A 57105-nucleotide genomic window follows, 5' to 3' on the forward strand; every position below is an offset into this window, starting at 1 on the left:
TCCCTCGGAGCAGACGGCTTCGGCTTCTCCGACACCCGCCAAGCCGCACGCCGCTACTTCAAAAACGACACCCACTCCATCGTCGCCAAAACCCTCCAACTCCTCGCCGCCAAGGGCGAAGTCGAGGAAGGCGCACTGGAGAAGGCAATCGAGAAGTACCGGCTCCTGGATGTCAACGCCGGCACCACCGGCGGAGCGGGCGGCGACGCCTAACCAGTTGCTGGGCACGTCCCACAACAAAAGCAGTACCGCGACGGCGGCTTCAACCGAAAAGGTTGGGGCCGCCGTCGGGCTTTAACCGGGCTCCCAGGGTGTTGGGCAGAACGTGACGGGCAGCAACGCCAGTTGTAGCCTTCTCACAAATGGAGCTTGCCCGGGATGGGCCGTATGCTCATTCCATGGCAGAGCCCGTCAAAACAACTTCCAAGCGCAAGGCAGCAACCCCGGCATTGTCGCCGGAAAAGGCCGAAACCCTGCGACAGCTCCGCGCCAACGTTGGGCAACTGTCCACCAGCACCATGCGAAAACTTGAGAAGTCACTGCCGTGGTACAGCCGCCTCAGCTCAGACGAGCGTTCGGCGCTCGGATTGGTGGCCCAGAACGGCATCGCCGCATTCGTGACCTGGTACGAGCGTCCCAGCTCACCGTCATGGATCCTCACCGATGTCTTTGGCAACGCTCCCACGGAACTGACGCGCTCCATCAGCCTGCAAAAGGCGCTGCAACTGATCCGCATCGTCGTGGAAGTTGTCGAAGACCAAGTGCCCGTCATTGCGCCGGAGTCGGACCAGCCATCGCTGCGGGAAGCGGTCCTGCGATACTCGCGGGAGGTCGCGTTTGCCGCCGCAGACGTCTACGCGCGCGCAGCAGAGTCGCGTGGTTCCTGGGACACCCGGCTTGAGGCACTCATTGTGGATGCCATCCTTCGAGGCGAAAACACTGACGCCTTGCGGTCCCGGATCGCTGCCCTCGGCTGGAAAGCCCAGGAGAGGTTCACCGTAATGGTGGGCAATTCGCCGTCGGAACCCAGCGCAAGCTATGTCAGTGAACTGCGCCGGACCGCCGGGCGTTTCGCTGAGGATGCCCTCGTGGGAATCCAGGGCGATCGGTTGATCCTCATTCTCGGTGGAGTCCAGGACCGGGACACGGCCTACGTCAAACTGAGCGAAATGTTCGCCCCTGGCGCCGTCGTTTACGGCCCGGAGGCCGGTTCGCTGGTGGAAGCGAGCAGTTCCGCGCAAGCGGCCTTTGCCGGGCTCACCGCCGCACGGGCCTGGCCCTCGGCTCCCCGCCCGGTGGCGGCCGACGACCTGCTCCCCGAACGTGTGGTCTCCGGCGACGATGCGGCCCGCAGGTCGCTCATCAAGAACATCTACCGGCCCCTTCTGGCGGCCTCCAATGGCTTGGTGGAGACTCTGGGAACCTACCTTGAGCTGGGGCATTCGCTTGAAGCCACTGCCCGGGAACTGTTCGTGCATGCCAACACGGTGCGCTACCGTTTGAAGCGTGTCTGCGACGTCACAGGTTGGGATCCGCTCCTGCCGAGGGAAGCGTTTGTGCTGCAAACAGCCTTGGTAGTGGGCCGGCTTTCAGCCCAACCCAAAGCCACCCCCGAACGTCACGCGTCGCGTTCACAGAACTGAACCGTTGTAGACTTCCTACAAACTGACCCAGTGAGCTTGGTGTACCAAAACACCAGTGGATCACGTGGCAATTTGGAAAGCTGGATACGTGCTTGCAATCGTCTGCCCTGGACAGGGCTCCCAGACCCCCGGATTTTTGGCCCCTTGGCTGGAACTCCCCTCCGTCGAAGGCCAGTTGGCCTCCCTGAGCGAGATCGCAGGCATTGACCTCAAGGCCCACGGCACCACTTCTGACGAAGAAACCATCAAGGACACCGCTGTAGCCCAGCCGCTGATTGTCGCGGCCGGCCTGGTGGCCGCCACGTCGCTCTTCGATGTCGAGCTCAGCAGCCTTCCCGTCATCCTGGCCGGCCACTCCGTCGGCGAAATCACGGCGTCCGCCCTCGCCGGCGTCCTGTCGGACGCCGAAGCCATGGCCTTCGTCCGCGAACGCGCCAACAGCATGGCCGCGGCAGCAGCCGTAACTCCTACAGGCATGAGCGCCGTTGTGGGTGGCGATCCTGCCGAGGTCCTGGCAGCCATTGAAGCTTCCGGCGCCACTCCAGCCAACGTCAACGGTGCGGGCCAGACGGTCGCGGCAGGCACCTTTGATCAGCTGAAGGCCCTTGCGGACAACCCGCCGGCCAAGGCGCGGGTCATCCCCCTGAAGGTCGCAGGCGCTTTCCACACCTCGCACATGGCGCCTGCAGTCAGCGCCTTGGAAGCCCTCAAACCGTCATTGTCACCGCAGAACCCCTCGGTTCCGCTGCTGTCGAACTACGATGGCCAGGAAGTAACGGACGGCACGGCTGCCATCGAGAGCCTCATTGCGCAGGTCTCACGGCCTGTTCGCTGGGACAAGTGCATGGAAACCATGGTTCAGCGCGGAGTCACGGGCGTGATCGAACTTGCACCGGCAGGAACCCTTGCCGGCCTGGCCAAGCGCGGCATGCCCGGCGTGAAGACCGTTGCAGTCAAGACCCCGGATGACCTTTCCGCGGCGCTTGCACTTTTCGCTGAATTGGAAGGACAGGCATGAGCACCCCGGTACTGAACAAGACTGCGGTTAACGAAAACGCCCGGATCCTCGGCATCGGCGCCTACCGCCCCGACGTCATTGTCACCAACGAGGACGTTTGCCAGTGGATCGACTCCTCCGACGAGTGGATCCGCCAGCGCACCGGCATCATCACCCGCCACCGCGCAGCCGCGGACGTCAGCGTGATCGACATGGCCGAAGGAGCTGCGCGCGAAGCAATCCAGCAGGCCGGAATCGAACCGTCCCAGTTGGGCGCAGTTATTGTCTCGACCGTGACGCACCCTTACGCCACACCGTCCGCTGCCGCCGCACTCACCGAGCGTTTGGGCGCGACGCCGGCACCCGCCTTCGACATCTCGGCCGCCTGTGCCGGGTACTGCTACGGCGTGGCCCAGGCAGATGCCTTGGTGCGCTCCGGCGCGGCACAGTACGTCCTGGTGGTCGGTGCCGAGAAACTCTCGGATGTCATCGACAACCACGAACGCACTATTTCGTTCCTGCTCGGCGACGGCGCGGGAGCGGTAGTCGTGGGCCCCTCCGACACCCCCGGCATCGGCCCGTCGGTCTGGGGTTCAGATGGAAGCAAATGGGACGCCATTGGCATGACGCACTCGCTGGAGGACGTCAGGAAACTAGGCGAATCCGCCCGGCACTCGGACGAAATCGATGACCCCGCCATCCTGTCAGCCACCCAGGATGTCTGGCCCACACTGCGCCAGGACGGCCAGACAGTATTCCGTTGGGCTGTGTGGGAAATGGCGAAGGTGGCCCAGCAGGCACTGGACGCTGCCGGCATCGAAGCCACCGACCTCGCTGCGTTTGTTCCCCACCAGGCGAACATGCGCATCATTGACGAGATGGTCAAGAAGCTCAAGCTCCCTGAGTCCGTCGTCATCGGCCGCGACATTGCCCAAGCGGGCAATACATCAGCCGCTTCCATCCCACTGGCCACACACCGTTTGCTCCAGGAAAACCCGGGGTTGAGCGGCGGCCTTGCCCTGCAGATCGGGTTCGGCGCGGGCCTGGTCTTCGGGGCTCAGGTAGTAGTCCTGCCGTAGAACCTGGAGTCCCAGTGGCCTCCAGCCAACTGAATACGACTTACAAACCCAAACCGTAACCGCGGTTTGCCCCCCTTTCCGGCAGTAGCCGGTACAAACAAGAAAAGGAGCCAACAATGGCTAGCAACGAAGAGATCCTGGCCGGCCTGGCTGAAATCGTCAACGAAGAAACCGGCCTTGCCCCCGAAGCCGTAGAGCTGGACAAGTCCTTCACCGAGGACCTCGACATCGACTCCATCTCCATGATGACCATCGTTGTCAACGCTGAAGAGAAGTTCGGCGTTCGCATTCCCGATGAAGAGGTCAAGAACCTCAAGACCGTCGGCGACGCCGTCAGCTTCATCGCAAACGCACAGGCTTAGTCCTGACTCAGCTGTGCCGGGCCGGGATTAGATCCTTGCGCCCGGCACAGCCGCAATAACGCCCAGAGTTTTTCTTGCCTCCCCCCGTGCATCCATCGGGAGGGCTGGCTGATCCGACAGAGAGTGATCGCATGGCACGCAAAGTAGTCATAACCGGTCTGGGGGCCACCACTCCCATCGGCGGCGACGTACCCACAATGTGGCAGAACGCGCTGAAAGGGGTCTCCGGCGCCCGTACGCTCGAAGATGAGTGGGTGGCCAAGTACGACCTCCCCGTCCACTTTGCTGCCCGGTGCTCGACGCCGGCCCTGGACGTCCTGAGCCGGGTCGAAGCCAAGCGCATGGACCCTTCCACGCAGTTTGGCGTCATTGCCGCCCGTGAGGCCTGGGCCGATTCCGGAATTGGCGAGATCGACCACGACCGTCTGGCGGTGGCCTTCGCTACCGGTATTGGCGGTGTCTGGACGCTCCTGGATGCCTGGGATACCCTCCGTGACCGGGGTCCCCGCCGGGTATTGCCCATGACCGTCCCCATGCTGATGCCCAACGGTGTAGCCGCTGCCGTCAGCCTGGACCTTGGTGCACGCGCCGGAGCGCACACTCCCGTGTCAGCCTGCGCGTCCGGTACGGAAGCCCTCCACCTGGGGCTGGACCTGATCCGGTCCGGCAAGGCTGACGTGGTGGTCTGCGGTGGCGCGGAAGCGGCCATCCACCCGATGCCCTTGGCAGCGTTCTCCTCCATGCAGGCGCTCTCCCGTCGGAACGACGAGCCGGAACGCGCTTCACGTCCCTACGACATCGACCGTGACGGCTTTGTCATGGGTGAGGGTGCCGGCGCTTTGGTCCTCGAAGCCGAGGAACACGCCATCGCCCGCGGTGCACGGATCTACGCTGAGCTTGCCGGAACGTCGGTGACCGCGGATGCGTACCACATCACGGCACCGGACCCCGAAGGCCTCGGCGCCACACGGGCCCTCAAGGCCGCAATGTTCGATGGCCGTATCCAGGCTGAAGACGTTGTCCACGTCAACGCCCATGCCACGTCGACACCTGTGGGTGACAAGCCCGAATACACAGCTCTCCGGGCTGCCCTTGGCACCCACGTGGACAACGTGGCGGTCTCTGCCACCAAGTCCCAGATGGGCCACCTCCTGGGAGCTTCCGGAGCGGTTGAGGCCGTCCTGACGGTTCTGGCTGTTTACGAGCGCAAGACGCCGGTGACCATCAACCTCGAGAACCAGGACCCGGAGATCCCCCTCGATGTCGTGACGTCGGTACGTGATCTGCCCGCCGGCGATATCGTCGCCCTGAGCAATTCCTTCGGCTTCGGCGGACACAACGCCGTCATCGCCGTCCGAAATGTCTAGCAGCACTGTCCCGGCTCCGGCCCGATGACATGAGGAGGGCCCCACCATCCGGTGGGGCCCTCCTCATTGCTATGGGGTGTTCTTATCCCGGGTCAGCCGACCTGGTGCAACCAGCGCACGGGAGCGCCTTCGGCTGCGTGCCGGAACGGCTCAAGCTCTTCGTCCCAAGCTTCGCCGAGCGCCAAGGACAATTCGTGGTAAACGGCCGAGGGATCCCCGGCACCGGACTCGTAGGCGTAGCGAATGCGGTCTTCGGTCACCATGATGTTGCCGTGCACGTCCGTGACGGCATGGAAAATTCCGAGCTCGGGGGTGTGGGACCAGCGGGCCCCGTCCACGCCTTGGCTCGGCTCCTCGGTAACCTCATAGCGCAGGTGGGCCCAACCGCGCAGGGCAGACGCCAACTGGGCCCCCGTGCCCGGCGCACCGGTCCACGACAGCTCAGCCCGGAACATCCCGGGCGCAGCAGGCTGAGGGGTCCACTCAAGATCGGTCCGCTTATCTACGACCGATCCAATGGCCCACTCAACGTGCGGGCAAAGTGCCGTTGGGGCCGAGTGCACAAACAGGACACCGCGGGTTGTTGCAACAGACATTCCATCCTCCATAGCTGTAGGTACGTCTTCCCCAACGACCTCTGCCTGGATGTTTGCTGTTGCTGCCGGAGCCATGAAATTCATGCAGGCCTTGACAGGCTATTTACTTGTGCGAAGTACTACTGACGATATTGGCACAGATATAACCCTCAACCGTGCATTGAAGGTTTCCCCGTGGTGCTTTCATTTTGCCGTACGCTGCCCGTTTCCGCCAGTGCAGCGCGACCGTGCGCGGTGTCACGCCCGTGGGTGGGCCTGCTGGTAGCTCTTACGCAGCCGATCCACGGAAACGTGCGTGTAGATCTGCGTCGTAGCCAGGCTGCTGTGGCCCAGGATCTCCTGGACAGCCCTCAGGTCCGCACCACCATCGAGCAGATGCGTGGCGGCACTGTGCCTGAGTGCGTGCGGGCCCTTGGCCGATGTATCACCCAGCGCTTGCAGCACTGTGTTCACTACGGCCCGGATTTGTCGTTGATCCACCCTGTTTCCCCGTGCCCCAAGGAAAAGGGCTGGGCCGCTGGAGGCGGTCACGACTGCGGGCCGGCCTCGCCTCAACCAGTCGTCGACGGCAATGGCCGCCGGGACACCGAACGGGACCGTACGTTCCTTGTTACCTTTGCCCAGCACCCGGAGTGTCCGCCGGTCAGGATCGAGGTCGTCAATATCCAGGCCGGCGAGTTCTCCTACACGGACTCCCGTGGCGTAGAGCAGTTCCACCATGGCCCGGTTCCGCACGGCCATGGGACCACCGTCCTCGGCTGCCGTGGTCAGGTCATCCACCATCCTGGTCACCTGTTGTTGCTGTAGGACACCCGGCAGGGACTTGTCACGCTTTGGCGCCTGCAGCCTGACGGCAGGATCGACGGCGATGAGTTCTTCCCGTAACGCCCAGGAGGTGAATGAGCGTGCGGTGGCTGCTCGCCGGGCCAGCGTGGCCCGGGCCATACCTGCTTCGCTTTGCGCACCGAGCCAGCGCCGAAGTGAGCCGAGCTCCAATTGGCCGAGTTCCCCGACACCTTCCTGGACGGCGAAACCGAGGAGGCTCTCCACATCGGCAATGTAGGCACGGACGGTGTGCTCAGACCTGGCGCGTTCCCCTGCCAGGTAGCGTCGAAATCCCTCAACTGCACTTTGCAGCGATTCTGGTAATAATTGCCCGTCCACCCTTCCCACTGTGCCAGCCGCCGGCATTAACAGCGGGCATCAACATGCTTCTGCCCGGACTGGCTAGGCATTATTGGCTCTTTTCCACGTTCCGCGTTCCGAAACGGCGAGCCCCAGCACATTCAACCGCGACAGCCCTGCACGGACTGCTTCGGGGCTGAGTCCGGCCACAACCGTCAATTTCTCTATAGAACTGGTGGATCTTAGTGGCAAGGCGTCCAACAGAATGAGGTCCTCCAGGCACAAACCATCATGCGCTGCAGCTAGCGACTCCTTCCCGTCACTGGTGGTTTCTCCCATTGCGCCTGCCAACTCGGCGACCTCGCCGGCATCGGTGACGCATATTGCTCCGCCGTCCCTGAGGAGGCGGTGGCAGCCCGCAGAATTGGCACTGTGTATGGACCCGGGGACAGCAGCCACTGCCCTCCCCAGGGTCTCGGCATGGTGGGCTGTATTGAGGGCCCCTGAACGCCAGCGAGCCTCCACCACCACGGTCACCGAAGCGATGGCTGCAATGAGCCGGTTCCGTTGAAGGAACCTGTACCGTGTGGGAGCCGATCCGGGCGGCACTTCCGCGATCACGGCTCCCTGGTTGGACACCGCTCTGAGGAGCTCTTCATTGCCGGACGGGTAGAAACGGTCCACCCCGCCCGCCATGACCGCAATGGTGGGTACGTTGGCGGTCCCGCCGCTGAGGGCTCCACGGTGGGCATGGGCATCGATCCCGTAGGCGCCGCCGGAGACCACCGTGAATCCGCGTTGCGCCAGGCTGTAGGCGAGGTCTCCGGTCACTGATGCTCCATAGCTGGTGCTGTCCCTCGAACCAACAAGCGCCACTGCCTGCCGGGCAGTGGGGAGCGGTTGCTCATTGCCCCTCCACCACAGGCAAAGTGGCTCCTGCAGGCCGAGGTCGGCCAGCTGGGCCGGCCACAGCTCGTCCCCTGGAACAATCACCCTCCCACCCAACCGGCGCATTGTCGCCATGTCGCGTTCTGGGGCGAGGTCGGCGATGCGCGGCGCCCAACGCCGGAGACTGGCCGGGAGGCCGGGCCACCCGGCTGGTCCGCCCTCGTCCATGAGGAGGGCGGAGATTTCCTGTTCCAGCTTGGGTCCGGTCGCCAGTTCCCCTGTTGCGACGCCCAGGGCATCGACAGCTCCGACGGCCCGCACCAGGGCAAGACCCACAGAGTCCTGAGGCTCCATGAGCCGTGCCAGCGCCGCCCGTGCTATGCGTTCCTTTTCCTGACTGGTTGTTGCCACGTGGGTTAGTCCTTTCGTGAGGGTGTGTCTCATGCCGCGGATGCAGCCTGGCGGAGCCCCAGACCCTGCCCGATGTGGTTGATATCCGGCCTGTCGGTTTGGTCCAGGTCTGCCAGGGTCCATGCCAGCCGGAGGACGCGATCGTAACCGCGCGCGGTCAGGGTGCCTCGTTCCAGGGCGATGTCCAGCACCCGGGTGGCTCCGGGAGGCAGCCTCAGCTCTCCGCGCAGTACGCGCCCTGGCACTTGGGAGTTGGCTTCGAGCCCGAAGGGTCCAAGGCGCTCCAGCTGCCGGGACCGCGCCGCCATTACCCGGGCCGCGACCGTGGCAGTGTCTTCTTCCTTTGCTGCGCTGCCAAAGTCCGCCAGGGACACCCGCTCCACTTGGAGTTGGATGTCCACCCGGTCCAGCAACGGACCCGATATGCGCCCAAAGTACCGGCGCCGCATCATTGCCGTACAAGTGCATTCCGTCCCCTTGCCCGTTGCCTTGCCGCAAGGGCACGGATTCGCGGCCAGAACCAACTGGAAACGGGCCGGATAGGCCGCTGTGCCCGCTGACCTGTGGATGACCAGTTCGCCGCTTTCCAGCGGCTGGCGGAGGGCATCAAGTACCCGGCGCTCATACTCCGGTGCCTCGTCCAGAAACAGGACGCCCCGGTGCGCCCGCGACGCTGCACCGGGACGGGGAAGTCCCGAACCGCCACCGATGATGGCCGCCGCAGTGGCACTGTGGTGGGGATTTTCAAATGGAGGCCTGCGGATCAAGCGCGCCGCTGACGACTGGATCGCGGCCAAGGAGTGGATGGCAGTGACTTCCATGGCCGCCGTATCCGCCAAATCGGGCAACAACCCGGGCAACCGTTCCGCCAGCATGGTCTTGCCGGCCCCGGGCGGTCCGGTCAGGAGCATATGGTGGCCGCCCGCAGCAGCGACCTCCAAGGCCCTGCGCGCCTCCCCTTGACCGGAAACGTCGCAAAGATCCGGCTCCGGGAAACCAATGCCGTCATCGTCATCTGCCGTGCCCGGATCTGATGGCTCGTAGTCCAGTACGAGGTCCTTGGGGTCTGCCCCGAAGTCGAAGGCGAGCCGCGCGAGGGTTTTGTAGCCGCGGACCTTTGCCCCAGGCACCAACGATGCCTCGGCGGCATTTGCATCCGCCACGACGATGTCCGGGAAGCCTGCATGCACGGCGGCCATAACCGCCGGGAGGATTCCACGAACAGGACGCAACCGTCCGTCCAAGCCAAGCTCGGCTATGAACACCGTTCCGCCAATGGAGCGGACATCGTTCGCTGCGCAAAGGACAGCCATGGTGATGGCGAGGTCGAAGCCCGATCCCCGCTTGGGAAGTGAGGCCGGAATCAGGTTGGCTGTGATCTTTCGCCGGCTCAGTGGAATGCCGGAGTTCTGGGCGGCGGAACGAATGCGTTCCTTGGCCTCATTCAATGCCGCGTCGGGGAGACCCAGGATCACGAAACTCGGCAGCGTTTGTCCGATGTCAGCTTCGACCTCGACGATGTAGCCATTCAGGCCGACAAGTGCCACGCAGTAGCTGCGTCCCACGCTCATCTAGCCCACACCCCGCAGGTGTTCCAGTTGTGGTTGGCCGATGCCGTCGTCGATAACGCCGACGACGTCCACGCGTCGACGGATGGCCTTGACCTCGTGGGCACGGCACCATGACGCCGCGAGCCGGTGCAGGCGGGCCAGTTTGGCTGTGCCTACAGCCTCGAATGGATGTCCGTAGTCCAAGCTTCGACGGGTCTTGACCTCGGCCACTACGAGGATGTTGCCCTCGAGGGCCACGATGTCTATTTCGCCGTCCGTGCAGCGCCAGTTGCGATCTATGATCCGCATTCCCTGGCTCTCCAGGAATTCAGCGGCCAGCGCTTCGCCATGTTGGCCAAGCAGGTCTTTTGCTCTCATGACCATCACCTCCGCTACCAGCTTTCAGGCTGGCAACGGCGGGTGGCAGGCGATCACTGCGCTATGTGGGTAACTCCGCAGAAGTCATGCTTGTGGAGGAACACTCGGAACTAGTTGCCGAGGTCTCCCAAGTCACCCAGTCCGCCGTCCTTGGGCAACGCCAGGTCTTCGCTCCGCGGAAGCTCCTCCACGTTGACGTCCTTGAAGGTGATGACCCTGACGTTCTTCACAAAGCGGGCCGAACGGTAGACGTCCCAGACCCAGGCATCCTGCAACGTCAGGTCGAAGTAGACTTCCCCGTCCGCACTGCGGGCCTGGAGATCAACATGGTTGGCAAGGTAGAACCGCCGCTCGGTCTCGACAACGTAACTGAACAGACCGACTACGTCCCTGTATTCGCGGTAGAGCTGCAGCTCCATGTCGGTTTCATAGTTCTCAAGGTCCTCGGCGCTCATGCTTCCATCTTGCACCATCTTCAGGACGGGACGCGCCACCCAGGGACCAGCCCGGAGCTTTGGAGCGTCGGTGGAGCAGTTCAGTCGGCTCCGGAACTGGTCAGGTTCCAGCTTGTCCGGTGGTAGGCGCTGGGACCTTGCTGCCGGATCACGTCCCGGTGGGCGGAGGTGGCATAGCCTTTGTTAACGTCCCACCCGTAGGCGGGCAGCTCGGTGTGCAGGTCAACCATGATGCGGTCCCTGGCTACTTTTGCCAGGACGCTGGCTGCCGCGACGCTAAGGCAACTCATGTCGGCTTTGACCTTGGTGTGGACGGGAGCTTCACAGGCGGGCCCCGCCGGGGTGTCGAAAAGGGAAGCCTGGACCTCGGGGGAAAGCCAGTTGTGGCTGCCGTCCAGGAGCACCACATCCGGGGTGATCCCGCCGGCCAGGATCTCGAACCACGCCCGCGTCCCTGCCAGGCGCAGGGCGGCGATAATGCCGATCTCATCGATTTCCCGGGAGGATGCGTGGCCCACGGCGCTTGCCACGGCCCATTCCCTGACCAGGGGTTCAAGCCGTTCGCGGTCCTCGGGCTTGAGTAGTTTGCTGTCGCGGACGCCAGCCAGCAAGCCGTGGTCAGCGAGCCTCACCACGGCGATTCCCACGCTCACAGGACCAGCCAGTGCTCCGCGGCCTACCTCGTCCACGCCCGCCAGTAAGCTCACCCCAGGGGCAAGGAACGTGCGCTCATGGTCAAGGGTGGGGAAACCCACGGCGTTCTTTGCCTTGGGGGCGGTTTGCTTCCTACCCTTGGCCTTCGCTGGGGACTTTCCCGTGGTGCCGGCTGCCGTGGTTGTCATTACTTGGCCGCAGTTGCCTTGGGGACGTCACGGAAGACGTCTGAGTGGTTGTCGAGTATCGTCCATCGGCTGACAGGCCACGCAATGACGGTCGCCTTGCCTTCGATATCGTCGATATTGATGAAGCCGCCGTTGACTTCCTGGTGGGCCCGGGAATCTGCCGAGTGGTTGCGGTTGTCGCCCATGACCCAGACTTTGCCTTCCGGAACCACGATGTCGAATGCGCTCGGCTGGGGAATTTCTGCCGGGTTGATGTACGTCTCGTTCAGCGGCACCCCGTTGACGCTGACGCGTCCCTGGGCGTCGCAACAGGAAACATGGTCACCGGGAAGACCGATGACACGCTTGACGAGGTGCTGATCGGTGTTGTCGGCCATCAGCCCCACGAATTCGAGGCTGTCACTGAACCAGTCCATGGGCCCGGCGGCCTTTTGCGGCACGGGTTCGAGCCAGGCCTGGGTGTCCTTGAACACCACCACGTCACCACGGGACAGGTCGAAGGGGCCCGGAACCAGGAGATTAATAAAGATACGGTCGTTGACGTCCAAGGTGCTTTCCATGGACTCCGAGGGGATATAGAAGGCCCTGAACAGGAAAGTCTTGAGCAGGAAGGACAGCACCAATGCGATCGCCACAACCGTAGCGATCTCTTTCACCCAAACGAGGACGGGATTCCGGTGAGTCTTCCCGGCCGAGTGCGCGGGGCCATCCGTGTCATTGGACGACCGGTCAGGGGCACCATTGTGCTCGTCGGACGCTTCAGCGTCGTCCGGGCGCGACGCCGCCACTCCGGCGGTACTTGCCGTTCCGTCCGAGAGCCGCGCGTCGTCGTCGTACCGCTCGGGATTCTCAGGAGCTTTGTCCGGCATCTACTGTCCGTTCTTCAAGGGTGTTTCGGCCTGCGTGGAGCGAGGCATCTCTGCAAATCTATCAAGTGGCCAGACGATCTGGACCGGTCGGCCGATAACCCGGTCCACGGGCACCATGCCGCCCCCCGGCGCCCCCAGCAGTCCGCGGGAGTCCGCTGAACGGGAACGGTGGTCACCCATCAACCACAGACGCCCCTCCGCCACCACGACGTCGAACTTCTGCTTGCTGGGTTCATCCCCGGGGTACACATAGGGTTCATCAATAGGCTGACCGTTGACTGTGAGTCGTCCATCGGCCGAGCAACACCGGACGTGATCGCCAGCGACCCCGATGACCCGCTTGACGTACGTGGTGTCGCTTCCCGTGAGTCCGAACCACTGGCTTGCGGCGGAGACTGCATCGACCAGCGGTCCCTTGCCGCTGCTGAGCGGGGCGAAAGAACCGCGTCCGTCGAAGACAACCACATCGCCGCGGCGGATTGGTTCCGCTGCGTAGGCCGTGCGGGAGACCAGGATGCGGTCTCCGGTGCCCAGGAGGGGTTCCATGGACTCGGAGGGAATGTAGTAGACGTCCAGCCACAATGAGCGCACCAGGCCACTGATTGCCACGGCAAGCACCAGTGCGAGCAAAACAAAACGCCAGCCCTGTTTCCGGGGCTGGCGTTCTGATGTTTCCATGATTCGTATCCCTGTTGCGTTGCGGATTGCTCCGGAACTACCGGGCACGAATCCTGGACCCGTTACGTAAGTCGGAGGACTTACTTGGCGAAGTCGCGCTTTTCCTTGATCTTCGCAGCCTTACCGCGCAGTGCGCGCATGTAGTAAAGCTTGGCGCGGCGGACGTCACCCTTGGTGACGACCTCGATCTTGTCGATGATCGGGGAGTGTACCGGGAAGGTACGCTCTACGCCGACACCGAAGGAAACCTTGCGCACGGTGAAGGTTTCGCGAACGCCGTCACCCTGGCGGCCCAGGACGAAGCCCTGGAATACCTGGACACGGGAGTTCTTGCCTTCGATGATGTTGACGTGAACCTTGAGGGTGTCGCCCGCGCGGAACTCAGGAACATCGTTACGCAGCGAGGCTGCATCTACGCTATCGAGGATATGCATTAATCCACTCCTGGTGAACGCCACAGGTCATTCACTTTGGGTTACGGCGGACAAGCCCGGGGCACATCAGGCCGCCGGAAATTTCCGCCGAAGTTTTCTTAGTGTCCGGTTCCGCCACTGATTGGCGTCACCGGGTTGTCCGACTGTTGGCTGAACTCCCCCTGTGGCAGGTGTCAGCCCAGCAGACACAAGGGTTAATTCTGCCATACGGCAGAGCCTGGGGCCAACTGCCGGGACTCGTGAAGGTCCGACGGCGGCCCCGCAACCTTAGTTTCCCGCGTCACCGCCGGTCTGGGCGCGAAGGCGGCCGTCAACCACTGCGTACCCGAGGTCCGCCAGGGCGTTGCGATCCGCGCGGCTCAAGCCACCGGCGTCGAACCCTTCCAGAAGGTCAGGCCGGCGCTCGGCCGTCCGGCGGAACTGTTCGTGGCGCCGCCACTGGGCGATTTTGCCATGGTTACCGCTGAGCAGGATGGCGGGAACGTCGTGGTCGCGCCACGCGGAAGGCTTCGTATACACCGGGTACTCCAGCAAACCGTCGGAATGGGACTCCTCAACCAAGGACTCAGGATTGCCGACGACCCCGGGAAGGAGGCGTCCAATGGCCTCCACCATGGCCAGCACGGCCACTTCGCCGCCGTTGAGGACGTAGTCGCCAAGGCTGACCGGACGAACCGTGAAGTGGTCCTGCGCCCAGTCGATGACCCGCTCATCGATACCCTCGTAGCGTCCGCAGGCAAAGACAAGGTGCTCTTCCTCGGCAAGTTCGTAGGCCAGGGCCTGGTTGAACCTCTCCCCCGCCGGCGAAGGAACAATCAGTACGGGCTTGGAGCCTTCACGGGTCCTGGAAACAGATTCGAGGGCCTGCGCCCACGGCTCGGGCTTCATGACCATTCCGGCCCCGCCGCCATACGGGGTGTCATCCACGGTGCGGTGCTTGTCCGTGGTGAAGGAACGGAGATCGTGGACGTTGAGTTCGAGCAAACCGTCCTGGCGGGCCTTGCCTATGAGGGAGAGCTCAAGCGGGGCAAGGTACTCGGGAAAAATGCTGACGACATCAATCCTCATTCAGGCATCATCTCCGGCGCCTTCTTTGGGCTCCTCCGCGGTGGACTCGTTGATCTCAAAAAGGCCGGCAGGAGGGGTGACCAGGATGTACCCGTCTTCGACGTTGACTTCAGGCACGATCTCATCGACGAACGGGATGAGGATTTCCTTGCCGTCCGGCGTCTTAACCGTCAGGAGGTCCTGGACCGGGAGCGTGGTGAGCGCGGCGACTGTGCCCACTACCTGCGAACCAACCCGGGCCTCAAGTCCCACGAGCTCGTGCTCATACCAGCCTTCGTCGTCGTCTTCGTCGTCGAGTTCCTCGGTTTCGATGAAGAGCTTCGCGCCGCGGATGACTTCGGCGGCGTTGCGATCGGCTATTTCCTCAAAGCCCAGCAGGAGGATGTCCTTGTTCCACCGTGCGCTGCGGATGGTCAGCGGGCCGGCGGAGGCCGGCTCCACGACAAACTCGGTTCCGGCGACGAAGCGCTCCGACGGGGCGTCGGTGAGTACCTGCACCGTGACCTCGCCGCGGATGCCGTGGGGTTTGCCGATCCGGGCCACCTGGAGCTGCATGGGTTCCTCTGAATTCTTGTTATGCCCGCGCCGCAAGGCGGCCGCGGTGATGATTGTGGGATAAAGCAATCCGGCCCCTCCACCATATTCGGTGAAGGGGCCGGACCTAAGACAAGTTTTGCTGAGCGCGTTACCGGCGACGGTCGGTGTCGACGACGTCGACCCTGACCTGCTCGCCGCCTGCCAGAGCAGCAACCACAGTGCGCAGTGCGCGTGCGGTGCGTCCTTGGCGGCCGATCACCCGTCCGAGGTCCTCCTGGTGAACACGCACCTCAAGGGATTCCCCGCGGCGGTTGTTCTTGGCACTGACCTTGACATCCTCAGGGCTGTCAACGATCCCACGGACCAAGTGCTCGAGCGCTTCTGCCAGCAACTTACTCAGCCTCGGTGGTCTCTGCTTCAGCGTCAGCGGGAGCCTCGGCGGCGTCCGACTGCTTGGCCTTCTTGGTGATGGCTTCCGGAATGATAACGGAACCCTTCTCCGGCGCTACGAAGGCTTCCTTCGGAGCTTTGGTCTTCAGGGTGCCTTCCTGGCCCGGGAGGCCCTTGAACTTCTGCCAGTCACCGGTGATCTTGAGGATCGCAGCAACCTGCTCGGTCGGCTGGGCGCCAACGGAGAGCCAGTACTGGGCGCGCTCGGAAGCGACCTCGATGTACGACGGCTCTTCTGTGGGGTGGTACTTGCCGATTTCTTCAATGGCACGGCCATCGCGCTTGGCGCGGGCATCCATGACGACGATGCGGTAGTACGGTGCGCGCATCTTACCGAAGCGCTTAAGGCGAATCTTTACGGCCACTTTTGTGGTCACTCCTGTTTCTGAAACGGGGTTGAACCCGACGTTCTGCACCCGTGGGGCGGGCCATACTAGACGGTTCGAAGGACAAGATACGAGCACGGAGAGAGGGGCCGCACCGATCGAGTACCTGTCTATTGTGCCAGATGCCCGATGCAATTACGACTTACGCCACGAGGGGTGGCGTGTTCTTGGTCACTCCGGACCGATCGACGCCCCGAAAACCGGGGTCACCCGTCAGGCAGACCAGACGTAAAGTCCGGAGCGTTCGGCTTTTTCCACATCCGTCGCGAGGGCGGCGAGTTGCTGGACGTACTGGCGCGATTGGGTGGCATCGAACGGCATGTCGTCCTGGGCGGCCCAGGCGGCAGCGACGTCATCAAGTACGTTGCCATCGCCTTCGCTCTCGTAGGTGAGCAGTTCGGCAAGCGCGCGCACCATGGCCTCGGGAACTCCGAGGAGGGCATCGCTGGTGACATCCACAAGGGCGAGTTCGTAGTCCGCTCCTGCAGCGTGGACTGCCTGGCCGGCGAGGTCGCCCAGCTGTTCGACCTCAAAGTCTGTGATGCCCTCTATCCTGACGGCGGGACCCGTGGCTCCGGCACCGCGGTCCAGGGCGGCGGCCCGTTTGAGTGCTTCGTCGTGGGTGGCTACAAAAATTTCGGCAAAGCCCATGGAAAGTACTCTCAATCCTTCGTGCTGACGGGGCGGCGGCACAGGAACCGAAGGTTCCGTGCCGTCATTGCCCAGCCTAGTGCAGCCGGGGGCCGCGGGGACGACTCAGCGAACGGCGACGCGCAGCTTGTTCCGCCACGGGTCGTCGAACTGAAGCTCCGCCCCGGTGTGGTGGTTTTGGACGCCCGCGACCTTCAGCCGATCTGCCAGCATCGCTACGTCATCAGCCGTGGGAACTTCGATCAGGACTTCCCCCAGCCCGAGCGTGTCCTTCCGGGGTCCGGCGCCGCGGCTGTTCCAAACGTTCATGGCCATGTGGTGGTGGTAGCCACCGGCGGACACGAACAGGGCCTGGCCATGCCATCCCGCGGTCCGTTCGAACCCCAGGGTTTCCACGTAGAATTTTTGCGCTGTTTCGACATCGCCCACCTGAAGGTGCACGTGACCGATCCCGGCAGCTGCCTCGCGCTGGCCGGTCACGGCAGCTTCACTCAGGTGTTGCTGCAGGAACCGCTGCGGTGGAAGTGCGACGTTGTCCATGACGACATTCTTGCCGTCCCACTGCCACAGTTCGCGGGGCTTGTCGTAATAGAGCTCAATGCCGTTGCCCTCGGGGTCTGTGAAATAGAACGCCTCGCTGACGAGGTGGTCGGCGCTTCCAGCAAAGGCGCGGGGCTCATATTCTGCCGCCGTGGCAATGGTGGCCGCCAGGGATGGCTGGTCCTCGAAGAGAATGGCGGTGTGGAAGAGGCCCGCTTCCCCGCGCCCGGGAATTTGCAGGCCGGAGGCGGGCGCCAGGTGGACAACAGGCTTTCCCGTGCGGCCGAGGTACAGCCCGCCATCCTGCTCGGCCACAATATTCAGGCCCAAGGCGCGCTGGTAGTAGTCGCTCATGACCTTCATGTCGCCAACCTTGAGCATGACGGTGCCCATGGTGAGTTCGGCAGGAAGAAGATCCTGGCTGCTTGCTGTAGTCATGTGAAGCTCCTGGGTTTGAGGCTGCCGCCCTTTCGGCACCTTCTACTACTACTAAATTACTTGAAGCTTCAATTTATTCCTAGCGGACGACCTCGCCACGCAAAACAATGTGCTGAAGTTCAGCGACCGTGTTGAGTTCGATGCGGGGATCCGCACGGCAAAGAACGACGTCGGCACTCGCCCCTTCGCTGATGGCGTCGACACCCAGCCACGCCCTGGCGCCCCACGTGGCTGCATCCAGGACAGCGGATGGCGGCAGGCCGGCGTCGTGCAGTTCCTTCATCTCATCCGCAATCCGGCCGTGCTTGATCACGCTGCCGGCATCCGTGCCCGTGTAGATGGTGACACCGGCTTCGTAGGCTTCCAGCACGCGGTCGTGGCGGCGTTCCCACAGCCTGGCCATATGATCCGCATAGATCGGAAACTTGGGAGCAGCCTGGGCGGAGATGTCCGGAAAGGTCGCGATGTTGACCAGCGTCGGGACAATGGGTACATCCTGCTCCACCAGCCGGGGAAGGTGCCGCGGCAAAAGACCCGTCGCGTGTTCGATGCAGTCGATGTTGGCGTCCAGCATGTCGTCGATGGTGTCTTCGGCGAAGCAATGCGCCGTGACCCTGGCACCCTCATCATGCGCGGCCGAAATGGCGTCCTTGACCAGCTTGGCCGGGAAGGATGCGGCCAGGTCCCCGACGCCGCGATCGATCCAGTCGCCCACCAGCTTCACCCAGCCATCGCCGTCACGGGCTTCCTTGCGAACGGTTTCGACGAGTTGTTCGGGTTCGATTTCATGCCCCAGCCCGCGGAGGTACCGCCGGTCCCTGGCAATATGCCGGCCAGCCCTGATCAGTCGCGGCAAATCCGCACGGCCTTGGACCCAGCGCGTGTCGCTGGGCGATCCGGCATCGCGGATCAACAGCGTGCCGGCTGCAAGGTCTGCCAGCGCCTGGGCGAGGGTAGTCTGGCCATCGACCGCACCGCCTGGTCCGAGGCCTATGTGGCAGTGCGCGTCGACAAAGCCCGGCAGGACCCAGCCGTCGAGCACTGCATTCGGCGCCCCCACGGGTTTGATGAATGTCAGGCGGCCGTCAACGGACCACATGCCCCGGCGTTCCTCGCCTGCCGCCACGAGCACCGTACCGCTGAATTCGATGATGTTGGCCATGGCAAAAGCCTAGCCGGGCCTGCCGACCGCAGGCCCGCAACGCACATATGACTGTGCGCCCGCTGGCAGCTGTGGTAGCTTCAACTACGACCACACGGGGGCCCCTGCAGGGGCTGAGATCGGACTGACGCAGTCTGCGACCGTTGAACCTGTCCGGGTAATGCCGGCGAAGGAAGTGAGCAGTCCCTTGAGCACTACAAAAGCACAGCACAGCCCTGCCCAAAACGAATCCGTCATGGACACCGGGGCATCAGAAACCGTGACCCAGTCGCTGAAATCCCACTCGCTGGGATGGCTTGAAGATCCCGAAAAGGGGATCCGCGTCCCCGTCACTGAGATCGCGCTTGAGCCCTCCCCCAACGGCCAGGCGAACCCACCCCTGAAGGTTTATCGAACTGCCGGACCGGGCAGCGATCCGAGAGTCGGGCTGGAACCGTTCCGCGCACCATGGATCGAAGGCCGGGGCGACACGGAGCCGTATTCGGGGCGGGAAAGGAACCTGCTCGACGACGGCAGGTCCGCAGTACGGCGGGGGGCGGCATCGGCGGAGTGGAAGGGCGCACAACCGGTGCCCCGCCGCGCCGTCGAGCAGAGAACCGTCACCCAGATGCACTATGCAAAGAAGGGCATAGTGACGCAGGAGATGCAGTTCGTGGCATTGCGCGAGAACTGCGACGTTGAATTGGTCCGCAGCGAAGTGGCCGCCGGACGGGCAATCATCCCCAGCAACATCAACCACCCGGAATCCGAACCGATGATCATCGGCAAGGCGTTCCTGGTCAAGATCAACGCCAATATCGGCAACTCAGCGGTCACCAGCTCCATCACCGAGGAAGTGGACAAACTGCAGTGGGCGGCGCAATGGGGTGCTGATACCGTCATGGACCTCTCGACAGGCGATGACATCCACACCACGCGAGAATGGATCATCCGCAACTCTCCTGTTCCGATCGGCACGGTCCCCATCTACCAGGCACTCGAAAAGGTCAACGGCGAGGCCAACGAGCTCACGTGGGAGATCTTCCGTGACACTGTGATCGAGCAGTGCGAACAGGGTGTGGACTACATGACCGTCCATGCCGGTGTCCTGCTGCGCTACGTCCCGCTGACTGCCAACCGCGTCACGGGAATCGTTTCCCGGGGCGGCTCGATCATGGCTGGCTGGTGCCTGGCCCACCACCAGGAGAACTTCCTTTACACGCACTTCGACGAACTGTGCGAAATCTTCGCCAAGTACGACGTCGCCTTTTCGCTCGGCGACGGGCTGCGTCCTGGCTCCATCGCCGACGCAAATGATGCCGCACAGTTCGCCGAACTGGACACCCTTGCCGAGCTGACCCAGCGGGCGTGGGAGTTCGACGTCCAGGTCATGGTGGAAGGCCCGGGGCACATCCCCTTCCACCTGGTCCGCGAAAACGTGGAACGCCAGCAGGAGCTGTGCAAAGGTGCCCCCTTCTACACCTTGGGCCCCCTGGTCACGGATGTCGCACCCGGGTACGACCACATCACCTCAGCCATTGGCGCGACCGAAATTGCGCGCTACGGCACGGCAATGCTCTGCTATGTGACACCGAAGGAGCACCTGGGCCTGCCGAACAAGGACGACGTCAAAACCGGTGTCATCACCTACAAGATCGCCGCCCACGCCGCAGATCTCGCCAAGGGGCACCCGGGAGCGAACGAGCGGGACGACGCCCTGTCCAAAGCCCGATTCGAGTTCCGTTGGCGCGACCAGTTCGCACTGTCCCTGGACCCTGTGACGGCCGAGGCCTTCCACGACGAAACCCTTCCCGCCGAACCGGCCAAGACCGCGCACTTCTGCTCGATGTGCGGTCCCAAATTCTGCTCGATGCGGATCAGCCAGGACATCCGCGATGAATACGGTTCAGCTGAAGCGCAGGCCGCAATCGCCGGCATGTACAGCGGAATGCAGGAAAAAAGCCAGGAGTTCCTGGCCTCTGGAGGGAAGGTCTACCTGCCCGAACTCCAGGTTCCCGGCAATGCGGGCAAAAGCAGCTCAGGAAGCCTGAACTGACATGGCCCGGCCAACGTCCGCAACAAATGAGCGAATGACATGATCGCCATCGACTGAATCCTGGGGCCGGTGCCCGCCCGCTGCGACGCGGCGGAGGGCGCCGGTTTCCTGGAGGTACCCCGCGATTTCCTCGTAGAGCGGTTCCCATCCACCGGTGAGGACCAAGGTGGGGACGCCGGGCACGATGTGAAGCGGCGCTTCCCATGGCGGTGCCTGGAGCCTTAGCCTGCGTGCGGACCTCTGGGCCTCCGGCGTGTCCAGTCCCCCGGTTTCGGCCGAAAACGCCCTGCGGAAGTATTCCCGCTGGTAATCGGCGTCATTTAGTTGTGCCCGGACGTCGAACAACGGTTCCATGAGCGCACGATGGGAAGCCGTGGCAGGGAGCTCGGCTGTCAGCGACAAGCAGGCCGGCTCCACCAGGGAGAGCGAGTGCACAAGGTCGGGGCGCTCGATCGCTGCAAGCATGGCGGAAATGGCGCCTTGCTCATGCGCCACGACGTGGCCTCCACCGGAGTCGACCAATGCATTGATCACGATGGCGACGTCTGCCCACACATTGGATTGCACCGGTTCGTCGACGGTCGAAAAACCGTGCCTCCGCAGGAACAAGGCGTCATAGGCCAGCGCCATGCCGTGTTGCTTCGGCCAGGCTGCGGCGCCGAAACTCCCCAGGCCGTGAACGAAGACTACGCGCTGCTTGTGCATTGGTTCAGCCTATTCCACGGCTCTGACATCCCAACTGACTGACAGTTGGGACGCACTATCTACTTACCGAGGAACTTGTCGAAGCCCTTGGGAAGGTTCAGCGACGACGGGTCGAAGTCCGCGGCGCCTTGTCCGAAAGCCGCGCCCGTAGGTGCCGCAGAGGCAGCATTGGCCCGCTTGGCCTCCGCGTCGCGAAGTTCCTGGGCAGCCTTGGCCGGGTTGCCGGATCGTGCCTTCTTCTTGGGAGTGTTCTTCCCGTTCTTGCGTCCGCCACCAGGGCCACCGAGGCCGGGCATTCCAGGCATACCCGGCATGCCACCGCCCTGGGCCAGCTTCTTCATCATCTTCTGCGCCTGCGCGAAGCGTTCCAGCAGGCCGTTGACCTCCGAGACGTGCACGCCGGAACCCCTGGCGATACGGGCGCGGCGGGAGCCGTTGATGATCTTCGGCGCAACACGCTCGTGCGGAGTCATGGAACGGACGATCGCCTCGACGCGGTCGATCTCTTTTTCGTCGAAGTTCTCCAGCTGCTGACGGATGTTCTGCGCACCCGGCATCATCATGAGCATCTTCTTCATGGAGCCCATGTTGCGGATCTGCTGCATCTGGGCGAGGAAGTCGTCCAGGGTGAAGTCTTCCTGGTCGGCGAACTTCTTCGCCATCCGGGCAGCTTCGTCCTTGTCCCATGCCTTCTCCGCCTGCTCGATCAGGGTGAGGACGTCACCCATGTCCAGGATGCGGGAAGCCATGCGGTCCGGGTGGAAGAGCTCAAAGTCGTCCAGGCCCTCGCCGGTGGACGCGAACATGACGGGCTTGCCGGTAACGGACGCCACTGAAAGTGCGGCACCACCGCGGGCGTCGCCGTCGAGCTTTGACAGGACGATGCCCGTGAAGTTGACGCCTTCATCGAAGGCCATCGCCGTGTTCACGGCGTCCTGGCCGATCATGGAGTCGATCACGAAGAGGACTTCATTGGGGATGATCGCCTGACGGATCCGGCGTGCCTGGTCCATCATTTCGGCGTCGACGCCGAGGCGTCCGGCGGTGTCGACGATCACGACGTCGTGCAGCTTCTGGCGCGCTTCCTCGACGCCGGCCTTTGCGACGGCAACCGGGTCACCGGCAGGGTGTTCAAGTTCGGAGGTGGCGCCGGGGTGCGGAGCGAAAACCGGGACACCGGCCCGCTGGCCAACAACCTGGAGCTGCGTCACTGCATTGGGACGCTGAAGGTCGCAGGCAACCAGCATGGGGCTGTGGCCCTGGGCCTTGAGCCACTTGGACAGCTTGCCGGCAAGGGTGGTCTTACCGGCACCCTGGAGGCCGGCGAGCATGATGATGGTGGGCCCGTTCTTGGCCAAGCGGATACGGCGGGTCTCGCCACCGAGGATTTCCTTCAGTTCCTCGTTGACGATCTTCACGATCTGCTGGCTCGGATTCAGCGCACCTGAAACTTCGGCGCCCAGCGCACGTTCACGGATGCGCCCAGTGAATTCGCGGACCACCGATACGGCGACGTCCGCATCCAACAGGGCACGGCGGATCTCCCGGACTGTGGCGTCGACGTCAGCCTCAGTGAGGCGGCCCTTGCCACGGAGGTTCTTGAAGGTTGCTGTCAACCGGTCAGAGAGTGAATTGAACACGCGCCGTGCACTTCTTTCGATGGTCTACGAATGGCGGCCAATGCGGCACGCCAGAGTCTTGACGATTCTTGCCCCGGCAATATAACTCCACTATGGGATGACTCAACTACGGGACTCGACTATCTAGGGTACCAAGTCGCACCTCCAAGATGGCATGCTGGCACGGTGACCAGTAAAACAACTGTAAAAACATTGCTCATCCTCGGCGCATCCGGAGACCTGACGGGCAGGTTGCTGCTGCCCGGCCTGGCAGGGCTGTTGGCCTCAGGCGGGGCTCCGGGGCTGCGGTTGGTGGGCGCCGGGTCTGACCCCTGGTCTCCGGAACAATGGAGCGAACGGGTGGACGGCGCTTTTGCGGCCGCGTCCAAGGACGCCGATTCCCAGGGGCAGGCGGCGTTGGCGGCCGTTGCCGAAAGCACCAGGTATCACCAATTGGATGTCACGGCCGACGGGCCGCTGGCGGAGTTGCTGTCGCAGCTGGAAGGTCCGGTCGCGATCTACTTTGCGTTGCCGCCCCATATCAGCCAGAAGGCCTGCGAGGTCCTGCACCCCGAGCAGTTGCCGGCCGGAACCCGCCTGGTCATGGAGAAGCCGTTTGGTTCGGGCACCGAATCGGCGCACGAGCTGAACAAGACGCTGGCTGCGCTGGTGCCCGAAGACCATATCCACCGTGTGGACCACTTCCTGGGTAAGGCCACGGTGTTGAACATCCTTGGCTTTCGCTTCGCCAACAGGTTCCTGGAGCCCGTATGGAACCGGGAACATATCGAAAAGGTGGAGGTCATTTTCGACGAAGACCTCGCTCTTGAGGGCCGTGCCCGCTACTACGACACCGCTGGCGCGCTCAGGGACATGATCCAAAGCCATCTCCTGCACATCATGGCGTTCCTGGCCATCGACCCGCCGGCGACCATCGACGAACGAGACCTCCGGGACGCCGTCGCCACGGTCTTGCGTGCCAGCAGCATCAAGGCCCCCTTCAGCGCGTCGACGCGTCGTGCCCGGTACACGGCCGGAACCTTGGGAGAACGTACGGTACCCGACTACGCCGCGGAAGAAGGCGTAGATCCCTCAAGGAACACTGAAACACTCGCAGAGGTCTGCGTGAACATTGACAACTGGCGCTGGAAGGGCGTCCCGTTCATCCTCCGCTCCGGCAAGGCCATGGGTCAGCGGCGCAAGGAGGCCGTCATCACGTTCCGCCCGGTCCCCCACCTGCCCAAGGGATTCTCAGGCTTGGATTCGCCCAATCAGTTGCGGATCGGTTTCGGACCCGACGTTTTGGAGCTCGACATCGATGTCAACGGCCCCGGCGACATCTTCACCTTGGACCGCGCCAGCCTGGTGACGGAGCTCAACGCCCCAGGCATGCTGCCCTACGGCGAAGTGCTGGAAGGGATCCTCAACGGCGATCCCCTTCTCTCCGTCCGGGGCGATACGGCCGAGGACTGCTGGCGGATCATCGAACCCGTCCTCGCCGCATGGGCGAACGGCGACGTACCCCTGGAAGAATACGACGCCGGCAGCGACGGGCCAGCGAACTGGCCCACCAGCGACGTGGGCTAGAGACTGTGGCAAAGACAAAGCGGGCCGGGTACCTTGACTGGTACCCGGCCCGCTTCGTAGTGCCTCAATAGCTGGTGGAAGCCGATGGCCTAAATGGCCGCCGCGCCCCGTTCACCCGTCCGGACCCGGACTGCCTCGTAGACATCCACGGTCCATACTTTGCCGTCGCCGGCCCTGCCGGTGTTCGAGCTGGCGATGAGGACATCAAGGATGTCGTCCGCCTGTTCGTCCGTGGCAAGGACCTCGATCCGGATCTTTGGCAGCAGGTCCACGTTGTACTCAGCTCCGCGGTACACCTCGGTGTAGCCGCGCTGCCGGCCGTAGCCGCTTGCTGCGCTGACCGTCAGGCCCTGGACCCCGTAAGCTTCGAGGCCTTCCCGGACTGCTTCGAGCTTTTCGGGACGGACGATCGCTGTGATGAGCTTCATGCCTGGACACTCTCCTTGCCTTCTGCGGGAGCCTTCTCTTCTGACTTTCCGGTCATCGCCTCATGGAGCGGCTGGAAGCTGCCACCGTGGCCGTTGACGCCGAACTCGTAGGCAGTCTCAGCGTGCAGGCTGAGGTCCACGCCAACGTTTTCCTGTTCGGTGGAGACCCGGAAGCCCATGGTCTTGTGGATAGCCAAGGCGATGATGGCCGTCATGATGGCGGAGAAGGCAATTGCGATGCCGGCCGCTGCGAGCTGTGCCCACAGTTGGGTAAAGCCGCCGCCATAGAAGAGGCCGCCGCCAACACCGTCCACCGGAAGGGCGATGAAGCCCAGCGCCACGGTGCCGATGATGCCCGAAACGAGGTGGACACCCACAACGTCCAGGGAGTCGTCAAAGCCCCAACGGAACTTCAGGCCGACCGCCAGGGCGGAGGCGACACCGGCAACTACGCCGAGTCCCAGTGCACCGACCGGGCTGACGTTGGCACAAGCGGGGGTGATAGCCACGAGGCCGGCAACCACACCGGATGCTGCGCCGAGCGATGTCGGGTGTCCGTCGCGGATGCGTTCGGTGATGAGCCAGCCGATCATTGCCGCTGCGGGAGCTGCGAGGGTGTTGACCCAAATCAAGCCACCCTGCTCAGCAGTGGTTGCTGCGCCGCCGTTGAAGCCGAACCAGCCAAACCACAGGATGGCCGCGCCGAGCATGACGAACGGGATGTTGTGGGGGCGGTGGTTCGGGTCTTTGCCGAAGCCGCGACGGTTACCAATGATCAGGACCAGGACCAGTGCTGCCACACCGGCGTTGATGTGCACCACGGTGCCGCCGGCGAAGTCGATGGCCGGGCCGAGAGCCTTTCCGATTGCGCCCTCCGGACCGAACAGGCCGCCACCCCACACCATGTAGGCAAGGGGGCAGTAAACCAGCGTGACCCAGACCGGGACGAAAATGGTCCATGCGCCGAATTTGGCGCGGTCTGCGATTGCGCCACTGATGAGCGCAACAGTGATGATGGCGAAGGTGGCTGCGTAGCCGACCTTGATCAGGCCATCAGGGGTGGAAATGCCCTCGAGGCCGAAAGTGGCGAACGGGTTGCCCACGATTTCAAGGAAGCCTTCGCCTGAGCTCATCGATGCGCCCCACAGCACCCAGACAACTCCGACGATGCCGATGGAGATGAAGCTCATCATCATCATGTTCAAGGCAGCCTTGGCGCGTGTCATGCCGCCGTAGAAAAATGCCAGACCAGGTGTCATGAACAGCACGAGTGCCGCCGCCACCATGACCCATACGTGACCTGCGGTAAGTTCCATGGTGCACGTTCCTCTCTTGCTTTGGTTCTGCGGTTCAACCGCTGTCCTGACGCCCTTTGCGTCCTGCTTAAGAGTTTTGTGCCACCGTGTTTCACCTGCGCGGGTTTTATATTGCGGGCTGGTTACAACAACCTCCCCAACGTAAATGGTGCATATCCCCGCTGTTACGGATATGTTTCAGGCGTCAGACTTCACCCGAAAACCAACCCGAAGGACCCCCGCCGCATGACCCAGTCGCCCAGATCCGTCAAAGCTCCAAGGATCCGGCCTGAGAAGACTCCCCTGCCGCGCGACATCAAGGTGATGCTGGCTGCAGCGTTCCTGATCGCGTTGGGATTCGGTTTGGTGGCCCCCGTGCTGCCCCAATTCGCCACCACTTTTGACGTTGGTGCTACTGCCGCCGCCGTGATCGTCAGTATTTTCGCTTTCATGCGCCTGGTCTTTGCTCCGGCCGGCGGTGCCTTGATCGGCCGGTTCGGCGAGCGGAACGTCTACGTTTCCGGCCTTTTGATAGTCGCCGTGTCCACAGCGGCATGCGCCTTCGCCCAAAACTATTGGCAACTGCTGGTCTTCCGCGGCCTGGGCGGGGCGGGCTCGGTGATGTTCACCGTCGCGGCCATGGGCCTGCTGATCCGGCTCGCTCCACCCGAGCGTCGTGGGCGTGTGTCGGGGGCATATGCCTCGGCATTCCTGATCGGCAGCGTGCTGGGTCCGGTGGTGGGCGGCCTGCTTGCGGGCTTCGGACTCCGCGTTCCGTTCCTTGCCTACGCGGCAGCCCTGCTTGTGGCCGCTGCGGTGGTCCGCACCATGCTGAGCGGCGAGGGACATGCCGCGACGGACGCGAGCCCGGCTCCGGCAATGACACTCAAGGAAGCACTTGCAGACTCGGCCTACCGCGCCGCGGTGTTCTCCAGTTTCGGCAACGGCTGGGTGACGTTCGGCGTCCGCATGGCCACTATCCCACTGTTTGCCGTGGCGGTACTGCAGTCGAAGCCCGAGACGGCTGCATGGGCGTTGGCAATCTTCGCAGTGGGCAACGCCACGGCGCTGACATTTTCCGGAAGGTTGGCGGATGCATGGGGACGGAAACCCCTGGTCATTCCCGGACTCGTCATCACAGGACTCGCTACCGCCGTCATTGGCCTAACCACGGGACTGCCGGCATTTCTTGCCGCTTCCGCCGTGGCAGGCTTCGGCTCAGGTTTGCTGGGGCCAGCCCAACAGGCCGCCGTCGCCGACGTCATTGGCCGGGGACGTTCCGGCGGCAAGGTCCTCGCCGTTTTCCAGATGGCCGCGGACACCGGCGCCATTATCGGCCCCATCGTGGCGGGGCTTTTGGCCGATGTGCTCGGCTACGGCTGGGCATTCGGCATTACGGGTGCGGTTCTGCTTGTCACCGCAATCGCGTGGCTGCCGGCGCGCGAACCCCTTGGAAACAAAAACTGACCGACAGCAAGGGGTGCGGAACATCCCCTGCCGCCGGCCAGTTAGCCGTGTTGTGCTCTTGAGCTGCTAGTTGAGCAGCGCGTCCACGAAGCTTTCCGCATCGAACGGTGCGAGGTCATCCGGGCCTTCGCCCAAGCCAATCAGTTTCACTGGAACGCCCAGCGACTTCTGGATGGCCACCACGATCCCGCCCTTTGCCGTACCGTCCAGCTTGGTCAGCACGATGCCTGAGATGTTGACAACCTCAGCGAAGACACGAGCCTGGTTGAGGCCGTTCTGGCCGGTGGTGGCGTCCAGGACCAGCAGGACCTCGTCCACCTCGGCGAGCTTCTCGATGACCCTCTTGACCTTGCCCAGTTCGTCCATCAGGCCGGTCTTGTTCTGCAGGCGTCCCGCGGTGTCCACCATGACCACGTCGACTTCCTGGTCGATGCCCGCCTTAACGGCCTCGTAGGCAACCGACGCCGGGTCCGCCCCTTCAATGTCCGACTTCACGGTGGGCACGCCCACGCGCTGCCCCCACGTAGCGAGCTGCTCGGCTGCGGCAGCACGGAATGTATCAGCAGCGCCGAGCAAAACGTCCTTGTCTTCAGCCACGAGGACACGGGCCAGCTTTCCCACCGTGGTGGTCTTACCCACGCCGTTGACGCCGACGACAAGGACGACGGCGGGCCGGTCGCCCTTGCGTTCGACGTTCAGGGAACGGTCCATGCCCGGGTCCACCAGCTTGATGAGCTCTTCGCGCAGCATGGCCTTGACGTCCTCCGGACTGCGGGTGCCCAAAACCTTGACCCGTTCACGAAGGGCATCGACCAATTGCATGGTGGGTTCGGTGCCGAGGTCTGCAAGCAGGAGGGTCTCTTCTACCTCGTCCCACACGTTTTCATCGATTTTGTCGCCTGAAAGAAGCGCCAGGAGGCCTTTGCCCAGGATGTTGTTGGATTTGACCAGGCGGGCACGGAGCCGGTTCAGGCGGCCCTCGACGGGGTCCGGGGTATCAATGGCGATGGTTTCGAGCCCGGCGGCGTCGTCGGGAACATCGGTGTCGGCAACCGTTCCGTCAAAGGTGGGCGCCGGTGCATTTACGGCATCCGGGCGGTCCTCCACCAGGGTTCCGCCGCCTGCTGCCGAGGACTGGACGGGGTCGTTCGCGTCCCGTGGTCCAGGGTATTTGGCCCCGGATTTCCGGGCCTTAAGCAGTACCGGCACGAGTCCGCCGACCACCACGAGCGCAGCGACAATGGACAGAATTATGGGAAGGAAATCGTTCACTCCCCTACCTTCTCATAAAGCTAAGCCCCGGCACCGAGCCTCTGGCTGATGACCGTAGACACCCCGTCACCGCGCATGGTCACTCCATAAAGGGCGTCCGCCACTTCCATGGTGCGCTTCTGGTGGGTGATCACGATCAGCTGGCTGGATTCGCGAAGTTCCTCGAAAATGGTGATGAGCCGGCCCAGGTTGGTGTCGTCCAACGCGGCTTCAACCTCGTCCATGACATAGAACGGCGATGGCCGGGCTTTGAAGATCGCCACCAGCAGGGCAACTGCCGTCAGGGAACGCTCGCCGCCAGAAAGAAGCGACAACCTTTTGATCTTCTTGCCGGCCGGCCGTGCTTCCACTTCGATTCCCGTGGTGAGCATGTCCTCAGGATCGGTAAGGACCAATTTGCCTTCGCCCCCGGGGAAAAGGCGTGCGAAGACGTGGTCGAACTGGGCGGACGTGTCGGCAAAAGCCTCTGTGAAGACCTGCTGGACGCGGTTGTCCACTTCCTTGATGATGTCCAGGAGATCCTTACGGCTGGATTTAAGGTCTTCCAACTGGGAGCTGAGGAACTGGTGGCGTTCTTCCAGCGCCGCAAATTCCTCAAGCGCCAGGGGGTTTACCTTTCCCAACGCTGCGAGATCGCGCTCAGCTTTCCTGAGCCGTTTCTCCTGCTCCGCGCGTACGAACGGGACTCCTTCAACCACTGGTTCGCCGTTCTCATCCACCGGCGCCCGGAGCTCGGCCCACTTGTCGGTGGTGGTACCGGCGGGCAGGGGCACCGGCCGATCAGGACCGTAGTCGGCAATCAACTGCTCGACAGATAGCCCCAGTTCTTCGATGGAGCGCGTTTCCAGGGCTTCGATGCGCAACCGCTGCTGGGTGCGCGCCATCTCGTCCCGGTGCACGGAGTCGGTCAGCTCAGCGAGTTCCCTTGCCAAGGCATCGTTTGCCGAGCGGACCTCGCCCAGTTCGCGCTCCAACTGCTCACGCGTTTGCTCCGCGAGATCGCGTTCGCGGCCGGCAAGGTCCACCGATATGTCCACGAAACGAAGGGTCTGCTCCACCGCCGACGCGACAGCGGCCGCTCGTTGAGCCTGGGCACGACGACGCTGGGCGCGACGTGCGGCCTCTTCGCGGGCACGGCGCTCGGTTGCGGCCGCCCGCTCAAGGGATGCCGCCCTGTTGCTGATGGCGCCGAGTTGTTCTTCCGCGGTCCGAAGAGCAAGCCGGGCTTCGGTTTCCAGTGAGCGGGCAGTCCTGGCCTGGGCTGCGAGCTCGTCACGCTGGTCCGTGGACGGCTCCTCGTCGGGAGCTTCCTGGGCCGCAGCGAGCCGTTCCGCGGCGACTTCAAGGTCCAGTTGCGCCTCGGCGATATTGGCCTCGGCCTTGGCCATGGAGGCGGCAAGCCGATCGCTTTCGCCGACGGCGCTGCGAAGGATGGAGTTCAGGTGCCCCAGCCGCTCCGCGACGGCGGCAAGGCGGGCATCCGATTCGTGTAGCCGCTCCAGCGCCGCATCGGCGCGGTCCTGCGCTTCGGCGCGCCGGGCCTGGGCGCCGGCCAGGGCAAAGCGTCCACGCTCCAAACGGGCAGCGACCTCCTGGAGGCGGGCCCCGGCGTCGTCCACTGCGGCCTGGACTTCCAACAGTGACGGGGCATTGGCCGAGCCGCCGACCACTGTCAGTGCGGTCAGTACATCCCCCTCAAGGGTGACGGCCGTGAGGTCCGGCCGTTCCGCAACCAGCGAGGCTGCTGCCCGGACGTCATCGACGACGACGACCCCGGCCAGGAGCGCCAAGGTACCTTGGGCAGCCGGATCACCGATTTTCACGACGTCGGCAACCCAGCGACTGCCGACTGGAAGCCCGCTGCTGTCCCGGTCGGCCTGATCGTCGGATCCACCGTCGGCCAAGAGCAGCGTCGCACGGCCGGCCTCGTCCTTTTTCAGCAACCCGATTGCGGCAACAGCGCCTGCGGCATCGCCAACCACCACCGCATCGGAGGCACTTCCCAAGGCGGCGGCGACGGCTGTCTCGTATCCTGGTTCGACGCTGATCATGGCCGGGAGCGGGCCAAGAATCCCGTCCGCGGTGAGGAGCCGGCCGGAGCCGTCCTTTCGGTTGAGGCCCAGTTGCAGCGCGTCCCGACGCGCCGTCAACGAGTCCCGCTCACGAACAGCCTCCCGCTCGGCTGCTTTCAGCTCTTCGATTTCCGCGAGGACTCCATCGAGCACCTCGTTAGCTTCCTCATACTCGGCGTCGAGGCTCTCTTCGCCGTCCTCGACACCCGCCACTTGAGTCTCCAGTGCCGTGAACTCGCTTTGGGCCGTCCGGCGCCTTTCGTCGCCCGAAGCAAGCGACTCCCGGAGCCGGCCGCGCTCAGCTTCAGCGGCTTCTGCGCGGGAACGCGCTGCGGCAACCTGGCCAGCCAACCGGGCAAGCCCCTCCCTGCGGTCCGCTGCGGCCCGCAGCATTGCCGTGAGCCGCTTGTCCTCTGCGGCCGCGAGCGCCTCCGCCCCGTCCTTGGCCACGGTGGCTTCGAGCAGTGCAGCTTGCTTGGCCAGGATGTCGTGTTCCAGGACCGCTTGTTCTTCACGAACGCGCGCCGCTTGCCGTTCAAGCTGCTCGGGGTCACGCCCCGAGTCCACGGCAGCCTCGGAGGAACCGAGGAGCCGCCGTCGTTCGGTGGCGAGGGAACCGAGGGAGCGCAGGCGCTCCCTGCCGGCGGAGAGCTGATACCAATGGTCGCGGGCCGCGTTAAGCCGCGGAGTCGCCTCGGCGGCCTGCTGTTCCAACGCAGCCTGACGTCGGCGGCCCACCACCAGGCCGGCCTCGACAACCTGGCGCCGTTCTTTCAGTGCCGCTTCGTCCGCGACGTCCTGTTCAAGGGAGGTTGTCAGTTGCACGAGGTCGTCGGCGAGGAGCCGGGCGCGGGCGTCCCGGACATCGAACTGGACTGTCTGTGCCCGTCGCGCGATCTCCGCCTGTTTGCCCAACGGCGTGAGCTGCCTTCGGATCTCCGCCGTCAGGTCGCCGAGCCGGGCCAAATTGGCCTGCATCGCTTCAAGCTTGCGGACCGTCTTTTCCTTCCGACGGCGGTGCTTGAGGATCCCGGCTGCCTCCTCGATGAAGCCGCGGCGGTCTTCAGGGGTGGCATGCAGGACACGGTCCAACTGCCCTTGCCCGACAATCACGTGCATTTCACGGCCGAGGCCAGAGTCGGACAGGAGTTCCTGGATGTCCAGGAGCCGGCATGGCGCACCATTGATGGCGTATTCGGAACCGCCCGTCCGGAAGAGCGTGCGCGAGATGGTGACCTCGCTGTACTCGATGGGCAGGGCGTTGTCCGCGTTGTCGATGGTGAGGGACACATGGGCCCGTCCCAGGGGAGGGCGACCTGACGTGCCGGCGAAAATGACGTCTTCCATCTTGCCGCCACGCAGTGTTTTTGCGCCCTGCTCGCCCATGACCCAGGCCAGCGCATCCACCACATTGGACTTGCCAGAGCCGTTGGGACCGACGACGGCGGTGACGCCGGGTTCGAAGTCGAACGTCGTGGCCGACGCAAACGACTTGAATCCGCGGACAGTCAAACTTTTCAAATGCAAGGCGCTTCGGTTCTCCTGGATGGACCGGTGTTTGTATCCCCAAATCTACTGCCGTTGGTGCGAAATCCGCGGATCTGTTGCCGGAATGCCTTGCGGGCGGCCAGCCGCACCCCTACACTCCTGCCAAGGGTTACATGGACTTTTCGTTCCGGTGATCCGGCCCGGGCTTCGAACTTTTGTGGGCCCGCGCCGGATCCGGTCCCGTTTTCGGAACGATCCGTCCATGTGGCGAACCCGTGTTCCACAACTGAAGATCTAGGTTTGACCCTGGCTGGGGAGCGACAAGCCGGGACCTGCGCATAAAACCCGTGGGCCCGTCTTAGCTATCGGCGTACCACTCCAGGAGTTCTGATGCCCGGTCCTTCAGCTTCCCGACCACAGCGGGTCTTCAAGGGTTTTCTCGTACCCTTGGTGATCGCCATGGTGGGGGCCCTTCTGCCCCTCAGCGCTACGACGGCTATGGCTGCGGGACCTTGCGACCCCGTGGTGAATCCGGTGGTCTGCGAGAATTCGAAGCCCGGCAGTCCGCCGTCGGAGTGGGATATTGACGGCGCGGGTGACGACACCATCCAGGGCTTCGCCACGGAAATCAGCGTGAATGCAGGCCAGCCCATCCGGTTCAAAGTCGACACCAAGGCGTCCACCTACACCATCGCGATTTACCGGACCGGCTGGTACGGGGGCAACGGGGCCCGCAAGATCGCCGATGTCACGCCGTCGGTGCTGCGCCAGACACAACCTGCCTGCCGCAGCGACCTTACGACGGAGCTCTACGATTGCGGTACCTGGGCCGTGTCGGCAACCTGGCAGGTCCCGGCAACCGCTGTGTCCGGCGTCTACATCGCACTGCTCACCCGGCCTGATACGGGCGGGCAGAGCCACATCACTTTCATCGTCCGTAACGATGGTAATCATTCCCCTGTGGTCTTCCAGACAGCGGACCAGACATGGCAGGCCTACAACTCTTACGGCGGTTCGGACTTCTATGAGGGTTCAGTCAATGGCCGGGCCTACAAAATCAGCTACAACCGACCTGTTGCTACCCGCGGCGGGATTGGTGGCCGCGACTTCTACTTCGCCAACGAATACCCCATGGTGCGGTTCCTGGAGCAGAATGGCTTCGATGTCAGTTACATCAGCGGCCTCGACGCCGACCGTAGCGGTGGGGAGTTGCTGAACCACAAAGTGTTCCTCTCGGTAGGGCATGACGAGTACTGGTCCGGGCCACAGCGGGCAAATGTAACGGCCGCCCGGGACGCCGGAGTGAACCTGCAGTTCCTCTCGGGCAACGAGATGTACTGGCGCACCAGATTCGAACCGTCGTCGGTGGACGGAGCAGCGGGCAGGACACTGACGTGCTACAAGGAAACCTGGTCCAACAACAAGATCGATCCCACCACCCAGTGGACGGGCACGTGGCGCGACCCACGGTTCGCCTCGCAAGCCAATGGCGGCGGCCTGCCTGAGAACGGGCTGACCGGCACGTTGTATATGTCCAACTTCACCGACCTTCCAGTGACAGTGTCGGCGGCGGAAGGAAAATCCCGGCTGTGGCGCAACACGTCATTGGCTTCGCTGCCAGCGGGCGGTTCCGCAGCGCTGGCACCGCACACCGTAGGGTACGAGTCAGACGAAGACCTGGACAACGGGTTCAGGCCAGCTGGCCTTGTTCAGCTGTCCACAACGACGGGCAACGTCAGCGAATATCTCCAGGACTTCGGCAACACTGTCAAGCCGGGGACCACCACTCATCACATCACCCTCTACCGGGCGGCGAGTGGGGCGTTGGTGTTCTCCGCCGGCAGCGTCCAGTGGACGTGGGGGCTGGACCAGACGCACGACGGCGGCGGCGCGGCTGCCGATGTCCGCATGCGTCAGGCGCAGCTGAACTTGCTGGCGGATATGGGTGCGCAGCCAGCCACCAGGGCATCTGATCTCGTGGCTGCCGTGGCGAGCACCGACACCACCAAACCCACCGTGACCATCTCCGCTCCTGCCGACGCCGCAACGGTGGCGCATGGCAGCAGTGTCACTGTCTCAGGTACGGCCGCTGACGTCGGCGGCATAGTGGCCGGCGTCGAAGTGTCAACGGATGGCGGTGCCACGTGGCATCCCGCACAAGGTAAGCAGAACTGGACATACACCTATATCCAGAAGGGCCTTGATACCGCGACCATCCAAGTGAGGGCTATCGATGACAGCGCGAACATTGGGGTCCCAGCCACCCGAAACCTCGCATTGAAGGGCCCGTACAGCGTCTTTGGCCAGACGGTTCCAGCAGTAGCCGATTCCGGAGACGGCGGCGCGTACGAGATGGGGCTTCGCTTTACTCCCTCCGCCGACGGATTCATTACAGGCGCGCGGTTCTACAAGAGCACTGCCAACAGCGGAACCCACACTGGATCTCTTTGGAACTCCGCCGGCACACGCTTGGCTACGGCCACGTTCACCAACGAAACGGCATCCGGCTGGCAGACCGTCCTGTTCAGTCAGCCGGTACCCGTGACCGCGGGCCAGAAATACACGGTCTCCTACTGGGCGCCCAAGGGGCACTATGCCACGAAGGACTTCCAGTGGGCCTACACCGGATCCAACGATGCGCCCCTGAAAGTGGCTGGCGGATTCGGCGCTGAACCGGCTGGCGTTTACAGCGGCTCCCAAGGGTTCCCGACCTCCAGCTTTAACGGTGGAAACTACTTTGTGGACGCGGTGTTCAGCACCACCGATACCTCCCCGCTGACGGTATCCGGCCAGACACCCATCCCGTCCTCCTCGAGCGTCTCGGTGTCGACCACAGTGAGCGGTGTGTTCTCCAAGCCTGTCACCGCTGCCAGCGTTAAGCTGACCGTGCAGTCCTCCGCAGGCCCGGTAGCGGGCACCACCACGTACGACGCAGTGGCCAGGAAAGCAACGTTTACCCCCAGCTCGCAACTGGCCTTCAGCACGCAATACACCGTAACGCTCGCTGCCACTGACACCGTCGGAGGCCCGGTGACGTCCGGCGGTACATGGTCCTTCACCACAGCGGCCACGATTCCGCCACCGGGATCGTGCCCCTGTAGCCTCTACAACGACAGCGTCACCCCGGGAATCGCAGAGATCCAGGACGGAGTGCCCCTGACCCTGGGGGTCCGATTCTCCAGCGTCTCCGCCGGCCAGGTGACAGGGATCCGCTTCTATAAGTCGGCGGGTAACACGGGCACGCATACCGGAGCCCTGTACTCGGCCAGCGGGCAGCAGTTGGCGACCGTGACGTTCGCCAACGAAAGCAGCGCGGGCTGGCAGACCGCCATGTTCAGCCAACCCGTCCAAATGACCCAGAACACGGAGTACATCGCCGCATACAAGTCACTGACCGGTGCATACTCCGCCACCAGCAACGGCTTCGGCAACGGGTTGAGTGTCGGCCCGCTGCGAACAACGTCCGATGCGGGCGCATACTCCTACAGCACCGACTTCCCGGGTTCCCGGTCCACGGCCAGCTACCTGGTGGATGTCGTCGTCATGGTTTCCGCTCCGCCGTTCACGGTGGGAAGCCAGTCGCCGCTGTCCAACGCATCGAGTGTTCCGTTGGACACCCTTGTCAGTGGAGTGCTTTCAGAGGCGGCGGTTGCCTCCAGCGTGGCACTGTCATTGAAGACTGCCGGTGGAACGCCAGTGGCAGGAAATACCACCTACGATCAGGCGACCCGTAAAGTAACGTTCGCACCGAGCTCGGCGCTGGCAAATGGCACCAGCTACACAGCGACGGTCACAGCCACAGCTTCGTCCGGGACGCCAATATCCGGAAATGTATGGTCATTCACCACAGTCCCGGTACCGCGGATACCTGGGTCATGCCCGTGCACGCTGTACCAAGACACAGCCACGCCAACCACTCCCGAAGTAGATGACGCCACGCCGCTGGCCCTTGGGGTTCGGTTCAGCAGTGATACAGCCGGGCAGATCACGGGTATCCGGTTCTTCAAATCAAGCGGAAACACCGGAACGCACACGGGGTCGTTGTACTCACTCACGGGACAACTACTCGCCTCGATCACCTTCAGCAACGAGTCCAGCACAGGATGGCAGACTGCAAGCTTCAGCCAACCAGTCACCATCCAGGCTGATACACAGTACATAGCGGCCTACAAGTCGTCCACTGGCAAATACTCCTACACCGCCGGTGGATTCGGTGCCGGGTTCACGAGCGGACCCTTGCAGGTTGAGTCTGACTCCGGAATGTACGCCTACGGCAGTGACTTCCCCAACACTGCTTCGACGGCCAGCTACCTCGTCGATCTGGTCTTTGCCCAAGCATCGCCACCACTGAGCGTCACCGACCAGGTGCCTGCGCCAGGTGCCAGCTCGATCCCGACGGACGTCAAGCCCTCAATTACGTTCTCTGCAGGAATCAATCCCGGTGCGACGTTCACGCTGACCGCCAATGGGTCCTCCGTTGCGGGATCGGCCGCTCTGTCGGCAGATGCCAGGACGATCACCTTCACCCCGTCGGCGGCCCTTCCTGCAAGCACAGCAATAACGGCCAACGTGTCCAGCGTCAGCACCCCCCAGGGACAGACCCTGCCGCCCACCAGCTGGCAATTCACCACGGCGAGCGCAGCCGTGCAACAGAGCACCATCTTCGGTTCCCTGACCCCTCAGGTCGCGGCATCCTCGGATACCAAGTCCGTGGAACTGGGCACGGCCTTTACGGTTTCGCAGGGTGGCAGCGTCACCGGCATCCGCTTCTACAAGGGGACTGGAAACACTGGAACCCACGTGGGCTCGCTCTGGAACTCGGCGGGCACGCGGCTGGCTCAAGTGACCTTCACCAACGAGACGGCAACAGGATGGCAGACCGCCACCCTGGCCACACCTGTGGCTTTGTCGACCGGCCAGACGTACGTGGTTTCCTACCGTGCCCCGAACGGCCGGTATTCGTACACGCAGGGCTTCTTCAACCAAACCTGGACATCCGGAGTCTTCACCGCTTCGGGGCCCAACAACGGGCGCTACCGGTACGGTTCGGGAGGTGTCATGCCGGCCAGCTCGTTTGCTGCGACGAACTACTTCGTGGACGTTGTCTACTCCAGTGCCGCACCCGCCCAGCAGTTGGCGGCGCCGTCCCCATCGCCAACCGCCACAGCTACGACGACGCCCACGCCCACGCCAACGGCTTCGCCCAGTGCGTCACCGAGCCCGTCGCCAAGCCCCACCCAGTCCGGTGGCTTGCTCTGCGGACTGCTGCCGCTCTGCTGAACGCGCAACGGACGACTCACTCAACGGACGATTTACTCAACGGACGACGCTGGGCGACCACGCGTGTGCAATGAACAGCACGGGCTGTGATGCCGGTTCGGTGTCCAGCCTCCAGATGTTGCTGTCGCCCTCTACGGCCTGGTCCGCCAGTCCGTAGAGGACACTGCTGTTATCCAGCCATTCAATCTGGTCATCGACGCTTTGCTTCTCGGAAAGCACTGTCTCCTGTCCCGTTGCCAAGTCAAGTACAGCCACCTTCCAATGCGCAGCCAAAGCACCGCCGTCGTTCTTCTTGAAGGCAATCCTTGTCCCGTCAGGCGAAATCGATGGGCACTCCACGTTGTCGTGTACAGCGGTCAGCGTCTTTGCCGAAATACTTCCGCGGACCAACCAGATACGCCCCGACGACGCCGCCGTGGCGTAGAAGGCATCCTTTTGGCCTGGCACGAACGTCACTCCCCAGATGTTCCTATCAGTGGCCACCAGCCGTTGTCCGTTGACCAGGAGGGCGAAGTCCTCCAGGTTCTCCGGAGCTCCTCCCGACTGCGTGATCTCCGTCGCCGTCGAGAACCCCGCGGTGGCGTAGGAGTGGCCCGTGACAAACACCGTGGTGGCGATCATTGAGCCATCAGGACTGATCCGGGTCCTGCTGGGTATGCCTTTGATGGGCCACGAGCGTTGGGGTTCCCAGTCCCGGTTCAACACGGTGGCTTCGAAGGCAGTGACCAGGCCCCGGTTGGTTTTGAGGCAGACAGAGGACTCCGTTGTTCCGTAGACCCGGTCGCATTCCTGTTCGCTCACGGCCCGGGTTCCCCCGGGAGCGGCTAAGGGAACAGTGGCTGCGTGGCCATAGCCCTGCCCGGAAGCTGTGTTCCGGAAAAGGACAAAAGGAACGTCCGGAAGTGGCTGGGCTGTTGTGATACCCACCGTCGAAGCGGCAGACCGGCTCTCCTCAAACCGCTGATAAGCACCAATCGCATAGATTCCCGCCCCCGCCAAGACCAAGGCAGTCACCACCAGCAGAAGGCCCCATCGAATCTTGCCCGAGGCCAGCGCTCCACTCATGCGTCGGCGTTCGCGTCATGTGCCGGCTTGGTCCCCCGCAGGATGAAGACGACAGCCAGGACCGCACAAGCCAGCAAGGCGCCCGCTACGACCATGGCTGCTGATGCACCCACTGCGTACCAGAGCACGCCGAACCCGGCGGAGGCGGTCATCCTGGTGAGCGCCACAACTGTCTGGGCCGAAGCGATGCCCGTGGCCAGCTTCCCCGGCGGGGTCAGTTGGCTGGCCAAGGCGGCCAATACGCCGTCTGTGGCCGCATAGAACGCACCCAGCAGAACCAGGCAGCCTACCGTGGTGCCAAGACCGCCGAGGGGCGCAGCCGCAAGGAAATAGGTGGCAAGGAGCGCTACATGCCCGCCAACAAAAACCGGGATCTTGCCTACCCGGTCCGCCAGTCGTCCCAAAGGAACCGCCAACGCCAGGAAGACCACATTGGTGCCCACGAACAACAGCGGGAACCACTGGACAGCAAAAGAATCCCTGGCCTGCAGGACCAGGTAGATAAAGCCGTCACCGATGGTAACCAAGCCCAACAGCCCCGCGGCGATCAGCACCTTCCCCAGCCCCGGCTCCTTCAGGTGGCTCCACGAAAAAGCGAACAGCCTGCGCCTGTCACGTTCTCCTGCGCCCCGAAGGCCATCCGCCCGGACATCCGGGACAATCAGCGCAAGGACGGCCACGCCGATCACCGCGAAGGCCAGTGACACAACAAAAACCGTGCTGAAACCATTGGGAATCATCAGCAGGACAAAGAACGCAATCAGCGGCCCTGCTGCCGCCCCGATATTGTCCAGCATCCGGTGCACGCCGAAGGACCTGGCCAGGTGTTCAGGCTGTGCGGACACGGAGATAAGTGCGTCCCTGGGGGCGGTGCGGATGCCCTTACCGATCCTGTCCCCCGTGACAATAGCGGCAATAGCCCAGAATCCACCGGCAAACAGGAAACCGATCCTTGCAACCATGGACAGGCCGTACCCGGCCAACGCGATCCGTTTCGGGTGGCCGCTGCGGTCCGCTGCCCAGCCCGCGGCAATCCGGACTATGGCGCTGGCACCTTGGTTGATCCCGTCAATGAAGCCAAACGCGATGGTGGATAACCCGAGGAATCCGGTCACATACAGCGGGAGGATGGCGGTCACCGATTCCGAAGAGACGTCGGTGACCATACTGACGATGCCCAACCACAGGATCACCGGTGACAACCGGAACGGCACCTCGCTTGGCAGTGCCGTTCCCGTAGCCTGCGGCTTGTCCCGTTTGCCGCCCCGGTCTGAAAGCGAAATGTACATGGCCGCCCCTAGCCCGCCGTCGTGTGCAAAGTGCCCAGCAGCTGGAAGCGTGAGGCGCCGGTACCCGTCGTCGTCACGGAAACGGTCACCGTGTCGGTTCCACGAACGAACCGTGAAGCCACCGCACCGTCAGCCGCGGGAGCCGGCTCGGACCAGAACCCGTGCGACACCAGGGACTGGCTGAAGGAGGCCAGCACTTCACTTTGGGGCTTGGAAACGATCCCGTCCGCCGTCAATTGAAGGGCGTTGCCGGATGTCGACACTGAGGTGGAACCTATGGTTGTTCCGGCAGGCAAGGTGAGTATGTCAGCTGGCCACCCGTCCACGACCTCGCCTGCGGCTGTTCCCGGCGCCGGCAGGGCACCCGAGATCAGGGGCGCTGGTGCGGATGGTTGGGGCAAGCCAGTGGGGCTCGCAGTCACAGGCGGAAGGACTTCCAGGGGTTTGGGCGTGGACTGGCCGTCGCTGCCGGTTCCTTGGGGCCCGCCGCTTGGCGAGCCCGACGACGGCGAGCCGTCGCCCGGAGCGCTTCCGGCCGAGGTTTCGGTCGCGCCGGACGGGTTGGGCGCGGGACGTGAACTGGAGGATTCCTGGGCGGTGGTGGATCCGGTCTTTCCAGCCATTTGATCGAAAATGACTGCCACGGCGGCGATCAGCACGGCAAGGCAAATACCTGCAATGACCAGCCGCCGCGCCATCATGGCTTGGCCGGGCTGGGTACGCCGCAGAGCGGCTGTCGGGGGGCCACGCGCTTCATGGGGACAGTCTGCCATTGCGATCCGGATTCCGGAACAGTTTTGGCGCTACCAACGCCCATTCCGCGGGCGCGGTTGGCACACCGGGCAGGTATAGGAAGAGCGGTTCATGAACTGTTCCCTCTTCATGATGCTGTGCAGGCCGACAGCTTCGCAGCGGCGACACAATTCGCCGGCCCGTCCATAAGCGTTGAGGGAACGGGCGAAGTATCCGGAATCGCCGTTGACATTGACGTAGAGGGAATCAAAACTCGTCCCTCCTGCAGCCAGCGCCGCGTTCATCACGTCCTTCACGGCCTCAATCAGCCGCCCGGCGTCCGCACGGCGCATGGTATCCGTGGGCCTGGCATAGTGGATGCGGGCCCGCCATAAGGCTTCGTCGGCATAGATATTGCCAATGCCGGAAATGACGGACTGGTCCAACAGCGCCCTCTTGATGCCCGTCTTTCGGTTCTTGATCTTTCGATAGAACGCGTCGAAGGAAAAGTGCGGGTCAAGCGGGTCCCGGGCAATGTGCGATGCTTCCTCCGCGATTTCGGGCAAGGGCGTTTCGCCCAGGCCGCCAGGGCCGCCGTCAGACGTGGGCACCATCGACGTCACGAAGAGACCACCGAAAATCCGCTGGTCCACAAACCGCAGTTGCTCCGGCATACCGGCCACCGGGCTGAGCTTGATCCGGACCTTGAGGTGCTTTTCGTCCGGCACGTCCGGGTCCTGCATCAGCAGTTGGCCGCTCATGCCCAGATGCGCCATCAGCGCCACCTGTGGAAGGTCTTCCGGGGTGGCCTCGCGCGGGGTGCTCATGGCCAAGGGCAACCACAGGAATTTCCCCCGGCGAACCACATCCAGCACCGTGGCATGTTCCAGGTTCCCGATGAAGTCTTCGGTCCCGAGATCATGGCGCCTGATGGAGCGCGGATCGAGGACGTCCACTCCAGTAATGGTCCGGCCGCGGACCCAACGGGCCAGGCCGCGACGCACTACTTCTACTTCGGGAAGCTCAGGCATGGGCTTTCAGGCAGTTGCAGGGCCGGCAGGGGTCGGATCCAAAGCGGTCAGGGCACGCCACGCATCAGCGGCTGCTTCCTGTTCCGCTTCCTTCTTGGAATGTCCTGAGCCGCGGCCGTATGGGGTTCCACCGATGTTCAGGACGGCTTCGAACGTCCTGGCGTGGTCCGGCCCCGAACCTTCCACGGCATAGTGGATGGCCCCAAGTTGCCGGCTGGCAGTCAGTTCCTGGATGCTCGTCTTCCAGTCCGTCCCGGCACCGAGGGCGCCTGCGTCCTTTAGGAGCGGGCCCACCAGGCGCATGACCAGTTGGCGCGCGGTTTCGATATCGTTCGACAGATACGTGGCACCGATCAGTGCTTCCATGGTGTCAGCCAGGATGGAAGCCTTGTTCTTGCCGTCTGTCAGCTTCTCGCCCTGCCCGAGGTAAATGAACTCGCCGACGCCGATGGAGCGCCCAATACCGGCCAACGCCCGCGTACTAACGACGGCGGAACGCCGCTTGGCAAGTTCACCTTCAGGCAGCGAGGGGTTCTCACGGTATAGGGAATCGGTGACCGAGAAGCCCAGTATGGAGTCGCCGAGGAATTCGAGGCGCTCGTTGGTGGGGATCCCGCCGTTCTCATACGCGTATGAGCGATGTGTGAGAGCAAGACGAAGCGTCTCGGTGTCAATGGAGACACCGAGACGCTTCAGAAGCTCTTCAGTTGAAGACATCCTTAGTCAGCCTGTACGGCAGATTAGGCGTCTGCGACCTTGCGGCCCTTGTATTCAAGGAACAGCGCGGTGCCGGCAGAGTCAGTGACGACCTTTGCCTGGTGCGGCAGGCTGTAGGTAACCTGACCGTTTTCGATGGTCTTGACCAAGTTGGGGGCAGTTGCCTTCCACTGGGCACGGCGGGCGCGTGTATTTGCGCGAGACATTTTCCGCTTGGGAACAGCCACGGCTATCTCATTTCTCTCTTAGACGAACACTTACTAATCGGTTTGCCGGTCAGTCTTAGCCAGATCAGCTAGGGCAGCCCAGCGAGGGTCAATGACCTCGTGGTGGTGCCCCGGCTCGTCTTCCAGGCGCGCTCCACATTCGGAGCACAGACCCTGGCAGTCTTCCCGGCACACCGGCTGGAACGGCAGCATAGTGACAACTGCGTCCCGCAACACCGGCTCAAGATCGATCAGATCGTACTCGACTCGACGTTGCTCTTCATCGTCTTCTTCACCCGAAAGCTCAACGCCTTCGTAGAAGAAAAGTTCTTGCACATTGACCTCAAGGTCATACGCAAGGGGATCCAGGCATCGCCCGCACTCGCCGGTTACTTCGACGAGGGCGGAGCCAGATACCAGAATTCCTTCGTGTACGGCCTCCAGGCGAAGATCCAGCTCGATATCCGAGCCTTCCTTCACGCCAATGAGCGCCACACCAAGGTCACTTGGCGCAGGTACATGCTCGTTGAGTGTCCGCATGGTCCCTGGACTGCGTCCAAGGTCCTTGACTACCAGCGCCAAGGGCGAACTTGCATCTCGCTTAATGAGAACTCCTGTAGAACATATGACCGACGTACCATCTTAGCCTGATCTCGCTGGAGGACTCAAACCGACGCCGGGCGCGCGCAAAGGCACGGTGGTTTCAGCTGGGAACTCTGCGTGAAGGCGCAAGGTACCCAGCAAGCTTACCCCTTGCGCGGCGGTTCGGTGGGCGGCTCGCCAGCGAGGAGCCGTTTCAGCACCGACTTAGGGACGAAATCGGAGATATCGCCCCCCAGCACGCTGATCTCCTTGATCAGGGTGGAAGAAAGATGCACGTAATGCGCCTCCGCCGGCAGGAAGACGGTTTCGACGCCGGTCAACTGGCGGTTCATGGTGGCCATCGGCAGCTCGTAATCAAAATCCGAAGAGGACCGAAGGCCCTTGACGATTGCGGACACACCCCGGTTCCTGCAGTACTCAGCGAGGAGCCCTTCACCCATGGGCTCCACGATGATCCCGCGCAACGAGGCCAGCGTTTCGCGCGCCATCTCCATGCGGTCCTCAAGGCTGAACCGGTACTTCTTGGCATAGTTCGTGGACACCGCCACGATGACTTCGTCAAACAAGCCGGCAGCCCGGGCGATGACTTCGAGATGTCCGTTGTGGATAGGGTCAAAAGATCCAGGGCATACCGCGCGTCTCATGAGACGAACCTACCCCATGGCCCTGCCGGGATACCATGGCTCCCATGGCATCCGCAGGCAGCAGCCCCCTTGATACATACGCCGGCAACGGATCAGCTCACGGTACTGGCAGCACCGCCCCGTGGCAGCGGGCGGCCCTCGGAGCGAACCTGCTGTCTCCCGACGGAGGGCTCGGCGTAACGATCTTCGAGGAGATGACAACGCTGGCGGTATCAACGGGCGCCATCAATCTCGGCCAGGGCTTCCCGGACGAGGACGGCCCGTCCGAGATCAAGGCCGCGGCCCAGGCAGCCATTGCATCCGGAGCCAACCAGTACGCACCCGGCCAGGGCGTACCCGCGTTGAGGGAAGCAATCGCAGCCCACCAGAAGCGGTTCTACGGATTGGACCCCAATCCGGACACGGAAGTACTGGTCACCACCGGTGCTACCGAGGCAATCGCCGCGGCGCTGCTGGCTTTCGTGCAGCCCGGCGATGAAGTCCTGACCTTCGAACCGTTCTACGACTCCTACGGTGCCATCATTGGCCTGGCAGGCGCCAAACACGTCACCGCTCCCCTGCTGGCGCCGGACTTCATGCCTGACCTCAACGCCCTGGAAAACGCGTTCAGCAGCCGGACCAAGGTTGTCCTCCTCAACAATCCGCACAACCCCACCGGTGCTGTCTTCCCCCGGCATGTACTGGCCAAAGTCGTTGAGTTGGCTGCCAAGTACGACGCAATGATCGTCAGCGACGAAGTGTACGAGCACCTGACTTTCGGTCCAGCCCACATCCCGGTCGCGTCACTCCCGGGAGCGGCTGCGAGGACCATCACGATCTCCTCCGCCGGCAAGACCTTTTCCTTCACCGGTTGGAAAATTGGGTGGCTGAGCGGTCCGGAACACCTCGTAGCGGCGGTGCGCACAGTAAAGCAATTCCTGACCTACAGTTCCGGCACACCCTTCCAGAGCGCCATCGCGGTGGGCCTCGCGCTACCGGACGACTTCTACACCGGCATCGCAACAACGCTTCAGCACAAGCGCGACATCCTCGCCGCAGGCCTGCGTGCCGCCGGGTTCGGCGTGTACTCCCCCAGCGGAACGTACTTCATCAACGTTGACACCGCCCCGCTGGGCATCTGCGATTCCGTGGACCTCGCACGGCGCCTGCCCGGACTCGTGGGAGTGGCGGCAATTCCTGTTCCAGTGTTCTGCCACCCCGAAGGTGCCGAACGGACCCGTTCCCTCCTGCGCTTCGCTTTCTGCAAAAAGACCGGGGTTTTGGAAGAAGCTGCCGAACGTCTGGCCACACTCAAGGACCGGCTCTGAACCCCGTCGGCCCGGCTGAGCCCCATGCCGCACGCTTCCTGCGGACCACGGGCCAACATGCCACCATCGAGGCGGACACCCTCATAGACGGCAGCTACATCCTCAGCATCGGCGGGGCAGAACAATCCCACGTCAACCTGCAGGACCCAGCAGAGATCTTCTACGAGTACCTGCGCAGGATCGGACACGTGGTGGACCTTGCAGCAGAACCGGGCACGCCCATCACGGCATTGCACCTTGGAGCGGGCGCACTCACGTTGGCCCGCTACATCCAGGCAACCCGTCCGGGTTCGGACCAGTACGCGGTTGAGCTCGAGCGTGAACTCCTGGACTTTGTACTCCAGAAGCTGCCCATGCCCGAGGGCACCATATTGACAACCCATATCGGCGACGCTCGCGACGCGCTGGGTGAGCTGCCAGCCCACCTGAGGTTCGACGTCGTTATCCTTGACATCTTCTCCGGACCGGAAGCCCCCGCCCACATCGCCTGCAGGGACTTCTACGAGGAGGCAGCAGCCCGGTTGGGCCCCGACGGCGTCCTGATCATCAACGTGGGAGACGAACCCGCCCTGACACTGGTGCGCAGCCAAGTGGCTGCACTCCGGGCAGCCATGCCGGACGTCGCCGCCTTCGCAGAATCGGGGATGTTCGCGGGCCGATACCCGGGCAACATCATCCTGGTTGGAACCCGGAAACCATGGCCGTCAGGATGGACGGCCGAACTCCTCGCCCGCGGACCCCACCCGGCCGCGGTACTCACAGGCGTCGACCTGGACCGCATCACGGCCTAGGCAGGAACACACCTCAGGACGGTTCCGCGAACCACAGTTTGGTCTCGCCATACTTCTTATCCGCGAAACACTCCAAGGACTCCGGCCACACGGGTTCGGGACTTCGCGAACTTCGCTCCACCACGACTACGGCAGCCTCGTCCAAGTGCGGTGCCAGTTTGGCAAGCACAGCGCTGAGGGCAACTTCGTCCAAGGGGTAGGGAGGGTCCAGGAAGACCAGGTCCCACAGATCAGCTTCCCCGGCACGTTCAAGGAACGATTCCACCTTTGACCTGTGGACCGATACCCTCTTGCCGCCGACCACCTGGTTCACCAGGTCAGCATTGCGCTGGCAGACATCGCTGGCCTTGGCGTCAAACTCCACGAGGTCCACGCTGCGGGCGCCACGGCTGGCGCTCTCAATTCCCAGGGAACCCGAACCCGCATAGAGGTCAAGTACCCGAAACCCATCAATGACCGCCAAGGACTCCAAGCGGGAGAAGAGCGCCTCCTTGACCCGGTCCGTCGTGGGCCGCGTCGCTGTTCCGGGGACGCTCACCAGGGGGTTCCCGCCGGCAACACCGGCGATGATGCGGCTCATGGGTTGGTGCCTTCCAGGCCGCAAGGCGTCCCTGGACTCTTAACCGCGTTCAAGGAACGCCTCCTTTTCGGGGTTCAAATATTCGTCGATTGCCGCGGCGAGGGCGGGTTGGTGCTCCAATGCGGGGTCCTCTGACACCAGTGCCTGGGCGTCCGTGCGTGCCCGCGCAATAGTGTCCTCGTGGTCAAGGACACGGAGCAGCTTCAGTGTTGAGCGGCCGCCGGACTGGGAAGCGCCAAGGATGTCGCCCTCCCGGCGAAGCTTCAGGTCCTCCTGGGAGAGCTCAAAACCGTCAGTGGTCGAGGCCACGGCTTCCAGGCGGCGGCGGCTCGGGTGTCCTGGTTCCAAAGTAGTCACCAGCAGGCAAGTGCCCGGCAACCCACCGCGGCCCACCCGGCCACGCAGCTGGTGGAGTTGCGAAATTCCAAAGCGGTCAGCGTCCAGGATCACCATGAGGGTGGCGTTATGGACGTCCACACCCACTTCGATGACGGTCGTGGACACCAGGACCTTGGTCTGGTTGGCCGCGAATGAGGCCATGGTGTCGGACTTCAGCTGTGGATCCTGCCGGCCATGCAGCGGCGCCACCGGGACACCGGCCAAGGACGGCTCATCCAGGAGGCTTTCGACGACGGCCGTCACCGACGCGAGCTCGCGTGACGGACCGTCGTCCGCTAGGTCGGCGTCGCTCGGTTCCGCTTCCCCAGGACTGAAGTCGCCGTCGTCGTCCGATCCGATCTTGGGGCAGACCACGTACACCTGGTGCCCCGATTCGACTTCCTCACGGGACCGTTTCCAAATCCGGTCCACCCATCCGGGGTTCTCCGCGAGCCCCACCACATGCGTTGAAATGGGGGCACGCCCCGCAGGAAGCTCGTCAAGGATGGACGTTTCAAGATCGCCGAACACTGTCATGGCAACAGTCCGCGGAATGGGCGTGGCTGTCATGACCAGCAAGTGCGGGGGGCGTTGCGCCTTGGCCCTGAGGGCATCCCGCTGCTCCACTCCGAAGCGGTGCTGCTCATCCACCACAATCAAGCCGAGATCCTGGAAGCTCGTTTTGTCGCTCAGCAAAGCGTGCGTGCCGATCACGATGCCTGCATTACCGGACGCGGCGTCCAGCATGGCCTGTTTTTTGGCGGCAGTAGGCATGGAACCCGTCAGCAGCGTCACCTGGACAGTTTCTTGCGCCGGGTCCCCTCCAAGCATGCCTGCGCCACCGAAAACATGGTCCCGCGCAAGCCCTCCCAGTGTCCGGCGGATCGAGTGGAAGTGTTGGGCGGCGAGGACCTCGGTGGGAGCAAGGAGGGCGGCCTGGCCACCGGCGTCCACCACCTGCAACATCGCCCGGAGGGCAACGATGGTCTTACCGGACCCCACTTCACCCTGCAGCAACCTGTTCATGGGTGTGTCACGGGCGAGTTCTTCAGCAAGCGTCTTCCCGACGGCGGACTGGCCGGCGGTGAGGGTAAACGGCAGGTTTTGGTCGAACTTGCCCAGCAAACCGCCGCTGACTGGCCTGCGGGCCGTCGCTTCCTCCGCCGCGAGTTGAGCCCGTCGGCGAGCAAGGGCTGCCTGCAGGACAAGCGCTTCCTGGTAACGGAAACGCTCCTGTGCCCGCTGCCAATCCTTGGCGGTCTCCGGCGAATGGATCAGGCGATACGCTTCGGCAACACTGAGGTGCCGGTCCCTGCTAACGATGTCCTCCGGGAGGGGATCACTCATCGCATCCAGGTCCACGGTCTCGAGGAGGGCACTGATGACTTTGTGGATGGACCAGCTGGTGAGTTTCGCGGTGGCCGGATAGACCGGGATGGGCATTGCAGCGAGCTTTTCGGGGTCCATGGAGCCCTCGGCTCCGGGGTCCTCGTCAAGCAATAGGAAGTCTGGGTTGGTCAGGCCCAAGGCGCCACCGTAGCGGGTCACCTTGCCCGAGAACATCGCCCGGCGGCCCGCGAGGAGCTCCGACTTGGCCCTGAAGCCGTTGAAGAAGCTGACCTTCAAGGTGCCAGGCACGTTGCTGCCGCCTGCTTCGTCGGTTACCACTACATCGGTGATGGAACCTCGGCGGGCACGCATTTGGCGGGTGCTGTTGGACAGCACCCGGGCAATCAGCGTGACTTCCTCATCCAGCGGGAGGTTGTTGATGGGTGTCAGCTCACCACGGCTGAGGTAGCGGCGTGGGAAATAGTTCAGCAGGGAACCGACGGTCTTCAGGCCCAGGTGTTTCTCGATGACGGTAGCGGACCGCTTGCCGATACGGCGTTCGAGGGGCAGTTCGAGTTCAGAATTCATGCCGTGACTGGCCCGGGTCGCCGGGTGCAGGGTTGTTTTGGGCAGGTGTGTCTTGGGCAGACGTGTCCTGGGCACTGTTGCTTTGGGCAGCGCCGGACGGAACCGCGAGCTGGCTGACGGCGATGTCCGTAGGTTCGCCCAACGAACGGATCAGGGCAACGGCGGGCTCAGGATCGGGGACGTGGACATGCACCCGCCAACGGTAGCTGGCTTCCACGGCAGGCTCGTCGTCGTCATCCGGGCCCTGCGCTCCGCCTACCTGGCTCATGATCACGGAATCGCCCATTTCGTCCAGGCGTTGCCGGAGGATGGCCGCGTTCAGCGGCGACAGGCTGATGGTGCACATGACTTCCACACCGTCATCGGCAGGCATGTGCTCATGGATATGCGGATCCTGCAGCTTGTAGCCGTGCAGGCCGTCCAACAGCTCATCCTGGAGTTCCTCACCGAGGACAGCCGAGCGGAGGCAGTCAAGAACCAGGAGCATGCCAACGCCCCCGGCGTCGACCACGCGGGCTTCGTGAAGTTGCGCGAGTTCGTCTTCGGTTCGGACAACGGCCTGGTAGGCGGCGTCCACTACGGCATCAAGGGAAAGACCCAAGGCATGGTTGCTGTCATCACCGTTCTGGGCCGCCTCCACGGCCTGGGCTGCGTTTGCAGCGGCTTCCAGGACCGAAAGCATGGTGCCGGCAACGGGTTCGCTCAACGCCGACCACGCCCGGATTTGTGCCCTGTTCAAGGCAGTTGCGAGCAGGGGGGCGCTCAGCCGCGACTTGCCGGCGAGGGGCTCAGCTGCTGCGCAGAGAAAGACGGCGAAGAGCGTCCCGGAGTTACCGCGCGCCTGCTCCATGGCGGCCTGGCCTGCCTTGGAAAGAACCGCTCCGACATCGTTTCCTGCTTCGGTGGAATCCGGGGTGGCGCCACCCAGGGCCGTGACGGCAGCCCGGACCGTGAGATAGAGGTTGGTGCCCGTATCGCCGTCGGCGACAGGGAAAATGTTGATCGCGTTAAGGCGGTCGCTATGGTTCCCCAGGACTACTTCCGCTTTGCCGAGCCAACGTTTCATGGCGTGCGCATTCGCGGCGATCTTAGTCTGCAAAGTGATCCCATCCAACGGTGTCAGCGGCTTGCCCGGCAATCCGGATACCGCTGCCTGGCGGCTCGACAACGGCTTGAACCGAGCCTATCGCAGTGAAGCCCTCCGGCAGCTGAACGCCAGCTGGGAACGTAGCCAGCAAACCGTGGTCCTCTCCCCCACCAAGGACCCAAGGCATCGCGTCTGCACCCAGTAGTGCTGCTGCCGGTTCCAAGGGTACCGCGTATGCCTTCAGGGCCGTGGGGTCGAAGTCCAGGACCACCCCGCTTGCCGAAGCCAGCCGATTGCCGTCGCGCAGCAGGCCGTCCGAGATATCGAGCATGGCGGAGGCCCCGGCGCGGGCGGCAGCAGGGCCGGCTGCCAGTGGGGGCAGGGGGCGGCACTGGCTGTCCACCAGGGCCCGGAGTTCCGCTGACAGGCTGCCCAGCGGAACGTCACTTTCAAGGAGGGCCCACCCGGCCGCCGCCCGGCCCAGGGTGCCTGCCACGGCAAGAAGGTGGCCCGGTTTCGCGCCCGAACGCACCACTGGGGCCAGACCGGCCAGCGAACCGACGACGGCCACCGTCACCGCGATCTCGCGGCCGCGCCCCAAATCTCCACCGGCAACGGAGCAGTCGATGGGGCCCAACGCCGTAATCGCCGCGGTGAGGCCATCGGCAAAGGATTCGACCCATTCCACAGGGGTGCTCGGGGGCATGGTCAGGCTGACAACCAAGGAAGTAGCCGTGCCTCCCATGGCGTTGATGTCGCTGAGGTTCTGGGCCGCAGCTTTCCAACCGACATCGAACCCTGTGGTTCGGTAGCCGTTGTTCCACTGCAGCCTGAAATCCTGGTCCTGGGTCTGCGTGTCGATGGAGATCAAGGTGCGGCCATCGGGAGCGGCGATCAGGGCAGCATCGTCCCCGGGTCCCAACAAAATGCCGGGACTGTGGTTCAGGCGCGGAAAGATCCGGGCAAGGAGCTCGGACTCCGAAAGGTCTTGGACGATCATTTGTTCTGCGGGCACGGCTCTACGCTATCGCGATCCACCGACAGGATAGCGCCGGGGCCGTCTCCACAGGACCCCCGGATTGTGACCGGGATAACGCGAATCTGCCCGGCAGCACGCGCGGGATAGGCTGGATCCATGCACCACAAGACCCTCCGCCGGACTGCCATCTCCGCGTCACTGGCCGCTGCTTCCGCCCTCGCAATCACGGCCTGTTCACCGGCCGTAGACGTCACGGCAGCCTCGGATGCCGCCAATCCTGCCTGCGCCCCGATGATGGTGGCCCTTCCGGACCAGATCGGCGACGCTGCGCTCCGGAAGACGAACAGCCAGGCAACCGCAGCCTGGGGCGACCCATCGCAGGTGATTCTCCGGTGCGGCGTGAATGTTCCCGGCCCCACCACCGACCGCTGCGTGAGCGTCAACGACATCGATTGGGTCATCAAGGAAGGCGACCCCGTCTATACCTTGACGACGTTCGGCCGGGAACCCGCGACGGAGATCCTGATTGATCCCGTCAAGCTGGAAGCGGCCAACATCAGTTCGGCGACGGTCCTGACGGAACTCGCCGCGGCCGTAGGCAAGATCAAGGCGACCGGGAAGTGCGTCGGCCAGGAAGACCTGCAGAACCTACCCACCGGCAAGTAGTTAGCGCAGGCCTGTCTTGCGGGTCAGCGCCAAGTGGATCAGTTCATCAATCAGATCGGCATAAGCCAGGCCCGATGCCGCCCACATTTGCGGGTACATGCTCTTGGGGGTAAAGCCAGGCATGGTGTTGATCTCGTTGATGATCAGCTCGCCGGCCGGGGTGTAGAAGAAATCGACACGGCTGAGGCCTTCCGCGCCAACGGCATCGAAGGCGACGGCGGCCAACTCGCGTACCCGGGCGATGGCGTCCTCGGGCATGTCTGCCGGGCAGCTGAGGGCCGCGGCGCCGTCCTCCACGTATTTGGCAGCAAAGTCGTAGAACTGGTGGTCGCCGGCAGCCACCGCGATTTCGCCCGGCATGGAAGTGCGGGGAACGTCGGTGCCGCGTCCTTGGAGGACGGCGCACTCGATCTCGCGGCCAACGATTCCTGCTTCGATGACCAGCTTGAGATCGTGCCGGCGGGCTTCCTCGATGGCAGCGTCGAGACCCTCCAAGGAGTCCACTTTGGAAATGCCCATGGAGGAACCTGCCCGGGCCGGTTTGACGAACACCGGGAAACCCAACTTGTCAACGCGTTTCCTGACCGCCTCCGCATCGGTGAGCCAGTCACGGTCAGTCACGGCCACGTAGGGTCCCACGGTTAATCCGGCGGCTTCGAACACCACTTTCATGAAGTGCTTATCCATGCCCACCGCCGAGGCCAGTACACCGGCGCCAACGTAGCGCGTATCCGACAGTTCAAGGAGGCCCTGGACAGTTCCGTCCTCTCCCCACGGCCCGTGCAGCAGCGGGAAGACGACGTCGACGGAACCAAGCTCCTGCGGAACCTCATTGGGCTCGGTGACGATGAGCTGGTGCTCGCCGCCAACTTCTGCCAGGGTCACAGTCCGGCCCGACGGAGCTACCTCGGGAAGCGCTGCGGAACTCAAGGACCATTGGCTGGTGTCGCCGGAGGCCAGGACCCATTGTCCCGACTTGGCGATGCCGATGGGGATGACCTCGTACTTGTCCTTATCGATGGCGCCCATGACACCGGCAGCCGTGACGCAACTGACCGCATGCTCGCTTGACCGCCCGCCAAAGAGGATCGCTACCCGGGGGCGGCGTGTCGCAGGAGTGGAATCTTCAGTCACCATCAGTAGTCGCCTTCGGACTTCAGTGCCCGGGCCAACAGTCGCGGCCCCAGGTCATCAACGGACATTCTGCCTTCAAGCACGGCCACTACGGCAGCCGTGATGGGCATTTCAACATTCAGTTTGCCTGCGAGCTCATGGACGGCAGGGCCGGATTTGATGCCCTCGGCAGTCTGGGTCATCTGTTCGGCCACTTGCTCCAGGCTGAGGCCTTCGCCGAGCAGGCGGCCAGCTGTGTGGTTACGCGAAAGCGACGACGAGCACGTGGCCACGAGGTCACCGAGCCCGGCAAGCCCGGCCATGGTGAGGGCCTCTCCGCCCAAAGCCAGGGCAAGGCGCGAGGTCTCCGCCAGGCCGCGGGTAATCACGGATGCCTTGGTGTTGTCGCCCATCTGGCGTCCCTCGCAAATACCCACCGCAAGGGCAATGACGTTCTTGACGATCCCGCCGATCTCAACACCAACAACATCGGTGCTGGTGTAGGGGCGGAAATACGGCGCCGTGCAGCAAAGCGCGATGGCAGAGGCTGTTTCGTTATCACTGCAGGCAACCACTGAGGCAGTGGGCTGCTCCCTGGCGATCTCCATGGCCAGGTTTGGTCCGGACACCACGGCTACACGCGAAGCGGGGAGCCCCAATTCCTGGGCAATGACTTCACTCATGCGCGCATCCGTGCCCAGTTCGAGGCCCTTCATCAGGGACACGACCACGGCCTCGGGTGCCAGGAGTGCTTTCCATTCGCCCAGTTGCGGCCGCAGGGACTGCGCCGGGACGGCCAAGACCACCAATGTGGCGTCCTTCAGCACTTCGGCGACGTCGGTGGAAGCAGTAATGGACGAAGGCAGTTCGATGTCCTTGAGGTACTGCCCGTTGCGATGTACCGAGTTGATCTCGGCGACGACCTCGGCTCGCCGGCCCCAGATCCGGATGCTGCGGGTGGCACCGGATGCGGCGGCCGCGTCTGCGAGGATCTTGGCAAACGTCGTTCCCCATGAGCCTGCCCCCAGGACGGCAATCGTCTCCGGGGTCGTTGACGGGCTTTCCAAAAGGGTCATTCGCCATCCTCCGGTTCCGGAGCGCCTGTGGATCCACGTTCGACGAAGCGGCCATGCTTGGACTGTTTGTGCACAGCCGGGTCCCAACGTTCCGCGGGAGCAGCCTCGCCGCGAAGTGTTTCAAGCAGCTTGGTGATGGCATCCATGATGACGTCCGTGGCCTCGGATAACGTGGCTCGATCCAGCGGACGGTCGGCGAAGGCACTCAGGTCCACGGGCTCCCCCACAAGTACCCGGGCAGTCTTGCGCGGGAAGACGTGGAAGCGCTTGGCGTACCGCGGAAAGACTTCATGGGCACCCCACTGGGCTATGGGCACCACGGGCGCCCCGGTCTGCAGCGCCAGCCTGGCCGCCCCGGTGTGCCCCTTCATGGGCCACAGGTCGGGGTCACGGGTCAGTGTCCCCTCGGGATAGATGATGATGGCGCCACCGGCGTCCACCACCTCCTTGGCGACCTGCAGCGAACGGTTGGCGCCCGCCGTCGAGCGCTCAACCGGAATCTGCTTGGTGGCCTGAAGCAGGGCCCCCAAAACGGGGACCTTGAAAAGTCCGGCCTTGGCCAGGAAGTGTGGTGGCCGCTTCTGGTTGTAGACCATGTGACCTACGACGATGGGGTCTATCTCGGTGCAGTGGTTGGGTACCGCGATGAAACCGCCCTGAGGCAGTTTCTCCAGCCCCTCCCATTTTTTGTTCATCAGGATGTTCATCAAGGGGCGCGCCAGGCCCGCCAGCAAGATAAACGTGGCACGGCTCTTGGCCGATTCCTTCACAGGATCTCCCGCTACTTGGTGGTAGTGATGTCGAAATCGGCGCCCAGGCCAGCCAGTTTCTCGGTGAAGCGCTCGTATCCGCGGTTGATGATGTCAATGCCGGTCACCTTGGAGGTGCCCGTTGCGGCAAGCGCAGCGATGAGGTGGCTGAAACCGCCGCGGAGGTCCGGGATGTCGATGTCCGTTCCCCGCAAGGGGGTGGGTCCGGAGATTACTGCCGAGTGCAGGAAGTTCCGTTGACCGAAACGGCAAGGTACGCTCCCCAGGCACTCACGGTGCACCTGGATGTTCGCACCCATCCGCGCCAGGGCTTCGGTGAACCCGAAGCGGTTCTCGTAAACGGTCTCGTGGACGATCGAAACGCCCTCGGCCTGGGTCAGGGCAACCACGAGGGGCTGCTGCCAGTCCGTCATGAAGCCAGGATGAACGTCGGTCTCCAGGACCAACGGGGAGAGCTTGCCGCCCTGGTGGTAAAAACGGATGCCGTCGTCGCCGATGTCCATGCCGCCACCGACCTTGCGGTAGGTGTTCAGGAAGGTCATCATGTCGCGCTGCGAGGCGCCCTCGACGAAGATGTCGCCACGGGTAACCAGTGCAGCAGAAGCCCAGGAAGCGGACTCGTTGCGGTCTGGCAGCGCCCGGTGGTTGTACCCGCGCAGGTCCTTGACGCCTTCGATGCGTATGGTGCGGTCCGTCTGGACGCTGATGATCGCGCCCATTTTCTGCAGCACCGCGATGAGGTCGATGATTTCCGGCTCCGTCGCAGCCCCAATGAGCTCGGTGATGCCCTCGGCGCGGGTCGCACTGAGCAAGACCTGCTCGGTGGCTCCCACGGACGGGTACGGGAGCGAAATCTTGGCGCCATGCAGGCCATGGGGAGCGGAGATGTGGATGCCACCCGGACGCTTTTCCACCACGGCGCCGAACTGGCGGAGCACGTTCAGGTGGTAATCGATCGGCCTGTCACCGATTTTGCAGCCGCCAAGATCGGGAATGAAAGCCTCACCGATGGCATGGATCAGCGGCCCACACAAGAGGATGGGAATCCGCGAGTCGCCGGCGTGCGCGTCAATAGCGGTACTGGAAGCGGTTTTGGCGCCTTGGGGATCCAGCGTAAGGTCACCCGTCACGGGGTCCTTCGCTACGGTCACTCCATGGAGCTGCAGCAGGCTGGTGACAACCTCCACATCCTTGATCTCCGGCACGTTCCTCAGCACCGATGGTTCACTGCCCAGCAACGCGGCAACCATGGCCTTGGGCACCAGGTTCTTGGCACCGCGAACGGTCACTCGCCCGGTTAACGGGACGCCACCGCGGATTGTCAGAACACTACTCATCTATACCGGTTTCCTCACGACTACTCGCCCCCCAAACTTACAAAGGCTCCAGCTAAGCATAGAAGCTCGCGTTACCGAACCGAAATGGACGCACCCGGCGGCACGAGGATCGGCTTCGCGCCGAAGAGCAGCGGCGGCGCAGCAAAAGTGCGGTCAAAGACCGACGAAAAAGGACCGCCCGCCCCTCCTACGGGGCGCCGGCGGTCCTCTCTCAGCGCAATTCCGAAGCCATTAGCTGTGGCTACTGAACTTTCGCCGGCAGCGTCCTTGGTTTGAAGGACGGGCGCGTGGCCTCGTACGCCGTGATGTCTTCCTCATGCTGGAGGGTCAGCCCGATGTCGTCCAGGCCTTCCAGGAGGCGCCAGCGTGTGTAGTCGTCGATCTCGAAGGGAGCTACGACGTTGCCGCACTCCACTGTCTTGCTGACGAGGTCCACTTTCACCTCGGTGCCGGGCTGGTTCTCCAGAACCTTCCAGATCAGCTCAATGTCGTCCTGGGCAACCTGGGCGGCCAGCAGGCCCTGCTTCCCGGAGTTGCCACGGAAAATATCGGCGAACCGCGAGGAGAGCACAGCCTTGAAACCGTAATCCTTCAGGGCCCAGACAGCGTGTTCGCGGGACGAACCGGTGCCGAAATCAGGGCCGGCCACCAGCACGGAGCCGG

At 63.4% G+C, this 57105-nt stretch carries 53 protein-coding genes and 1 riboswitch (1 of these 54 only partly in view); of the genes, 13 read left to right on the top strand and 40 right to left on the bottom strand.

The genetic code is table 11. From position 1 onward, the window contains the following. The 6 genes from J2Y68_RS13855 to J2Y68_RS13880 all read left to right on the top strand — a co-directional run. The coding region (locus J2Y68_RS13855; RefSeq protein ID WP_309994332.1) for a hypothetical protein at positions 1-213 on the top strand (213 nt) is incomplete at its 5' end. 185 nt (positions 214-398) lie between these two features. Next, on the top strand, positions 399-1643 hold the full coding sequence (locus tag J2Y68_RS13860) for a PucR family transcriptional regulator (protein WP_309994333.1): 1245 nt from the start codon (positions 399-401) through the stop codon (positions 1641-1643). An 88-nt stretch (positions 1644-1731) separates the two neighbouring features. Beyond that, positions 1732-2661: an ACP S-malonyltransferase gene (locus J2Y68_RS13865; protein WP_309994334.1), complete on the top strand. Its 930-nt coding sequence runs from the start codon at positions 1732-1734 to the stop codon at positions 2659-2661. Then, a complete protein-coding gene (locus J2Y68_RS13870; RefSeq protein ID WP_211713532.1) occupies positions 2658-3719 on the top strand; it encodes a beta-ketoacyl-ACP synthase III in 1062 nt (353 codons plus the stop codon). Before J2Y68_RS13865 ends, J2Y68_RS13870 begins: the two co-directional genes overlap by 4 nt. A 116-nt stretch (positions 3720-3835) precedes the next feature. After that, positions 3836-4081: an acyl carrier protein gene (locus tag J2Y68_RS13875; RefSeq protein ID WP_175320862.1), complete on the top strand. Its 246-nt coding sequence runs from the start codon at positions 3836-3838 to the stop codon at positions 4079-4081. A 131-nt stretch (positions 4082-4212) separates the two neighbouring features. Beyond that, the gene (locus J2Y68_RS13880) at positions 4213-5448 is read left to right on the top strand and encodes a beta-ketoacyl-[acyl-carrier-protein] synthase family protein (protein ID WP_309994337.1); all 1236 of its coding nucleotides are present in this window, start codon (positions 4213-4215) and stop codon (positions 5446-5448) included. Positions 5449-5540: 92 nt separating this feature from the next. Here the strand turns inward: J2Y68_RS13880 and J2Y68_RS13885 are convergent, their stop codons facing one another. The 17 genes from J2Y68_RS13885 to J2Y68_RS13965 all read right to left on the bottom strand — a co-directional run bounded on the left by J2Y68_RS13885 (position 5541) and on the right by J2Y68_RS13965 (position 18906). Then, positions 5541-6044: a DUF3145 domain-containing protein gene (locus J2Y68_RS13885; protein WP_018776197.1), complete on the bottom strand. Its 504-nt coding sequence runs from the start codon at positions 6042-6044 to the stop codon at positions 5541-5543. 237 nt (positions 6045-6281) lie between these two features. Further along, positions 6282-7235: a tyrosine recombinase XerC gene (locus tag J2Y68_RS13890; protein ID WP_397335097.1), complete on the bottom strand. Its 954-nt coding sequence runs from the start codon at positions 7233-7235 to the stop codon at positions 6282-6284. Positions 7236-7271: 36 nt separating this feature from the next. After that, positions 7272-8501 carry a DNA-processing protein DprA gene (gene dprA / locus J2Y68_RS13895; protein WP_309994341.1) on the bottom strand — a complete coding sequence of 410 codons (1230 nt, stop codon included), beginning with the start codon at positions 8499-8501 and terminating at the stop codon, positions 7272-7274. Beyond that, a complete protein-coding gene (locus J2Y68_RS13900) occupies positions 8498-10039 on the bottom strand; it encodes a YifB family Mg chelatase-like AAA ATPase (protein ID WP_309994342.1) in 1542 nt (513 codons plus the stop codon). Before J2Y68_RS13900 ends, dprA begins: the two co-directional genes overlap by 4 nt. Then, a complete protein-coding gene (locus J2Y68_RS13905; RefSeq protein ID WP_309994344.1) occupies positions 10040-10405 on the bottom strand; it encodes a YraN family protein in 366 nt (121 codons plus the stop codon). Positions 10406-10506: 101 nt separating this feature from the next. After that, positions 10507-10851: a DUF2469 domain-containing protein gene (locus J2Y68_RS13910; RefSeq protein ID WP_018776202.1), complete on the bottom strand. Its 345-nt coding sequence runs from the start codon at positions 10849-10851 to the stop codon at positions 10507-10509. A gap of 80 nt (positions 10852-10931) precedes the next feature. Beyond that, positions 10932-11693: a ribonuclease HII gene (locus J2Y68_RS13915; protein ID WP_309994347.1), complete on the bottom strand. Its 762-nt coding sequence runs from the start codon at positions 11691-11693 to the stop codon at positions 10932-10934. After that, on the bottom strand, positions 11693-12562 hold the full coding sequence (gene lepB, locus J2Y68_RS13920) for a signal peptidase I (RefSeq protein ID WP_309994348.1): 870 nt from the start codon (positions 12560-12562) through the stop codon (positions 11693-11695). The genes J2Y68_RS13915 and lepB (J2Y68_RS13920) overlap by 1 nt, the downstream gene beginning before the upstream one ends. Continuing rightward, the gene (gene lepB, locus J2Y68_RS13925; RefSeq protein ID WP_309994349.1) at positions 12563-13240 is read right to left on the bottom strand and encodes a signal peptidase I; all 678 of its coding nucleotides are present in this window, start codon (positions 13238-13240) and stop codon (positions 12563-12565) included. 80 nt (positions 13241-13320) lie between these two features. Further along, positions 13321-13674, bottom strand: coding sequence for a 50S ribosomal protein L19 (gene rplS / locus J2Y68_RS13930; protein WP_014922079.1), 354 nt, complete (start codon positions 13672-13674; stop codon positions 13321-13323). Positions 13675-13941: 267 nt separating this feature from the next. After that, a complete protein-coding gene (trmD, locus tag J2Y68_RS13935; RefSeq protein ID WP_309994350.1) occupies positions 13942-14742 on the bottom strand; it encodes a tRNA (guanosine(37)-N1)-methyltransferase TrmD in 801 nt (266 codons plus the stop codon). Then, positions 14743-15297, bottom strand: a complete 555-nt coding sequence (rimM, locus tag J2Y68_RS13940; RefSeq protein WP_309994570.1) for a ribosome maturation factor RimM — start codon at positions 15295-15297, stop codon at positions 14743-14745. Positions 15298-15427: 130 nt separating this feature from the next. Continuing rightward, positions 15428-15670 (bottom strand): RNA-binding protein, encoded by a 243-nt coding sequence (locus J2Y68_RS13945; protein WP_011775119.1) that lies wholly within the window; start codon positions 15668-15670, stop codon positions 15428-15430. 1 nt (position 15671) lies between these two features. Next, on the bottom strand, positions 15672-16094 hold the full coding sequence (gene rpsP / locus J2Y68_RS13950) for a 30S ribosomal protein S16 (RefSeq protein WP_309994572.1): 423 nt from the start codon (positions 16092-16094) through the stop codon (positions 15672-15674). A gap of 234 nt (positions 16095-16328) precedes the next feature. Further along, on the bottom strand, positions 16329-16766 hold the full coding sequence (locus tag J2Y68_RS13955) for a hypothetical protein (protein ID WP_309994352.1): 438 nt from the start codon (positions 16764-16766) through the stop codon (positions 16329-16331). Positions 16767-16871: 105 nt separating this feature from the next. Further along, a complete protein-coding gene (locus tag J2Y68_RS13960; RefSeq protein WP_309994354.1) occupies positions 16872-17744 on the bottom strand; it encodes a VOC family protein in 873 nt (290 codons plus the stop codon). Positions 17745-17823: 79 nt separating this feature from the next. After that, entirely contained in the window at positions 17824-18906 is a 1083-nt protein-coding gene (locus J2Y68_RS13965) for an amidohydrolase family protein (RefSeq protein ID WP_309994356.1), read from the bottom strand. Positions 18907-18990: 84 nt separating this feature from the next. After that, positions 18991-19098: riboswitch (TPP riboswitch) on the top strand. A gap of 43 nt (positions 19099-19141) precedes the next feature. On the opposite strand from J2Y68_RS13965, the gene thiC reads away from it, so the two are divergent. After that, on the top strand, positions 19142-20941 hold the full coding sequence (gene thiC / locus J2Y68_RS13970) for a phosphomethylpyrimidine synthase ThiC (protein ID WP_397335150.1): 1800 nt from the start codon (positions 19142-19144) through the stop codon (positions 20939-20941). On the opposite strand, the gene J2Y68_RS13975 is transcribed toward thiC, so the two are convergent. Both J2Y68_RS13975 and ffh read right to left on the bottom strand, forming a co-directional pair. Further along, the gene (locus tag J2Y68_RS13975; protein WP_309994359.1) at positions 20924-21646 is read right to left on the bottom strand and encodes an alpha/beta fold hydrolase; all 723 of its coding nucleotides are present in this window, start codon (positions 21644-21646) and stop codon (positions 20924-20926) included. The genes thiC and J2Y68_RS13975 overlap by 18 nt on opposite strands. Before the next feature lie 59 nt (positions 21647-21705). Then, on the bottom strand, positions 21706-23286 hold the full coding sequence (ffh, locus tag J2Y68_RS13980) for a signal recognition particle protein (RefSeq protein WP_309994361.1): 1581 nt from the start codon (positions 23284-23286) through the stop codon (positions 21706-21708). Between the two features lie 30 nt (positions 23287-23316). Here ffh and J2Y68_RS13985 point away from each other — a divergent pair, with 30 nt between their 5' ends. After that, positions 23317-24852 carry a glucose-6-phosphate dehydrogenase gene (locus J2Y68_RS13985; protein WP_309994363.1) on the top strand — a complete coding sequence of 512 codons (1536 nt, stop codon included), beginning with the start codon at positions 23317-23319 and terminating at the stop codon, positions 24850-24852. Between the two features lie 89 nt (positions 24853-24941). On the opposite strand, the gene J2Y68_RS13990 is transcribed toward J2Y68_RS13985, so the two are convergent. Further along, positions 24942-25280 carry a P-II family nitrogen regulator gene (locus J2Y68_RS13990; RefSeq protein ID WP_017199639.1) on the bottom strand — a complete coding sequence of 113 codons (339 nt, stop codon included), beginning with the start codon at positions 25278-25280 and terminating at the stop codon, positions 24942-24944. Continuing rightward, positions 25277-26596, bottom strand: a complete 1320-nt coding sequence (locus J2Y68_RS13995; protein WP_211713515.1) for an ammonium transporter — start codon at positions 26594-26596, stop codon at positions 25277-25279. Before J2Y68_RS13995 ends, J2Y68_RS13990 begins: the two co-directional genes overlap by 4 nt. Positions 26597-26821: 225 nt before the next feature. Between J2Y68_RS13995 and J2Y68_RS14000 the strand changes: the two genes are divergently transcribed. Further along, on the top strand, positions 26822-28042 hold the full coding sequence (locus J2Y68_RS14000) for an MFS transporter (RefSeq protein ID WP_211713514.1): 1221 nt from the start codon (positions 26822-26824) through the stop codon (positions 28040-28042). Positions 28043-28108: 66 nt separating this feature from the next. On the opposite strand, the gene ftsY is transcribed toward J2Y68_RS14000, so the two are convergent. Together ftsY and smc are read right to left on the bottom strand one after the other, a co-directional pair. Further along, positions 28109-29314 carry a signal recognition particle-docking protein FtsY gene (gene ftsY, locus J2Y68_RS14005; protein ID WP_309994365.1) on the bottom strand — a complete coding sequence of 402 codons (1206 nt, stop codon included), beginning with the start codon at positions 29312-29314 and terminating at the stop codon, positions 28109-28111. Between the two features lie 20 nt (positions 29315-29334). Then, complete coding sequence (gene smc, locus J2Y68_RS14010) at positions 29335-32913, bottom strand: chromosome segregation protein SMC (RefSeq protein ID WP_309994366.1); 3579 nt, start codon at positions 32911-32913, stop codon at positions 29335-29337. A 351-nt stretch (positions 32914-33264) separates the two neighbouring features. Here smc and J2Y68_RS14015 point away from each other — a divergent pair, with 351 nt between their 5' ends. Beyond that, positions 33265-38154 carry a DUF4082 domain-containing protein gene (locus J2Y68_RS14015; protein WP_309994367.1) on the top strand — a complete coding sequence of 1630 codons (4890 nt, stop codon included), beginning with the start codon at positions 33265-33267 and terminating at the stop codon, positions 38152-38154. A gap of 36 nt (positions 38155-38190) precedes the next feature. On the opposite strand, the gene J2Y68_RS14020 is transcribed toward J2Y68_RS14015, so the two are convergent. The 8 genes from J2Y68_RS14020 to coaD form a co-directional block, all read right to left on the bottom strand. Then, a complete protein-coding gene (locus tag J2Y68_RS14020; RefSeq protein ID WP_309994369.1) occupies positions 38191-39219 on the bottom strand; it encodes a TolB family protein in 1029 nt (342 codons plus the stop codon). Continuing rightward, positions 39216-40508, bottom strand: coding sequence for an MFS transporter (locus J2Y68_RS14025; protein ID WP_397335103.1), 1293 nt, complete (start codon positions 40506-40508; stop codon positions 39216-39218). Before J2Y68_RS14025 ends, J2Y68_RS14020 begins: the two co-directional genes overlap by 4 nt. 8 nt (positions 40509-40516) lie before the next feature. Continuing rightward, on the bottom strand, positions 40517-41281 hold the full coding sequence (locus J2Y68_RS14030; RefSeq protein WP_309994371.1) for a hypothetical protein: 765 nt from the start codon (positions 41279-41281) through the stop codon (positions 40517-40519). Positions 41282-41311: 30 nt separating this feature from the next. Then, positions 41312-42271: a bifunctional DNA-formamidopyrimidine glycosylase/DNA-(apurinic or apyrimidinic site) lyase gene (mutM, locus tag J2Y68_RS14035; protein WP_309994372.1), complete on the bottom strand. Its 960-nt coding sequence runs from the start codon at positions 42269-42271 to the stop codon at positions 41312-41314. Between the two features lie 6 nt (positions 42272-42277). After that, a complete protein-coding gene (gene rnc, locus J2Y68_RS14040; RefSeq protein WP_309994374.1) occupies positions 42278-42988 on the bottom strand; it encodes a ribonuclease III in 711 nt (236 codons plus the stop codon). A 23-nt stretch (positions 42989-43011) separates the two neighbouring features. Then, positions 43012-43215: a 50S ribosomal protein L32 gene (rpmF, locus tag J2Y68_RS14045; protein ID WP_011775139.1), complete on the bottom strand. Its 204-nt coding sequence runs from the start codon at positions 43213-43215 to the stop codon at positions 43012-43014. Positions 43216-43248: 33 nt separating this feature from the next. Then, positions 43249-43776 carry a YceD family protein gene (locus J2Y68_RS14050; protein WP_257369064.1) on the bottom strand — a complete coding sequence of 176 codons (528 nt, stop codon included), beginning with the start codon at positions 43774-43776 and terminating at the stop codon, positions 43249-43251. A gap of 164 nt (positions 43777-43940) precedes the next feature. Next, complete coding sequence (gene coaD / locus J2Y68_RS14055) at positions 43941-44441, bottom strand: pantetheine-phosphate adenylyltransferase (RefSeq protein ID WP_211713506.1); 501 nt, start codon at positions 44439-44441, stop codon at positions 43941-43943. Positions 44442-44476: 35 nt separating this feature from the next. Here coaD and J2Y68_RS14060 point away from each other — a divergent pair, with 35 nt between their 5' ends. Both J2Y68_RS14060 and J2Y68_RS14065 read left to right on the top strand, forming a co-directional pair. After that, positions 44477-45748 carry an aminotransferase class I/II-fold pyridoxal phosphate-dependent enzyme gene (locus tag J2Y68_RS14060; RefSeq protein WP_309994376.1) on the top strand — a complete coding sequence of 424 codons (1272 nt, stop codon included), beginning with the start codon at positions 44477-44479 and terminating at the stop codon, positions 45746-45748. Further along, positions 45745-46539 (top strand): spermidine synthase, encoded by a 795-nt coding sequence (locus J2Y68_RS14065; RefSeq protein WP_309994575.1) that lies wholly within the window; start codon positions 45745-45747, stop codon positions 46537-46539. Before J2Y68_RS14060 ends, J2Y68_RS14065 begins: the two co-directional genes overlap by 4 nt. Positions 46540-46552: 13 nt before the next feature. Here the strand turns inward: J2Y68_RS14065 and rsmD are convergent, their stop codons facing one another. From rsmD to thiL, 4 genes are read right to left on the bottom strand one after another with little or no spacing between them, the layout of a single operon-like run. Beyond that, positions 46553-47119 (bottom strand): 16S rRNA (guanine(966)-N(2))-methyltransferase RsmD, encoded by a 567-nt coding sequence (gene rsmD / locus J2Y68_RS14070; RefSeq protein WP_309994377.1) that lies wholly within the window; start codon positions 47117-47119, stop codon positions 46553-46555. Between the two features lie 39 nt (positions 47120-47158). Continuing rightward, the gene (locus J2Y68_RS14075) at positions 47159-49414 is read right to left on the bottom strand and encodes an ATP-dependent DNA helicase RecG (RefSeq protein WP_309994379.1); all 2256 of its coding nucleotides are present in this window, start codon (positions 49412-49414) and stop codon (positions 47159-47161) included. Continuing rightward, entirely contained in the window at positions 49404-50480 is a 1077-nt protein-coding gene (locus J2Y68_RS14080) for a DAK2 domain-containing protein (RefSeq protein ID WP_309994381.1), read from the bottom strand. The genes J2Y68_RS14075 and J2Y68_RS14080 overlap by 11 nt, the downstream gene beginning before the upstream one ends. Before the next feature lie 22 nt (positions 50481-50502). Then, positions 50503-51501 carry a thiamine-phosphate kinase gene (thiL, locus tag J2Y68_RS14085; RefSeq protein WP_309994577.1) on the bottom strand — a complete coding sequence of 333 codons (999 nt, stop codon included), beginning with the start codon at positions 51499-51501 and terminating at the stop codon, positions 50503-50505. A gap of 135 nt (positions 51502-51636) precedes the next feature. Between thiL and J2Y68_RS14090 the strand changes: the two genes are divergently transcribed. Continuing rightward, a complete protein-coding gene (locus tag J2Y68_RS14090; protein ID WP_309994383.1) occupies positions 51637-52146 on the top strand; it encodes a DUF3515 domain-containing protein in 510 nt (169 codons plus the stop codon). Here J2Y68_RS14090 and J2Y68_RS14095 read toward each other — a convergent pair whose 3' ends face one another. The 5 genes from J2Y68_RS14095 to leuD all read right to left on the bottom strand — a co-directional run. Next, a complete protein-coding gene (locus J2Y68_RS14095) occupies positions 52147-53283 on the bottom strand; it encodes a D-alanine--D-alanine ligase family protein (protein WP_309994385.1) in 1137 nt (378 codons plus the stop codon). It abuts the gene before it with no gap. Beyond that, positions 53283-54335, bottom strand: a complete 1053-nt coding sequence (locus J2Y68_RS14100; protein WP_309994387.1) for an NAD(P)H-dependent glycerol-3-phosphate dehydrogenase — start codon at positions 54333-54335, stop codon at positions 53283-53285. The genes J2Y68_RS14095 and J2Y68_RS14100 overlap by 1 nt, the downstream gene beginning before the upstream one ends. Beyond that, entirely contained in the window at positions 54332-55105 is a 774-nt protein-coding gene (locus J2Y68_RS14105) for a lysophospholipid acyltransferase family protein (RefSeq protein WP_309994389.1), read from the bottom strand. The genes J2Y68_RS14100 and J2Y68_RS14105 overlap by 4 nt, the downstream gene beginning before the upstream one ends. An 11-nt stretch (positions 55106-55116) precedes the next feature. After that, positions 55117-56442 (bottom strand): UDP-N-acetylglucosamine 1-carboxyvinyltransferase, encoded by a 1326-nt coding sequence (gene murA, locus J2Y68_RS14110; RefSeq protein WP_309994391.1) that lies wholly within the window; start codon positions 56440-56442, stop codon positions 55117-55119. 241 nt (positions 56443-56683) lie between these two features. Next, on the bottom strand, positions 56684-57105 hold the 3' portion of the coding sequence (leuD, locus tag J2Y68_RS14115) for a 3-isopropylmalate dehydratase small subunit (protein ID WP_309994393.1). It continues 181 nt past the right edge of the window; the window shows 422 of its 603 coding nt (coding positions 182-603); its start codon lies off the right edge, out of view — the gene reads right to left on this strand; its stop codon occupies positions 56684-56686.

The organism is Paenarthrobacter nitroguajacolicus (genome assembly GCF_031455195.1).
Lineage (GTDB): Bacteria > Actinomycetota > Actinomycetes > Actinomycetales > Micrococcaceae > Arthrobacter > Arthrobacter nitroguajacolicus_D.

Bases quoted from the DNA above. Each gene is read 5' to 3' on its own strand.
- J2Y68_RS13860 (WP_309994333.1), top strand. From the start codon at position 399: ATGGCAGAGCCCGTCAAAACAACTTCCAAGCGCAAGGCAGCAACCCCG.
- J2Y68_RS13870 (WP_211713532.1), top strand. From the start codon at position 2,658: ATGAGCACCCCGGTACTGAACAAGACTGCGGTTAACGAAAACGCCCGG.
- J2Y68_RS13875 (WP_175320862.1), top strand. From the start codon at position 3,836: ATGGCTAGCAACGAAGAGATCCTGGCCGGCCTGGCTGAAATCGTCAAC.
- J2Y68_RS13880 (WP_309994337.1), top strand. From the start codon at position 4,213: ATGGCACGCAAAGTAGTCATAACCGGTCTGGGGGCCACCACTCCCATC.
- J2Y68_RS13885 (WP_018776197.1), bottom strand. From the start codon at position 6,044: ATGTCTGTTGCAACAACCCGCGGTGTCCTGTTTGTGCACTCGGCCCCA.
- J2Y68_RS13890 (WP_397335097.1), bottom strand. From the start codon at position 7,235: ATGCCGGCGGCTGGCACAGTGGGAAGGGTGGACGGGCAATTATTACCA.
- dprA (WP_309994341.1), bottom strand. From the start codon at position 8,501: ATGAGACACACCCTCACGAAAGGACTAACCCACGTGGCAACAACCAGT.
- J2Y68_RS13900 (WP_309994342.1), bottom strand. From the start codon at position 10,039: ATGAGCGTGGGACGCAGCTACTGCGTGGCACTTGTCGGCCTGAATGGC.
- J2Y68_RS13910 (WP_018776202.1), bottom strand. From the start codon at position 10,851: ATGAGCGCCGAGGACCTTGAGAACTATGAAACCGACATGGAGCTGCAG.
- J2Y68_RS13915 (WP_309994347.1), bottom strand. From the start codon at position 11,693: ATGACAACCACGGCAGCCGGCACCACGGGAAAGTCCCCAGCGAAGGCC.
- lepB (WP_309994348.1), bottom strand. From the start codon at position 12,562: ATGCCGGACAAAGCTCCTGAGAATCCCGAGCGGTACGACGACGACGCG.
- lepB (WP_309994349.1), bottom strand. From the start codon at position 13,240: ATGGAAACATCAGAACGCCAGCCCCGGAAACAGGGCTGGCGTTTTGTT.
- rplS (WP_014922079.1), bottom strand. From the start codon at position 13,674: ATGCATATCCTCGATAGCGTAGATGCAGCCTCGCTGCGTAACGATGTT.
- trmD (WP_309994350.1), bottom strand. From the start codon at position 14,742: ATGAGGATTGATGTCGTCAGCATTTTTCCCGAGTACCTTGCCCCGCTT.
- rimM (WP_309994570.1), bottom strand. From the start codon at position 15,297: ATGCAGCTCCAGGTGGCCCGGATCGGCAAACCCCACGGCATCCGCGGC.
- J2Y68_RS13955 (WP_309994352.1), bottom strand. From the start codon at position 16,766: ATGGGCTTTGCCGAAATTTTTGTAGCCACCCACGACGAAGCACTCAAA.
- J2Y68_RS13960 (WP_309994354.1), bottom strand. From the start codon at position 17,744: ATGACTACAGCAAGCAGCCAGGATCTTCTTCCTGCCGAACTCACCATG.
- J2Y68_RS13965 (WP_309994356.1), bottom strand. From the start codon at position 18,906: ATGGCCAACATCATCGAATTCAGCGGTACGGTGCTCGTGGCGGCAGGC.
- thiC (WP_397335150.1), top strand. From the start codon at position 19,142: ATGGACACCGGGGCATCAGAAACCGTGACCCAGTCGCTGAAATCCCAC.
- J2Y68_RS13975 (WP_309994359.1), bottom strand. From the start codon at position 21,646: ATGCACAAGCAGCGCGTAGTCTTCGTTCACGGCCTGGGGAGTTTCGGC.
- J2Y68_RS13985 (WP_309994363.1), top strand. From the start codon at position 23,317: ATGGCGGCCAATGCGGCACGCCAGAGTCTTGACGATTCTTGCCCCGGC.
- J2Y68_RS13990 (WP_017199639.1), bottom strand. From the start codon at position 25,280: ATGAAGCTCATCACAGCGATCGTCCGTCCCGAAAAGCTCGAAGCAGTC.
- J2Y68_RS13995 (WP_211713515.1), bottom strand. From the start codon at position 26,596: ATGGAACTTACCGCAGGTCACGTATGGGTCATGGTGGCGGCGGCACTC.
- J2Y68_RS14000 (WP_211713514.1), top strand. From the start codon at position 26,822: ATGACCCAGTCGCCCAGATCCGTCAAAGCTCCAAGGATCCGGCCTGAG.
- J2Y68_RS14015 (WP_309994367.1), top strand. From the start codon at position 33,265: ATGCCCGGTCCTTCAGCTTCCCGACCACAGCGGGTCTTCAAGGGTTTT.
- J2Y68_RS14020 (WP_309994369.1), bottom strand. From the start codon at position 39,219: ATGAGTGGAGCGCTGGCCTCGGGCAAGATTCGATGGGGCCTTCTGCTG.
- J2Y68_RS14025 (WP_397335103.1), bottom strand. From the start codon at position 40,508: ATGTACATTTCGCTTTCAGACCGGGGCGGCAAACGGGACAAGCCGCAG.
- J2Y68_RS14030 (WP_309994371.1), bottom strand. From the start codon at position 41,281: ATGGCAGACTGTCCCCATGAAGCGCGTGGCCCCCCGACAGCCGCTCTG.
- mutM (WP_309994372.1), bottom strand. From the start codon at position 42,271: ATGCCTGAGCTTCCCGAAGTAGAAGTAGTGCGTCGCGGCCTGGCCCGT.
- rnc (WP_309994374.1), bottom strand. From the start codon at position 42,988: ATGTCTTCAACTGAAGAGCTTCTGAAGCGTCTCGGTGTCTCCATTGAC.
- coaD (WP_211713506.1), bottom strand. From the start codon at position 44,441: ATGAGACGCGCGGTATGCCCTGGATCTTTTGACCCTATCCACAACGGA.
- J2Y68_RS14060 (WP_309994376.1), top strand. From the start codon at position 44,477: ATGGCTCCCATGGCATCCGCAGGCAGCAGCCCCCTTGATACATACGCC.
- rsmD (WP_309994377.1), bottom strand. From the start codon at position 47,119: ATGAGCCGCATCATCGCCGGTGTTGCCGGCGGGAACCCCCTGGTGAGC.
- J2Y68_RS14075 (WP_309994379.1), bottom strand. From the start codon at position 49,414: ATGAATTCTGAACTCGAACTGCCCCTCGAACGCCGTATCGGCAAGCGG.
- J2Y68_RS14080 (WP_309994381.1), bottom strand. From the start codon at position 50,480: ATGAAACGTTGGCTCGGCAAAGCGGAAGTAGTCCTGGGGAACCATAGC.
- thiL (WP_309994577.1), bottom strand. From the start codon at position 51,501: ATGATCGTCCAAGACCTTTCGGAGTCCGAGCTCCTTGCCCGGATCTTT.
- J2Y68_RS14090 (WP_309994383.1), top strand. From the start codon at position 51,637: ATGCACCACAAGACCCTCCGCCGGACTGCCATCTCCGCGTCACTGGCC.
- J2Y68_RS14095 (WP_309994385.1), bottom strand. From the start codon at position 53,283: ATGGTGACTGAAGATTCCACTCCTGCGACACGCCGCCCCCGGGTAGCG.
- J2Y68_RS14100 (WP_309994387.1), bottom strand. From the start codon at position 54,335: ATGACCCTTTTGGAAAGCCCGTCAACGACCCCGGAGACGATTGCCGTC.
- murA (WP_309994391.1), bottom strand. From the start codon at position 56,442: ATGAGTAGTGTTCTGACAATCCGCGGTGGCGTCCCGTTAACCGGGCGA.